General features: G+C 69.1%; 51 protein-coding genes and 5 pseudogenes (2 of these 56 running past the window's edge). 34 read left to right on the top strand and 22 right to left on the bottom strand.

The genetic code is table 11. The features are described from left to right. Positions 1-191: the 5' portion of a hypothetical protein gene (locus O5O46_RS21335; protein ID WP_269857107.1), read on the bottom strand. 28 nt of this gene lie to the left of the window's left edge; only the first 191 of its 219 coding nucleotides appear in the window; it begins with the start codon at positions 189-191; its stop codon lies beyond the left edge, outside the window. A 310-nt stretch (positions 192-501) separates the two neighbouring features. On the opposite strand from O5O46_RS21335, the gene O5O46_RS21330 reads away from it, so the two are divergent. From O5O46_RS21330 to htpX, 3 genes are read left to right on the top strand one after another with little or no spacing between them, the layout of a single operon-like run. Then, on the top strand, positions 502-1,287 hold the full coding sequence (locus tag O5O46_RS21330) for a PspA/IM30 family protein (RefSeq protein ID WP_269857106.1): 786 nt from the start codon (positions 502-504) through the stop codon (positions 1,285-1,287). Beyond that, a complete protein-coding gene (gene pspAA / locus O5O46_RS21325; RefSeq protein WP_269857105.1) occupies positions 1,284-1,562 on the top strand; it encodes a PspA-associated protein PspAA in 279 nt (92 codons plus the stop codon). The genes O5O46_RS21330 and pspAA overlap by 4 nt, the downstream gene beginning before the upstream one ends. A gap of 5 nt (positions 1,563-1,567) precedes the next feature. Then, complete coding sequence (gene htpX, locus O5O46_RS21320) at positions 1,568-2,470, top strand: zinc metalloprotease HtpX (RefSeq protein ID WP_269857123.1); 903 nt, start codon at positions 1,568-1,570, stop codon at positions 2,468-2,470. A gap of 120 nt (positions 2,471-2,590) precedes the next feature. On the opposite strand, the gene O5O46_RS21315 is transcribed toward htpX, so the two are convergent. Further along, positions 2,591-4,054, bottom strand: a complete 1,464-nt coding sequence (locus O5O46_RS21315; protein WP_269857104.1) for an amidase — start codon at positions 4,052-4,054, stop codon at positions 2,591-2,593. A 778-nt stretch (positions 4,055-4,832) separates the two neighbouring features. Further along, positions 4,833-6,089: an alpha/beta hydrolase gene (locus O5O46_RS21310; RefSeq protein WP_269857103.1), complete on the bottom strand. Its 1,257-nt coding sequence runs from the start codon at positions 6,087-6,089 to the stop codon at positions 4,833-4,835. A 135-nt stretch (positions 6,090-6,224) separates the two neighbouring features. Between O5O46_RS21310 and O5O46_RS21305 the strand changes: the two genes are divergently transcribed. Next, positions 6,225-6,695: a MarR family winged helix-turn-helix transcriptional regulator gene (locus O5O46_RS21305; protein ID WP_269857102.1), complete on the top strand. Its 471-nt coding sequence runs from the start codon at positions 6,225-6,227 to the stop codon at positions 6,693-6,695. A 481-nt stretch (positions 6,696-7,176) separates the two neighbouring features. Beyond that, positions 7,177-8,493, top strand: a complete 1,317-nt coding sequence (locus tag O5O46_RS21300) for an aminopeptidase C (RefSeq protein ID WP_269857101.1) — start codon at positions 7,177-7,179, stop codon at positions 8,491-8,493. A 259-nt stretch (positions 8,494-8,752) separates the two neighbouring features. Here the strand turns inward: O5O46_RS21300 and O5O46_RS21295 are convergent, their stop codons facing one another. Next, positions 8,753-8,905: a hypothetical protein gene (locus tag O5O46_RS21295; protein ID WP_269857100.1), complete on the bottom strand. Its 153-nt coding sequence runs from the start codon at positions 8,903-8,905 to the stop codon at positions 8,753-8,755. Between the two features lie 45 nt (positions 8,906-8,950). Between O5O46_RS21295 and O5O46_RS21290 the strand changes: the two genes are divergently transcribed. The 6 genes and pseudogenes from O5O46_RS21290 to O5O46_RS21270 all read left to right on the top strand — a co-directional run bounded on the left by O5O46_RS21290 (position 8,951) and on the right by O5O46_RS21270 (position 17,129). Continuing rightward, positions 8,951-9,340 (top strand): hypothetical protein, encoded by a 390-nt coding sequence (locus O5O46_RS21290; RefSeq protein ID WP_269857099.1) that lies wholly within the window; start codon positions 8,951-8,953, stop codon positions 9,338-9,340. Beyond that, a complete protein-coding gene (locus O5O46_RS21285; protein ID WP_269857098.1) occupies positions 9,337-9,918 on the top strand; it encodes a TetR/AcrR family transcriptional regulator in 582 nt (193 codons plus the stop codon). The genes O5O46_RS21290 and O5O46_RS21285 overlap by 4 nt, the downstream gene beginning before the upstream one ends. A gap of 225 nt (positions 9,919-10,143) precedes the next feature. Then, positions 10,144-11,205 carry an ArsR/SmtB family transcription factor gene (locus O5O46_RS21280; protein WP_269857097.1) on the top strand — a complete coding sequence of 354 codons (1,062 nt, stop codon included), beginning with the start codon at positions 10,144-10,146 and terminating at the stop codon, positions 11,203-11,205. Positions 11,206-11,302: 97 nt separating this feature from the next. After that, complete coding sequence (locus O5O46_RS21275; protein ID WP_269857096.1) at positions 11,303-11,806, top strand: RICIN domain-containing protein; 504 nt, start codon at positions 11,303-11,305, stop codon at positions 11,804-11,806. Between the two features lie 310 nt (positions 11,807-12,116). Next, a pseudogene (locus O5O46_RS35610) lies at positions 12,117-12,228 on the top strand (IS701 family transposase); the annotation flags it as partial. Positions 12,229-12,551: 323 nt separating this feature from the next. Beyond that, the gene (locus O5O46_RS21270; protein WP_269857095.1) at positions 12,552-17,129 is read left to right on the top strand and encodes a cation-translocating P-type ATPase; all 4,578 of its coding nucleotides are present in this window, start codon (positions 12,552-12,554) and stop codon (positions 17,127-17,129) included. A 195-nt stretch (positions 17,130-17,324) separates the two neighbouring features. Here the strand turns inward: O5O46_RS21270 and O5O46_RS21265 are convergent, their stop codons facing one another. The 5 genes from O5O46_RS21265 to O5O46_RS21245 all read right to left on the bottom strand — a co-directional run bounded on the left by O5O46_RS21265 (position 17,325) and on the right by O5O46_RS21245 (position 21,668). Beyond that, positions 17,325-18,257 (bottom strand): MBL fold metallo-hydrolase, encoded by a 933-nt coding sequence (locus O5O46_RS21265; RefSeq protein WP_269857094.1) that lies wholly within the window; start codon positions 18,255-18,257, stop codon positions 17,325-17,327. Positions 18,258-18,310: 53 nt separating this feature from the next. Then, the gene (locus O5O46_RS21260) at positions 18,311-19,528 is read right to left on the bottom strand and encodes an MFS transporter (protein WP_269857093.1); all 1,218 of its coding nucleotides are present in this window, start codon (positions 19,526-19,528) and stop codon (positions 18,311-18,313) included. A 76-nt stretch (positions 19,529-19,604) separates the two neighbouring features. After that, complete coding sequence (locus O5O46_RS21255) at positions 19,605-20,189, bottom strand: TetR/AcrR family transcriptional regulator (protein WP_269857092.1); 585 nt, start codon at positions 20,187-20,189, stop codon at positions 19,605-19,607. A gap of 57 nt (positions 20,190-20,246) precedes the next feature. Beyond that, complete coding sequence (locus O5O46_RS21250; protein ID WP_269857091.1) at positions 20,247-20,585, bottom strand: hypothetical protein; 339 nt, start codon at positions 20,583-20,585, stop codon at positions 20,247-20,249. A 228-nt stretch (positions 20,586-20,813) separates the two neighbouring features. After that, positions 20,814-21,668, bottom strand: coding sequence for a LysR family transcriptional regulator (locus O5O46_RS21245; RefSeq protein ID WP_269857090.1), 855 nt, complete (start codon positions 21,666-21,668; stop codon positions 20,814-20,816). Positions 21,669-21,775: 107 nt separating this feature from the next. Between O5O46_RS21245 and O5O46_RS21240 the strand changes: the two genes are divergently transcribed. The 4 genes from O5O46_RS21240 (at position 21,776) to O5O46_RS21225 (ending at position 27,173) form a co-directional block, all read left to right on the top strand. After that, positions 21,776-22,774: a 4,5-dihydroxyphthalate decarboxylase gene (locus O5O46_RS21240; protein WP_269857089.1), complete on the top strand. Its 999-nt coding sequence runs from the start codon at positions 21,776-21,778 to the stop codon at positions 22,772-22,774. 459 nt (positions 22,775-23,233) lie between these two features. Then, positions 23,234-23,461 carry a hypothetical protein gene (locus O5O46_RS21235; protein WP_269857088.1) on the top strand — a complete coding sequence of 76 codons (228 nt, stop codon included), beginning with the start codon at positions 23,234-23,236 and terminating at the stop codon, positions 23,459-23,461. Positions 23,462-24,153: 692 nt separating this feature from the next. After that, entirely contained in the window at positions 24,154-26,352 is a 2,199-nt protein-coding gene (locus tag O5O46_RS21230; RefSeq protein WP_269857087.1) for a putative Ig domain-containing protein, read from the top strand. A 341-nt stretch (positions 26,353-26,693) separates the two neighbouring features. Then, positions 26,694-27,173: a hypothetical protein gene (locus tag O5O46_RS21225; RefSeq protein WP_269857086.1), complete on the top strand. Its 480-nt coding sequence runs from the start codon at positions 26,694-26,696 to the stop codon at positions 27,171-27,173. Positions 27,174-27,566: 393 nt separating this feature from the next. On the opposite strand, the gene O5O46_RS21220 is transcribed toward O5O46_RS21225, so the two are convergent. Next, a complete protein-coding gene (locus O5O46_RS21220) occupies positions 27,567-29,381 on the bottom strand; it encodes an FAD-dependent monooxygenase (RefSeq protein WP_269857085.1) in 1,815 nt (604 codons plus the stop codon). Positions 29,382-29,975: 594 nt separating this feature from the next. On the opposite strand from O5O46_RS21220, the gene O5O46_RS21215 reads away from it, so the two are divergent. From O5O46_RS21215 to O5O46_RS21205, 3 genes are all read left to right on the top strand, one after another. Beyond that, positions 29,976-30,608, top strand: a complete 633-nt coding sequence (locus O5O46_RS21215) for an RNA polymerase sigma factor (protein ID WP_391858370.1) — start codon at positions 29,976-29,978, stop codon at positions 30,606-30,608. After that, positions 30,605-31,681 (top strand): CU044_5270 family protein, encoded by a 1,077-nt coding sequence (locus tag O5O46_RS21210; RefSeq protein WP_269857083.1) that lies wholly within the window; start codon positions 30,605-30,607, stop codon positions 31,679-31,681. Before O5O46_RS21215 ends, O5O46_RS21210 begins: the two co-directional genes overlap by 4 nt. 687 nt (positions 31,682-32,368) lie before the next feature. After that, entirely contained in the window at positions 32,369-32,728 is a 360-nt protein-coding gene (locus O5O46_RS21205) for a hypothetical protein (RefSeq protein WP_269857082.1), read from the top strand. 144 nt (positions 32,729-32,872) lie between these two features. On the opposite strand, the gene O5O46_RS21200 is transcribed toward O5O46_RS21205, so the two are convergent. Continuing rightward, the gene (locus O5O46_RS21200) at positions 32,873-33,607 is read right to left on the bottom strand and encodes an alpha/beta hydrolase (protein ID WP_269857081.1); all 735 of its coding nucleotides are present in this window, start codon (positions 33,605-33,607) and stop codon (positions 32,873-32,875) included. Positions 33,608-34,164: 557 nt separating this feature from the next. On the opposite strand from O5O46_RS21200, the gene O5O46_RS21195 reads away from it, so the two are divergent. Beyond that, the gene (locus O5O46_RS21195; protein ID WP_269857080.1) at positions 34,165-34,725 is read left to right on the top strand and encodes a DinB family protein; all 561 of its coding nucleotides are present in this window, start codon (positions 34,165-34,167) and stop codon (positions 34,723-34,725) included. A gap of 214 nt (positions 34,726-34,939) precedes the next feature. Here the strand turns inward: O5O46_RS21195 and O5O46_RS21190 are convergent, their stop codons facing one another. Further along, entirely contained in the window at positions 34,940-35,446 is a 507-nt protein-coding gene (locus O5O46_RS21190; protein WP_269857122.1) for an EF-hand domain-containing protein, read from the bottom strand. Between the two features lie 239 nt (positions 35,447-35,685). Between O5O46_RS21190 and O5O46_RS21185 the strand changes: the two genes are divergently transcribed. Both O5O46_RS21185 and O5O46_RS21180 read left to right on the top strand, forming a co-directional pair. Next, complete coding sequence (locus O5O46_RS21185) at positions 35,686-36,219, top strand: hypothetical protein (protein WP_269857079.1); 534 nt, start codon at positions 35,686-35,688, stop codon at positions 36,217-36,219. Between the two features lie 62 nt (positions 36,220-36,281). After that, positions 36,282-36,484 (top strand): annotated as a pseudogene (locus O5O46_RS21180) (IS1380 family transposase); the annotation flags it as partial. A gap of 211 nt (positions 36,485-36,695) precedes the next feature. Here the strand turns inward: O5O46_RS21180 and O5O46_RS21175 are convergent. Both O5O46_RS21175 and O5O46_RS21170 read right to left on the bottom strand, forming a co-directional pair. Further along, positions 36,696-37,964: an APC family permease gene (locus tag O5O46_RS21175; protein ID WP_269857078.1), complete on the bottom strand. Its 1,269-nt coding sequence runs from the start codon at positions 37,962-37,964 to the stop codon at positions 36,696-36,698. Positions 37,965-38,357: 393 nt separating this feature from the next. Continuing rightward, positions 38,358-38,930 carry a TetR/AcrR family transcriptional regulator gene (locus O5O46_RS21170; RefSeq protein WP_269857077.1) on the bottom strand — a complete coding sequence of 191 codons (573 nt, stop codon included), beginning with the start codon at positions 38,928-38,930 and terminating at the stop codon, positions 38,358-38,360. A 148-nt stretch (positions 38,931-39,078) separates the two neighbouring features. Here O5O46_RS21170 and O5O46_RS21165 point away from each other — a divergent pair, with 148 nt between their 5' ends. After that, positions 39,079-39,816 (top strand): SDR family oxidoreductase, encoded by a 738-nt coding sequence (locus O5O46_RS21165; RefSeq protein ID WP_269857076.1) that lies wholly within the window; start codon positions 39,079-39,081, stop codon positions 39,814-39,816. A gap of 164 nt (positions 39,817-39,980) precedes the next feature. Next, positions 39,981-40,332: pseudogene (locus O5O46_RS21160) on the top strand (dihydrofolate reductase family protein); the annotation flags it as partial. Positions 40,333-40,773: 441 nt separating this feature from the next. Here the strand turns inward: O5O46_RS21160 and O5O46_RS21155 are convergent. Both O5O46_RS21155 and O5O46_RS21145 read right to left on the bottom strand, forming a co-directional pair. Then, positions 40,774-41,253 (bottom strand): annotated as a pseudogene (locus O5O46_RS21155) (CoA transferase); the annotation flags it as partial. A gap of 266 nt (positions 41,254-41,519) precedes the next feature. Next, positions 41,520-42,758: an FAD-dependent oxidoreductase gene (locus O5O46_RS21145; protein WP_269857075.1), complete on the bottom strand. Its 1,239-nt coding sequence runs from the start codon at positions 42,756-42,758 to the stop codon at positions 41,520-41,522. Positions 42,759-42,841: 83 nt separating this feature from the next. Between O5O46_RS21145 and O5O46_RS21140 the strand changes: the two genes are divergently transcribed. Beyond that, the gene (locus O5O46_RS21140; RefSeq protein WP_269857074.1) at positions 42,842-43,636 is read left to right on the top strand and encodes a TetR/AcrR family transcriptional regulator; all 795 of its coding nucleotides are present in this window, start codon (positions 42,842-42,844) and stop codon (positions 43,634-43,636) included. Between the two features lie 1,342 nt (positions 43,637-44,978). Continuing rightward, positions 44,979-45,428 carry a hypothetical protein gene (locus tag O5O46_RS21135; RefSeq protein ID WP_333482414.1) on the top strand — a complete coding sequence of 150 codons (450 nt, stop codon included), beginning with the start codon at positions 44,979-44,981 and terminating at the stop codon, positions 45,426-45,428. Positions 45,429-45,454: 26 nt separating this feature from the next. Here O5O46_RS21135 and O5O46_RS21130 read toward each other — a convergent pair whose 3' ends face one another. Beyond that, on the bottom strand, positions 45,455-45,814 hold the full coding sequence (locus tag O5O46_RS21130) for a hypothetical protein (RefSeq protein WP_269857073.1): 360 nt from the start codon (positions 45,812-45,814) through the stop codon (positions 45,455-45,457). A gap of 558 nt (positions 45,815-46,372) precedes the next feature. On the opposite strand from O5O46_RS21130, the gene O5O46_RS21125 reads away from it, so the two are divergent. The 5 genes from O5O46_RS21125 (at position 46,373) to O5O46_RS35370 (ending at position 48,454) form a co-directional block, all read left to right on the top strand. Continuing rightward, the gene (locus O5O46_RS21125; RefSeq protein ID WP_269857072.1) at positions 46,373-46,585 is read left to right on the top strand and encodes a hypothetical protein; all 213 of its coding nucleotides are present in this window, start codon (positions 46,373-46,375) and stop codon (positions 46,583-46,585) included. Positions 46,586-46,773: 188 nt separating this feature from the next. Further along, positions 46,774-47,115, top strand: coding sequence for an HNH endonuclease (locus O5O46_RS35605; protein ID WP_443072589.1), 342 nt, complete (start codon positions 46,774-46,776; stop codon positions 47,113-47,115). 145 nt (positions 47,116-47,260) lie between these two features. Beyond that, a complete protein-coding gene (locus tag O5O46_RS21120) occupies positions 47,261-47,479 on the top strand; it encodes a hypothetical protein (protein WP_269857071.1) in 219 nt (72 codons plus the stop codon). Continuing rightward, positions 47,476-47,793, top strand: a complete 318-nt coding sequence (locus O5O46_RS21115) for a YciI family protein (RefSeq protein ID WP_269857070.1) — start codon at positions 47,476-47,478, stop codon at positions 47,791-47,793. Before O5O46_RS21120 ends, O5O46_RS21115 begins: the two co-directional genes overlap by 4 nt. A 112-nt stretch (positions 47,794-47,905) precedes the next feature. Further along, a complete protein-coding gene (locus O5O46_RS35370; RefSeq protein WP_333482413.1) occupies positions 47,906-48,454 on the top strand; it encodes a Ku protein in 549 nt (182 codons plus the stop codon). 67 nt (positions 48,455-48,521) lie between these two features. On the opposite strand, the gene O5O46_RS35600 is transcribed toward O5O46_RS35370, so the two are convergent. The 4 genes from O5O46_RS35600 to O5O46_RS21100 all read right to left on the bottom strand — a co-directional run bounded on the left by O5O46_RS35600 (position 48,522) and on the right by O5O46_RS21100 (position 50,587). Further along, entirely contained in the window at positions 48,522-48,674 is a 153-nt protein-coding gene (locus tag O5O46_RS35600; protein WP_443072588.1) for a winged helix-turn-helix domain-containing protein, read from the bottom strand. Continuing rightward, a complete protein-coding gene (locus O5O46_RS21110; protein ID WP_443072587.1) occupies positions 48,638-49,036 on the bottom strand; it encodes a helix-turn-helix domain-containing protein in 399 nt (132 codons plus the stop codon). The genes O5O46_RS35600 and O5O46_RS21110 overlap by 37 nt, the downstream gene beginning before the upstream one ends. A 457-nt stretch (positions 49,037-49,493) precedes the next feature. Further along, positions 49,494-50,090, bottom strand: coding sequence for an RICIN domain-containing protein (locus O5O46_RS21105; protein WP_269857068.1), 597 nt, complete (start codon positions 50,088-50,090; stop codon positions 49,494-49,496). Then, positions 50,087-50,587, bottom strand: a complete 501-nt coding sequence (locus O5O46_RS21100) for a hypothetical protein (RefSeq protein WP_269857067.1) — start codon at positions 50,585-50,587, stop codon at positions 50,087-50,089. Before O5O46_RS21100 ends, O5O46_RS21105 begins: the two co-directional genes overlap by 4 nt. A gap of 627 nt (positions 50,588-51,214) precedes the next feature. On the opposite strand from O5O46_RS21100, the gene O5O46_RS21095 reads away from it, so the two are divergent. From O5O46_RS21095 to O5O46_RS21080, 4 genes and pseudogenes are all read left to right on the top strand, one after another. Then, entirely contained in the window at positions 51,215-54,136 is a 2,922-nt protein-coding gene (locus O5O46_RS21095; RefSeq protein WP_269857066.1) for an AfsR/SARP family transcriptional regulator, read from the top strand. 51 nt (positions 54,137-54,187) lie between these two features. Further along, complete coding sequence (locus tag O5O46_RS21090) at positions 54,188-54,346, top strand: hypothetical protein (RefSeq protein WP_269857065.1); 159 nt, start codon at positions 54,188-54,190, stop codon at positions 54,344-54,346. A gap of 108 nt (positions 54,347-54,454) precedes the next feature. Then, positions 54,455-54,678: pseudogene (locus O5O46_RS21085) on the top strand (IS5/IS1182 family transposase); the annotation flags it as partial. Positions 54,679-55,576: 898 nt separating this feature from the next. Beyond that, positions 55,577-56,410 (top strand): PIG-L family deacetylase, encoded by an 834-nt coding sequence (locus O5O46_RS21080; protein ID WP_269857064.1) that lies wholly within the window; start codon positions 55,577-55,579, stop codon positions 56,408-56,410. A 384-nt stretch (positions 56,411-56,794) separates the two neighbouring features. On the opposite strand, the gene O5O46_RS21075 is transcribed toward O5O46_RS21080, so the two are convergent. Continuing rightward, positions 56,795-57,025, bottom strand: partial view of a coactosin family protein gene (locus O5O46_RS21075; RefSeq protein ID WP_269857063.1) — the 3' portion only. The gene runs 165 nt beyond the window's last position; the window shows 231 of its 396 coding nt (coding positions 166-396); its start codon lies beyond the right edge, outside the window; the stop codon is at positions 56,795-56,797.

Here is a 57,025-nt window from a genome sequence, read left to right as displayed (position 1 = left end):
CGGGCCGACGTACGGTCCACGACGATCACGAGGGTGTGCTTGCCGATCGGCTTCTCGGACCAGGCCGCGAACGCCTCGCTCCCGCCGCGCACCGCGACCAGCACTTCGCCCGGCCCGTCCGGTGGGATGGAAACGGTCACCCGCCCGATGGCTCCGATCGGACTTTGGTCTGCCTCCTCCAGTGGCTCCATACATTCATCATCCCGCCTCTGACCCGACGGGCCTTCGGCCTGCCCGGTCAGAACCACGACACTCCGCGCGCTCAGTCGCCGCCCCGGATACGTCTCGCAGGCGGCTGCCGCCTGGGCTCCGTTACGCGAGACGTCCTGGACAGTTCCACAGCTCCACCGCCATTCCTTGAATGTTCAAAAACTTCGAGTGTCGCCGGACCGTCCGCCGAGCGCGCCGCGTCTGTGACCGGCCCCCGAGGCGGGGACGAACGGCGCAGCGCGTCAGAGCCCGGCAGGTAGGACAGTGGAGACAGGAGAGGAAGTGACGAGCATGAGCAGCATCGCGCGTCGCATCACCGCGTTGTTCCGGACCAAGGCCAACAAGCTCCTGGACCGGGCCGAAGATCCCAGAGAGATGCTGGACTACTCCTACGAGAAGCAGCTGGAGCTGCTGCAGAACGTGCGACGCGGGGTGGCGGACGTGGCGACCAGCCGCAAGCGCGTCGAACTGCAGATGACCCAGTTGCGGCAGTCCGACGAGAAACTCTGGGGCCAGGCGCAGCAGGCGCTGGCCGTCGGCCGGGAGGATCTCGCTCGCGAGGCCCTCACGCGGCGTGCTGCCCTCGCCACGCAGCTCGAAGACCTGCAGGGGCAGGAGGCCTCACTCCAGGCGGAGGAGGAGAAGCTCACCCTGGCATCCCAGCGGCTGCAGACGAAGGTAGACGCTTTCCGTACCCGCAAGGAGACCATCAAAGCCAGCTATACCGCAGCCGAGGCCGAGACTCGCATCGGCGAGGCCGTTACCGGCATCTCAGAGGAGATGGGCGACCTCGGCATAGCGATGCGTCGGGCCCAGGACAAGACCGAGCAGCTGCAAGCCCGCGCCGGAGCCCTCGACGAGCTGCTCGCCTCCGGCGCGTTGGAGGACGCCACTGTCCCAGCGGGCCGCGACGACATCCAGGCCGAACTCGAAGCGGCCACCGCGGGTCACGATGTCGACGCGGAACTCGCCCGGTTGAAGGCAGAGCTCCCAGCGGCCTCCGCCCCGCCTGCCCTGGGCAGTGTCGGCGAGAAGCCGTCGGGCCCTGAGGAATCGGGCCGGGAGGCGACATCGTGATCGTGCGGATCCTCGGCGAAGGCCAATGCGAGATCGCCGGAACACACCTGGAGAAGCCCGACGAACTGGAATCCGCCGTGCGGTCGGCCGCCGAGTCCGGCGACGAACTCGAGTTCGCCAACGCGTTGCGCGCGCTGCTGAACGCGGTTCGCAGCCTGGGCGTGCCGCTGCCGAATGACACGCGCACGCCGTCTGACCTGGCACTGCCCGACGAGGCCACCGGCCACTCGCGGGTGCTGGCCGGGCTGGCCGACAAGGGACTGAGTCTCAGATGAGCGCGATGCGCAGCCGCTTCCGCCCCGACCGGCAGCTGAGCGTACGCATGGTGATCACCATGTTCCTGCTCGGCCTGCTCTACGTTGCCTTCATCGCGGCGCTGGTCGCCTTGCTGAAGTCCTGGATCCTGGTGGTGGTCGTCGCAGCCGGACTGCTGGCCGCTCAGTACTGGTACTCGGACAAGATCGCCCTGTTCGCCATGCACGCCCACGAGGTCAGCGCACGGGAGCAGCCCCACCTGCACGGCATCGTCGACCGCCTGTGCGCCACCGCCGACATGCCCAAACCGCGGGTGGCCATTTCGCAGATGGGCATGCCCAACGCGTTCGCCACCGGCCGCAACCCCGACCACGCGGTGCTGTGCGTCACTACCGGCCTGCTGCGACGCCTGGAGACCGAGGAACTGGAAGGCGTGATCGCCCACGAGCTCTCCCACGTCGCCCACCGCGACGTGGCGGTGATCACGATTGCCTCGTTCCTCGGCGTCCTGGCCGGACTGCTGGTGCGGTTCGCCTTCTACTCGGAACTGTTCGGCGGGCGCCGCAACGACCAGAACACCGCGCTCCTGCTCGCCCTGATCATGGCCGTCTCCGCCGTCGTGTACACGATCAGTTTCCTGCTGATCAGAGCCCTGTCCCGGTACCGGGAGCTTGCCGCCGACCGCGCAGCGGCGATGCTCACCGCACGCCCCTCGGCACTTGCCTCTGCGTTGACCAAGGTCAGCGGCGACATCGCCCGCATCCCGTCGGAGGATCTGCGCACCGCGCAGCCGTTCAACGCGTTCTTCTTCACCCCTGCCCTCGGCGACGGAGCCACCCTGTTCAACCTCTTCTCCACCCACCCCAGCCTTGAGCGCCGCCTCGAACAGCTCGCGAAGATCTCCACCGAGCTGAACCAACCCCGCTGACCGCGCGGTGCCGTCGTCCTGTCCGATTGAGCAGACCATCTAGCACCGCAGCCGCTTCGGCCGCCTCGCGTATGGCGCATGCCGCGGTCTCCACCCCGCTGACATCGACGGCCCGCGCGCCTACGCGGAGAACGGGGGTCGCTCGCCCGACCACGGAGCGGCTTGTTCGAGCTGGGATGCCAACCGGATCAGCACGTCCTCCCGCCCGTAGGCCGCGACGAGTTGCAATCCGATCGGCAGTCCGTCGGCGTTGCGGTACAGGGGCAGGGAGACGGCGGGCTGACCGGTGACGTTGAACGGCAGGGTGAAGGCGATGCCTTTGGTGACCCCGGCCACCAGCTCCATCGGATCCTTCGCCGTCGGCGCGAGCTCCCCGAGCGGCAGCGGCGGCGTGGGCAGCGTTGGCGTGAGCAGCACGTCGACGTCGGTCTCCCACAGGCCTGCCACGCCGCGCGCCCACTGCTGCCACGCCTGTACACCGGAGAGCCACTGCGCGGCCGTGACCGAGCGGCCAGCCTCCGCGAGTAGCCCGTTCATCGGTTCCAGGTCGGCGGGTTCGAGCCGCTCACCGAGGCGTTCCGACCATTCTTCGAGCTCCCAGGCGAGAATCGCCGAGAACAGCGTCGGCAGCGCCTCGAACAGGGCGGGAGAATCCAGGGCAGCCGCCGGTGTCGGCTCGACGCGGTGGCCAAGCGCGTCGAGCAGCCGCGCAGTGTGCTCTACGGCCGCCACGCAGTCCTCGTGGGCTGGGGCGGTCGCGCCCGGTGGCGTCGAACGGAACCCGATCCGCAGGGTGCCGGGATCGGCACCGACATCCTCGCGGTAGGGCCGCATCGGAAGCGGGGCGGTGTACGGGTCACCGACCGCCATGCCGGCCGTCACGTCCAGCACGGCGGCGGTGTCACGGACCGAGCGGGTCAGCACGTGTTCGTGTGTTCCCGCTCCCCAGTACTCGCCGTACCGCGGCCCCAATGTGGTACGGGCCCGGGTGGGCTTGAGGCCGACGACTCCGCAGGCGCTCGCGGGCATCCGGATCGAGCCGGCCATGTCGTTGCCGTGCGCCACGGGGACCATGCCCGCGGCGACCGCCGCCGCCGAACCACCGCTCGAACCGCCCGGGGAACGGGTGAGATCCCACGGATTTCGAGTCGCCCCGTGCGCGAGCGGTTCCGTGGTGACGCTGGTGGCCAGTTCAGGGAGGTTCGTCTTGCCGCAGAACACGAATCCGGCCGATCGGAACCGCGCCGCCAAAGTGGAGTCCTGCGGAGCCCGCCAGTCCCGGTCTCGCAACGCGCGCATCCCGCCGTAGGTCGGGTCGCCCGCGGAATGGCACAGTATGTCCTTCAGCAGCATGGGCACGCCGCGGAACGGGCCGTCGGGCAGCCTGGCTGCCCCGGCCTCGGCGAGCGCTTTCTCGAACAGGGGCGTGATCACCGCGTTGAGCTTGTCGTTGAGCAGTTCGATCCGCTCGATCGCCGCCTCGACGAGCTCCGTCGGCGACAGCACGCTACGGCGCACCAGGTCGGCCTGCGCCGTAGCGTCCAGCCATGCGAGCTCCTCGCCGGGCCCCGAACTCGCTGTCATATCCGCCTCTTTCCTCGCAGTAGGGCTCTTCGCCATCCGTCAGTCCGTCCGCTGCGCGCCGGGCCTGGTCCGTCTGCTGTCCACCGCGGGGGTGCGCACCGATCGGGCCGGGGCGTCACGGACACAACCTCATCCGCGTCGGCCGCGGCCACAACTGCTCGCAGCTGTAAAGCTGTTGACACCGTAAACGTGCGAGATCCATTCGGTGGTGTGGGGCCTGGTTCTGCGTGCTCTATGCCATTGGCGCCGTACGTGTGGGGCGACTGTCACCGTGGACCGTCCGTCGACTGCCTGGCCCGGTTCCTCCGTGTCAGCCGCGCCCACTGACCCGACCGGGCCGCCCGGGTCACTCAACCGCCGAGCAGCAGCCGCTCTTTGCCCCTTCTCCTGGCCGGTGAACCTGGCCCCCGCCCGCGCCCGCCCGTCACCACACCCATGCGCGAAGGCGAACCGGCGGGCCACTTCAACGACTTGCTCCAGCACCGCATGCCCTGCCGCCCAGGAACACAGGTCCGCCCCCAGGGCCGCTTCGACGTCTCCATCGGACGCGATGTCGCATCCGGGTCCCAGTAGGTCTTCGACTTACACCCCTCACACGGCCAACCTGCCACCGCCGTCCCGAAGTCCACGATCACCCGGACGCAACTCACCAGCTCACCCCACCTGTCCGACCCAGAAGCAACAGGCCACCTGGCCTCCCGAGGATTCCTAGCCGGAAGCCCTGCCCCTGCGCGTGTTGTCGCGGAGGGAGCAGGGCTCTCGGCGGTGGTGTTCGTTCCTAGGCGCGGCGGGCCTCGGTGATCTGGGCGGGGATCGTGTCGAGCCACCAGGTGGGGTTGGCGGTGCCGTCGGTGGTGCGGCCGTCGCGGTGGACGTAGTGGCGCACGTCGCGCCCGGGCTCGGCGAGTTCGCCGTTCAGAGCACGCTCGATCCACTCGGCGCCGAAGCGGAAGATCTCGGCCGCGACGCCGCCCAGGGGGTGGAACTCGTTCTCGTAGACGCGCATCTCCTTGGGGGCGCGCACCCGCTCATAGTTGGCCAGGGCCTGTTCCAACTGGGTGAGTTCGTCGAACTCGCCGATGCCGTACAGGACCGGGCAGGTGATGTCGGCGACGAGATCACCCAGTGGCATGCGGGCGACCAGCTCGCGGTCGAAGGCCTCCTCGTCGCTGTAGCCGGACATGAACATGTAGTTGTTCTTGAAGGTCGGCTGGGCCCGCTCGAAGATGGTGGCGAAGTCGCCGGTAACGGCCTCGAAGGCGGCCAGGGCCGCGAGGCGGCGGTCGGTGGCGGCGGCGCGCGAGCCCCAGTAGCCGCTCATGCTTATGCCGAACATGCCGATCCGGTCCGGGTCGACCTCGGGCAGGGATGCCAGGTGGTCGATGTAACGGCTGATGGCACGCTCGTAGTTGGTGAGGTCGACGGTCAGCCCGTTGGCCCGGGACTCGCCCTGCCCGGGGCCCTCGATCGACAGGGCGACCATGCCGCGCGAGGTGTAGTACCGCTCGGCGGCGTAGATGTAGTCCTCCTTGATCATGTCCATCCCCGGGCCGAGGATCACCGCGGGCGCGTTGTGGACCTCGCCGGCCGGCAGGTGAAGCAGGGCGTAGATGTGCTGGCCCTCGAAGTCCAGGACCACCCGGCGGACCCGGCCGCCCCGCAGCGCGCCCAGGCGCTCGACGCAGTGGTTGGCGTGCTCGCGGAAGGCGAGCTTGCGCGGGTCGGCGGCGTCGAAGACGGAGTACTGGGCGCGGCCCCACATCACCGCGGCCCGCGCGTACAGGTCGGCGGCGGTCTGCGTGAAGCCGCCCTGCTCGTGGTGGGCGGCCCGCTCCTCGGCCTGCCCGGCGACGGTGGCCCACGCCTTGGGCAGCATCGCCCCGCTGCGGACCAGCTCGAAGACCTTGTCGAAGTCGGTGTGGTCGTGTCCGAGCTGCTCCAGGGTGCCCTTGGCGCCGGGGTGCAGCGCGTCGAAGCCGCCCTGGGCGAGTGCGATGTCCAGGGCCCAGGTCTGGCCGGTGGAACGTGTGGTCATGACGGATGTCCTTTCGGGGGGATTCAGCGGCGCACCGTTCGGCATCTCGATAAGTACTTAACTATTAAGTACTTACGGTAGTCTGGATGTCAACTGCACGACTTCGCCACGAGCGCCGAACCGGAGACCCCTCCCATGACCGAACAAGCCCAGGTCACCCCGGCTGAAAGCCCTCGAGACCACGCCCTGGACCGGCTCGCCCGCGCCGCCTACAGCCTCAGCGCCGCCGACGCCCGGCTACGCGGTCGCGCCACCCGCACCGCGGGCGCTCTCTCCCTCACCCACGCCCGCGCCATGCGCGCTCTGGCCGACCAGGGCCCCCTCACCGTCACCCAGCTCGCCACCGCCACCGAGACGACCAACGCCGCCGCCACGCAGCTCGTCAACGGCCTGGTCAACGCCGGCTACGTCACCCGCGAACGCTCCGCCGGCGACAAACGCACCGCCGTCGTCACCCTCACCCCCACCGGCACGCAGCGGCACCGCGAGCGCCAAGCGGTCCTCACTCAGGCCCTGCACGCCGCACTCAGCCACCACGACACCGCCGCCCTCGACGCCGCCACCGACGTCCTGCGACATCTGGCCGCCATCTACGACCAGCTCTGACATCCCGCCACAGCGAAGTCCGCGACGGTTGCCGCGGCGCCTCGCGCCGGGGCGGAACTGCGCGCCCAGGGCGCCGTTTCCAGTCGGGCCGACCGCTGAGCGCCCGCCGTCGAGCGGGCCCGGCGCCACGCTCGAAGGAGGGCCGTCGGCCTTCGACCTTCCCCTGCGCGCGCCATCCGCCCGTGGCGCGCCTGTCCCGGTCCCCGCGCCCGCCGTATGGCTGCCACCGCGCGGCAGATCAGCTCATACGAGACGGCGAGTGAAGAGGGCCAGATCAACTGACAGCGCGCCGGACGATCGCGTCGGCCGCCGCATGTGGGCGGCATTTCGGCGGTGGCGGCTCACTTTGGATACTCCGTTGACTCCGGCTGAACGGCCGTGCGACGGTGAGGGCGCGCTCCTCTTGAGAACCGCTGGGAACTGGAGGCAGACCGCTGTGACCTTCGGAAACGATAACTCCCGCCAGGCCATGGATCGCAGTTTGACCCCGGATCAGATTGAGTTCTTCGAGAAGGAGTTCGCCGCCCGGCCCGTGAACCGGCTGATGCAGAACGCCGTCACCCAGACGCCGGTGGACGATGTCGCCCTGGATCGGCGGGTCCTCACCAGCATCGACCACTCGGTCTCCCACCACCTGGACGACTGGAAGGTCACCAACCAGAAGCAGAGCGGGCGCTGTTGGATGTTCGCCGGGCTCAACCTGCTCCGGGTCGGCGCTGCTCGGAAGCTGGGCGTGAATGACTTCGAGTTCTCCCAGAACTACCTGCTGTGGTGGGACAAGTTCGAGCGGGCGAACCACTTCCTTGAGGCGATCATCGAAACCTCGGACCGGGATGTGGACGACCGAACGGTGGCGCATCTGCTCGCGGACCCGATCGGCGACGGTGGGCAGTGGAACATGTTTGTGGCGCTCGTCGCCAAGCACGGCCTGGTACCCAAGTCGGCCATGCCGGAGACCGACAGCTCCTCCGCGACCCGGGCGATGAACCGGGCCCTGAAAACCCTGCTCCGCCAGGGCGCCCGCGACCTGCGTGGGCAGGCCGACGAGGGAGTCGAAGCGCGGCGCGAGCGCAAGCGGGAGGTGCTGGCTGCCGTCCACCGGGTGCTCAGCATCCACCTCGGCACGCCACCGCAGCGGTTCCTGTGGCAGTGGGAGGACAAGGACAAGCAGTTCCACCGCGATGGCTGGCTCACACCGGCAGAGTTCGCTGCCTCGTATGTGGAGCTGCCGCTGGACGAGTACGTCTGCCTGGTGCACGACCCGCGGGAGTCGAGCCCGGTCGGCCGCACCTTCACCGTCGAGTATCTGGGCAACATCGTGGGCGCCCCGCCGGTGGTCTATCTCAACGCGCAGATGGAGCTGCTGAAGCGGCTGGCCGCGGAGGCGATCATCGGTGGTGAGCCGGTGTGGTTCGGCTGCGACGTGGCCAAGATGATGCGTGCGGACGTCGGCGTCTGGGACGCGGGGCTCTTCGACTACGCGGCCGTCTACGACGCCCCTTTCACCATGGGCAAGGCCGCTCGGCTGCTGCACCACGACACGAAGATGACCCACGCGATGCTGTTCACCGGCGTCGACGTGGTGGAAGGGAGCCCGCGCCGCTGGCGGGTGGAGAACAGCTGGGGTGAGGAGAAGGCCGACAAGGGCTTTTGGACCATGAACGACTCATGGTTCGGTGAGCATGTCTTCGAAATCGCGGTCCGGCGCTCCGCGCTCCCGCCGCAGCTGGCTGCCGCCCTCGACCAACCGCCGATCGTCCTGCCTGCCTGGGACCCCATGGGCGCCCTCGCTGACTGACGATGGAGAGGAGACGGCCCGTACCACGCGAGTCCCACGGACTCTTTGATACTCCAGCGCGGCCTTCATCCCACACTCGCGGTCCGGATGAGTTGCCGTGTCCGACGCACACCACATCGGCGTGACTCGATGACTCTGGCGTGGGCGTTGGCCGTCAGCGACGCTGCTTGGTGGTTCATGTAGCGCTGGCCCCCAGACCGGCGGTGGTGCGGGGTGGGGCGGCCGCCGTTTCGGAATGCGGCCGCCCCTTCCCTCGTATTCAAAGGGTGAGTTGGCGGGGGGTGAGTTGTATTCCGTTGTGCACGCCGGTGGCGTCGACGCCGGGGTAGAGGGTGCGGCGGCCGACATCAGCGATCCTCACCCGGGCTGTGCCGTCGGCGATGCTGTTTGTCCGGCTCAACAGGGGCGCCACTCTGCCATGTTGCACAAACTTATCCATGCGGATAACGTTATCCGCATGGATAACGGACTCTACAGGCGTATCCGCGCCCTGTTCGCCGCCGTGCTCGTCCTCTCCGTCGCCACCCTCGGCATTGCCGCCCTCATTGGCGGCAATGCCGCCGTGTGGGTTCGAAGTGGCATCGTCACCGCGATCGCCACTGTGCTGATCGCACTGGCCAGGCGAGCCTTCGGTGGCAGCCGCGCCGCTTACCTGCGAATGCGGTTGATGTCCACCGTCGCGCCCCTCGCGATTGTGATCATCGTCGCCCTGCCACACGACGGATTCCCCGCCTGGATGAAGGTCGAGCAGGCCGTCGTGGGCGTCTTGCTACTGGCGGTCGCGGTCATGGTGGGCCGCAAGGCCGTACGCCAGGCCTACCCCAAGGCTGGTAAGCAGGTCCGATGAGCGCGACCACCCGTCAGGCGGCGACCGCAGCCCGCAAGGACCAGATCATCCGCGCCGCAATCGCCTTGCTGGCTGAGCGCGGCTACCAAGCCACGACCTTCGAGGCCATCTGTGACAAGGCCGGTCTCAGCAGCAAGCGACTGATCACCTACCACTTCTCCAGCAAAGACGAGCTGTTCACAGCCATCGCTGACCAGATCGTCACTCACGCCGGCGCGCACATGCAACCCGCCCTGGACGCCGCAACCGGTGCTCGTGAACTCCTGGCCGCCCTCATCCGGGCGAACGTGGCATTCATGGCAAGCCACCTTGAACAGATGCGCGCGCTCCAGCAGATCATCCTCAACGGCGACCGGGCCTGGGACCGGCACCACCTCGAATCCCTAAACCGACTGGCCGACCTGTTCGACAACGGCCAGCGCACCGGCGCCTTCCGGCCCTGCAACTCGCAGATCATGGCAGCGGCGCTGCGAGCATCGCTCGACAGCACGTACGGACTGCTGTCCGCGGGCCTCGACGCAGAACGATGCGCGAACGAACTGGTCGAACTCTTCGACCGCGCCACCCGACCCGCGTAACACACCCGCGACCGGCCCCCGCGGAACGCAAACAGGTACGCACCGCGGCCGAGTGTGCGGCAGAACGACCGGTCCGGGCGGGTGTGGCGTCCGTCCGCAGCCGCCGCAAGCCCCGGTGCGGCGGCGGACGGACGTACGGCCCGCGCCGAACAGCCATGCTGCGGCATGTGTGCCGGAACGGGCTGGTCGTCACGACGCCCGCACCCGGGGATGGGGGATGCTGCAATGCTTCGTATCCACTTCACCACCGATGACTTCACGCGCACGCGGATCGCTTTGGCACCGGACCCGATGTGGGAGATCCTGCTCAGCCTCCACTTACTGAAGCAACGCGAAGAAGGCGCAGTGGTGTTCGGCCAGTGGAGGGCGCGTCTACGCGCCCGACCAGATGCCACGGTGGCCCCACTGGCGTCTCTGGCACCACCCCGCGGGTACTCGCCTGACTTCCTCACTCCCACCGGCACCGTGGAGTTGGGGGCAGGCATCGACTCGGTTCTGTCCACCTCGCCAACGCGGTTGCGTTCGGAGCTCACCCTTCTCGCCGCGCAGCAGCCGCTCACCGCGTGGACCCACGCCCTTGCCGACGGGCGTACCGAGCCCCTGCGTCAACTCGGTGTGGCGCTGCAGGCCTACTACGAGCGCGCTCTCGCCCCTCACTGGGCGCACATCAACTTCGGTGTGGACGCGGACCGTTCACATCGCGCGCGGGTGCTCGCCGATCACGGTCTTGGGCAGATGCTGTCGGGCCTCCACCCGTCAATGCGTTGGCAGAACAGCACGGTGCTCAGCCTCCCGTATGGCCCCTGCGATCGGGACCTCCATCTGGACGGGCGGGGCCTGCTCCTGGTCCCGTCCTTCTTCTGCTGGCGCAGACCCATCTGCCTGCGCGACCCCGAACTGCCACCGACCTTGGTGTACCCCATCGACCACGAACTCGGTTGGGACACGGCCGACGGGACAACGGTCGGGGAGCCGTCCTGTCGGCCATTGTCGGCACTGCTGGGCCGCACTCGGGCCGCCGCCCTCGAAGCGATCGCTAAAGGGTGTACAACCACCGAACTCGCCGCTCGCTTGAGTGTCTCACCCGCCACGGCAAGCGAACACACCACAACTCTTCGCCAAGCCGGTCTGGTCATCAGCCACCGGTACCGGCGCTCGGTCTGCCATACCCTCACCAGCCTGGGGCTCCAACTGCTGCACTGCGGTCGTCCGATACGCGTTCCGGCGAACTGCTCCGCAGAGATCGTTTCGGTTCTGGGCGAAAGGTCACAACCTGCCCGCGAGTAGAGCCGGGCGGGTACGGCATCGTCGATACCGCCCGCAGGCACCGCCGAAAGAGCGGAAGACATCGTGCCTGCACAACCACTCACAAGGGGGAGAGCACATGCGTTCACCAATCCGAACCGCGGCCCTGGCGTCCTCGGCGGCATTGCTCGCCGTCGCCGGCCTCGCCGGTACGGCCACAGCGGAACCCGCCACGCCCTCAGTGAACAGCGCACCGGGCGGCGCCTCACAGAGCGTGGCGGTGCCTCTGGACGTCATCAACACCTTCAAGAACCAGGCCACCGGGCGGTGTATGGACGACAGCAACCTCGGCTTCCGCACCTACCCGTGCAACGGGCAGCCCTTCCAAAACTGGACCGTCCACGTGTGGAATGACGGCACCCGCAGGTTCCAGAACCAGGCCACGGGACGCTGCGTCGACGACAGCAACCTCGGCTTCCGCACCTACCCGTGCAACGACACGCCGTACCAGAGCTGGTTCGTCAGCCGCAACGGTGGCTTCCTCCAGTTCAAAAACCAGGCCACGGGCCGGTGCATCGACGACAGCAACCTGGGCTTCCGTACGTACCCGTGCAACGGCCAGCCGTACCAGAACTGGAGCTGATCTCCTGACAGCGTCGGTGCCTCGCCCTTCCACAACAGGCGAGGCACCGACACGCCGCTGCCCTCAGCGTGACCCGGCCCGTGCGGCGCGGTTTCAGGCGCTGGGGGGCGTGGTCGACGGGGGGAGAGGAGGCGATCATCGAGATCGACGCGATCGTGGACGCCGCGCGCGCCGGGGTGCGGGCGTGAGTGATGAGTGGAGTTGGGAGCATCGGGGTTCTTGGGCTGATCGCGGATGGCGCTAACTGAGATCTCGACGCGTACCAACGTGCCACTTGAACAGGCCGGATGATTACGTAATCTGGAACCCGCAGTGTTTCCAGACGGCCAGCAGGAGTGCGGCCTGGACGACTACCGAGCCTGCCGTTAACCGGCTGGCACCGCCGCATGACGCTGGCCATGGCAGCCCACGCCTGCCTGACGTCCTGCGTGGCCGGAAGCCGCTGGAAACCGTAGCCCGACTTGCGGCCGACTGCGGTTCGTTAAGGCCTCGTTGGCCGTCCCCAGCGAAAGAAACCCATCCACGCAGGTGACTCCCTCGCCTCCGGCGCAATGCCGTACCCACCCGGTCCGTCGGTGGTCGGCCGACGTTCTTCACCTGCGGGCTCCGGCGCGCCGGGCCGACAACCCGCTCGACCCCACAGGGCGCATCATGCGCGGCGCAGCGGGTAGGCAGCCAGCTACCCTGCGCCGCGATCCCGCTGGCCAGGCCGCACCACCGGAAGACTCTTCGTGAAGGGTAAGACATGGTTCTGCGCTTGCTGACACGCCTGCCGGCAGCGGGACTTGACCTTGCGCTGACCGCTCCTGTTCAGGTCGCATGCCGCGCCATCCCCATGGCCGGCGCTGCGGCCCGTTCGGCGATCGACATCGCGGAAGCGGGGGTACGTGCCACGGCGGAGGCCTCCGTCACGGCGGTAAGGGCCGGCCGGGTCGTCCGTAATGCCGTGCTACCCGGGGCAGTTGAATGGCGGGCGGGCTCCCGGATGCATGTGGCGCTGCGGCGGAGCCCGGACTTTACCGGGCGCGGCGGGCTGGAGGTGGCAGCCAAGCGCATGGCGGTCGCGCTGGCAGAGCACCCGGAGGTGGTGACCGCCTACTGGGACGGCGGGCTGGCACGGCTGGTGATACAGGTCAGCGAGGGCGCGCTCACCGATCGGGTTGTGCGCAAGGCGGAGAGGCTGGCGGCCCGGTACGGACTTGAGCGGCCGGAAGTACCGGTGCTGGAACGGGCACACCCGGGGAGCACCGGTGGGGTGCGGTCCGGTGCGTTGGCCCTGGCGTGTGATGCGGTGGGGATCGCAACTGCGGTGACCGCGCGGACGATGCGGCTGAGGAGTTCTCCCCGGCTGGTCACCGCCGCGGTGACGCTGGTACGGGAAGACTCCCGGGTGCGGGCCGTGCTGCACCGTCGGCTGGGGACCTCGGGTGCCGAGGTGGTGCTGGCTGCGGCCAACGCGACGGCCCACGGCTTCGGGAAGTCGCCTGGCTCTTTGGTGCTGGATGCGGCTTTGCGGACCGGGCAGTTGGTGGAGGCTCTTGCCCGCGGTGCCGCGTTCGATGCCGCGCACGATTCGCTGTGTGCCCCGGACCGTCGAAGTGTGTCGGGGCAGCGGGCCCCTCGCCCGTCGATCGGCCGGTCCGCCGGGCAGGAGTACGCGGATCAGGCCGTGACCGGGAGTCTGGTCGGCGCGGCCGCGACGCTGTTGTTCACCCGTGACGCGAGGCAGGCTGCTGAGGCGATACTGGCGGGCTCACCGAAGGCTGCCCGCTACGGGCCGGTGGCTTTCACGTCGGCACTGGCCGCCGTTCTGACTCGCCAGGACGTGTTGGTTCGCGACACCGATCGGCTACGGCAACTGGAGCGCGTGGATACCGTGGTGCTCCATCCGGAAGCGTTGCGCAGCACCCGGCGCACCGTACTCGAGGTGCATCCGAACGCCGCGCAGTGGGACCATGAGCGGCTCTGGCATGCTGCCACCGCGGCATTGCAGTCGCCCGAGGTTCCAAGCACACCTTGGGACGAGTCGGCGGTCGCGCTGCGTCCGGTTCCCGACCAAGGGCCGTCCGAGACCGATGGCTTGATGATCGCCTCCGCGCACGGTGAGGACATCGGCACCGTGCTGGTCGGGTGCGAACTCGATCCGCTGGCCGAGCCGGTACTGGACGCGGCACGCCGCGCCGGGCTGTATGTGGTGGTACCGCAGGACGCCTCGCTCGGTGACTTCACAGCGCTGGCCGACGAAGTCGTCCCCGGTGAGCGGCCATTGGCGGATGTCGTACAGGGCTTGCGTGAGCAGGGACGGGTGGTCATGGCCATCGCCCGCGTACCCGAGGACAACCACGTGCAGCAGGAACTGGACGCAGACCGCCAGCACATCGTGGCGGGGCTCCTGGCCAGCGACCTTGCTGTGGCGGTCACCGACGCCCGAAGCGCGGTGGTGTGGGGCGCGGACGCCCTCACGCTGGACGGGCTTCAGGGGGCTTGGCGGCTGCTGGCAGCCATCCCCGCCGCGCGCAGGACCGGCCGACACGCCAAGATCCTCGCCCAAGCCGGCGCCGCACTGTCCGGGCTCGTGGTCATGACCGGCACATCCCCAGCCCAACGGGCCCTGTTCGCTTGGGGTCCGCGCCTCAGCCCAGTCAACGTCGCCGCGGCCGCGGCTCTGGTCTCCGGATGGCGCGCCGCTACGGGCGTTGCCACCACAGCGGCACCCCGCCCCCGCCCAAGGGTGCCCTGGCACGCCTTGCAACCCGAAGAAGCCGTTTCCCGGCTGGCCGCCACGCCCCGCGCCAACCCCGGCGGCCTGTCCGTTCTGCGAGCCACCGTCCGTGAGAGGGCCGGTACCTTGCTCCGGCTGCCGGTCTTCACCCCCGCCCGCCTGACGGCACGTCTGGTCACCGCAGTGCGCGCCGAGCTCGACGATCCGCTCACCCCGGTCCTTGCCGTCGGCGCGGCGGCATCCGCAGTGCTGGGAGCGCCCGTGGACGCGCTGCTGGTGACCAGCGCCATGGCAGTCAACGCCGTCGTCGGCGGGGTGCAGCGGCTGCGCGCCGAACGAGCACTGGCCACCCTGGCGACCGGTCAACGGCAACTGGCCCGCCGCGCCACCCGATCGGGCAGCGCGCCTGCGGACACGGTCGACGCCGTCAAGCTCAGGCCGGGTGAAGTGATCGAGCTGCGCACAGGCGACGTTGTGCCCGCGGACGCCCGGCTACTGGAGCTCACTGATCTGGAAGTCGATGAATCCTCACTGACCGGCGAGTCGCTTCCCACGCCCAAGCAGCTTGCCGCTACCCCGCAAGCCGCCGTCGCGGACCGCAGCTGCATGGTCTTCGAGGGAACCACCGTGGTTGCCGGACACGCGCGGGCGGTCGTGGTCGGCACCGGCGAGCAGACCGAAGCCGGCAGGGCAGCCCACCTGGCCTCACGCTCCACCTCCGCCAAGGGCGTCCAGGCCCGCCTGCACGAGCTGACCCGCAAAGTGCTGCCCCTCACGCTGGCTGGCGGGGCAGCGGTCACTGCCCTGTCGCTGCTGCGCGGACGACCGGCTCGGGAAGCCGTCAGCGGCGGTGTCGCCGTGGCGGTGGCCGCAGTCCCCGAAGGTCTGCCGCTGGTGGCCACGGTGGCGCAAATGGCCGCGGCGCGCCGCCTCAGCCGCCACGGCGTCCTGGTCCGCACCCCCCGCGCTCTGGAGGCGCTCGGCCGCATGGACACCATCTGCTTCGACAAGACCGGCACCCTCACCGAGAACCGACTGCGCCTCCTACACGCCGTCACCGCAGACGGCACCACCCTCGCGGCGGATACCTCTCAGGCGGAGCCGGTGGTGCGGGCGGCTGCCCGGGCCTGCCCGCAGAGCAACGGTGAAGCCGGCCACGCCCATGCCACCGACGAAGCCATCCTGGTTGCCGCCCCGCCCGATCCGCACTGGGTCCAGGCCGAGGCCCAGCCGTTCGAGGCCAGCCGCGGCTACGCCTGCGCGATCGGCCACGATGCTGATGGCACACGCATGCTGATCGTCAAGGGCGCCCCGGAACTGGTGCTGCCCTGCTGCGAAGACGTCGCCGAGACTGCCCCCACCGCCGCACGAACCCTCGCCGACGAAGGACTGCGGATCCTCGCCGTCGCGCAGCGCCGGCTTGAGCCCGGCGAGACGGCCGACATTCTCGACCAGCCACTGAAGGCCCTGGAACTGGTCGGGTTCGTGGCACTCGCCGACACCCCCCGAGCCAGCTCCGCGCCCTTGATCTCCGACCTGGCAAATGCCGGCGTACGGCCGGTGATGCTCACCGGAGACCATCCGCACACCGCCCGCGCCATCGCTCTCAGCCTGGGGTGGCCGAAGGACGTCACCGTGACCACTGGAGACGAACTGGCGGCCCTGGACCGCGCAGGCCGAGCGCGCCTGCTGGCCGACTGCCAAGTCATCGCCCGCGTCGCACCCGAACAGAAACTCCAGGTCGTCGAAGCACTGCAGGAGGCCCGACGAGTGGTGGCGATGGTCGGCGACGGAGCCAACGACGCCGCGGCCATTCGCGCCGCCGACGTCGGCATCGGCATCGCCGTACGCGGCTCCGCAGCTGCCCGCAACGCCGCCGACCTGATCGTCACCGGCAACGACTTGACACCCCTGGTAGCCGCCGTCGACGAGGGCCGGGCCTTGTGGCGCAGCGTCGCCGACGCCATCAGCATCCTCATCGGCGGCAACGCCGGAGAAGTCGGCTTCACCGTGCTCGGCACCCTGATCACCGGTGCCTCACCTCTGTCGACCCGTCAGCTCCTGCTGGTCAACCTGCTCACCGACATGTTCCCCGCCATGGCCGTCGCCGTCACTCCGCAGGACGAGCCGGATCCCGAGCCGAGCAGGCGAACCGAGCACGAGGAGCTGGCTCCCGTGGGCGTCGCCGCCCTCGGGAAGCCGTTGACCCGTCAGATCCGACAGCGCGGGATCGTCACCGGGCTCGGCGCGGGCACAGCCTGGCTGATCGGCACCCTCACCCCCGGCACAGCCCGGCGTACCAGCACCATGGCCCTGTGCGGACTGGTCGGCGCCCAACTCACCCAAACCCTCACCGGACGAGGGCGCAGCCCTTTGGTGCTGACCACCGCACTCGGCTCCGCCGCAGCCCTGGCCGCCCTGGTACAGACACCCGGGCTCAGCCACTTCTTCGGCTGCACACCCCTGGGACCCGTGGCCTGGACAGGGGTGGCCGCTGCTGTCGGCGTTGCCGCCATCGGCCCGAAAGCCATGCCGTCAGTTGAACGACTCCTGTCCGAGGCCACCGCAAGAATGCCTTCCCTCGCGCGTGTGACTCCCTGAGCAACCTCACGCGAGTACCGGGCGACGTCCCCGTCGTCCTGAGTTTTGACCAAGTGATCGGGGGCTGTGGGTCGAGGACCTGGTTTGAGATCGGGGGAAACGCGTGCCAGCGAAGTCCGAGTGACGGGACGGCCTGGGCCCCGTGCGGCCCCAGACCGTCCCGCAGACGCGGTGGACCAAGGCCCGGTCGCGCGGTCAGGCAGCGTTGGTCGGGATCTCGCTGCCGTGCTCGGCGAGCAGCCGGTAGCGGCCGTTGTCCCGGCGGACGGTGCCGGCCGTGGGCTGCGGGAAGTGGGTGCCCAGGAGCAGCGCGTCGGTGTCCGCGAGGGCGTCGAGCAGCCGCCCGCGGGTGCGGACCGCCTGGGCGGAGTCGATGTCGACGCAGCTGTTCACGTGGGGGTGGGACAGCTGCACGGGGTGGTGGATGCTGTCGCCGGTGATCAGCGCCTGGCGGTCGCTGCCGCGTAGTTCCACGGCGACCTGCCCCGGGGTGTGGCCGGGAGCCGGGACCAGGAAGATGCCCGGCGCCACCTCGCGCCCCTGCTGGGGCACGTCCACGAGGTCGTACTGTCCGGCGTCGCGGACGGGGGTGACGGAGTCGCGGAACATCTGACGGCGGGCCTCGTCCAGGTCGGTGGCGGCCCAGTGGTCCCATTCGGTGCGGCTGGTGAGGTAGCGGGCGTTGGGGAAGGTGGGGACCCAGTCCTCGCCGACGAGGCGGGTGTTCCAGCCGACGTGGTCGGTGTGCAGGTGGGTGGTGATCACCAGGTCCACGGACTCGGGCGGGAAGCCGGCCGCCGCCAGGCGCTCCAGGAAGTCGGTGTCGAGACCGTTCCAGGCCGGGTTGGCGCGTGGCTTGGCGTTGCCGATGCCGGTGTCAATGACGATCCGCAGCCCGCCGGACTCCACCGCGAAGCTGTGGCTTGCCAGGCGGGGGACGTCGGCGTCGGCGAAGTCGGGCCGCAGCCAGGACGCTTCGTCCAGCACCTCCTTGGTGGCGTCCGGCAGCAACCAGGGTCCGGTCTGCCGCGGCAGTTCGATCTCGTCGACGCGGCGTACGGCGATGTCGCCGAGGCTCCACCCCGTGCTGGTGAAGGGGGTGGCCTGACGGGGCGTGGCGGTGCTCATCGGTGGGTCCTTTCGGTGGGCAGGGCAGGGCGGCGCGGAAGGGTAGGACTCGGTCAGGCGGTGCGCGGCTGTCGCACGGCGCGGGTGAGGCCGATCAGGGTCAGCAGGATGACCGTCACGGCGTAGAGCGAGACGGCGGTCTGCAGGCCGTACAGGTTGGTCAGCAGGCCGGCGAGGACGGCGGGGATGCTCATGGCCAGGTAGCTGAGGACGTAGTAGGCGGCGAGCGTGCCGGCGCGTTCGCCCGGGGCGGCCGGGGACAGCAGCAGGCGCAGGGCGCCCTGGGTGACGGCGCCGAAGCCCGCGCCCGCCAGGGCGGTGCCCGTGAACAGGGCGAGAAGGCTGTGCAGTTGCGGTCCGCTCAGGGTCAGCAGGGACCCCGGGATCAGGAACGCGGTGCCGACGAGGCTCACGATGCGGGCGGGCAGCGTTCGGGCGGCGTGGCCGGCGAGGCCGGCCGCGGCCGTCAGGGTGAAGAAGACCAGGCCGTCGGTTGCGCGGGCGGCGTGCGGGGCGATCAGCCGGGCGAGCGAGGGGCCGAGGGAGGAGTAGAAGCCGCCCAGTGCCCAGGCAGCGACGATGCCGGGCCCGGCGAGCGCCATGGCCGGCCGGGAGGCGGCGGCGACGGTGATCGTGGGGCGCAGTGAGCGCCAGGCGCCGGGGTTGGGGCGGGCGGTCTCGGGAGTGAGCAGGACCGCGGCGGCCTGCGCGGTGAAGAGCAGGAGCAGCACCAGGTAGACGGTTCGGGTGGGGGCGGGGGCGTACTGCACGAGGGCGGTGGCGGCCAGCACGCCGACTGCCATGCCGACCACGGGGGTGATGCTGTTGGCGACCGTTGCCCGGCCCGGGCGGTTGGGGGCCTCGAAGTCGAGCAGGGCGGCTCCGGCGGCGCTGGTGGCCACGCCGGTGGCCAGGCCCTGCAGGATCCGGGCGGCGATCAGCGCCGGCACGCCCTGGGCGGTGGCGAATATGGCCATCGCGACGGCTTGCGCCAGCAGCGCCCCGGCGAGGACGGGGCGCCGGCCCAAGTGGTCCGAGAGCGTGCCCGCGGTCAGCAGGGCCACCAGCAGGGCGAGCGCGTAGGCGCTGAACACGACGGTGAGCGTCATGGCCGAGAAGTGCCATGCGGCCTGGTAGAGAGCGTAGAGCGGGGTCGGTGCGCTGGAGGCAGCCAGCAGGCCGACCAGGACCGAGGCGTGGAGCCGGAAGGCGACACGGTGGCTCAGCACGGGCGGGCGGCGGCGGGAAGGCAGGGCTGTGACGCTGGTCATGGAAGCACCTCTGAGCCTTAAGGCGAATGCTTTGCATTAAGCACTCTAGGCTCACGTCCGCCTCAAACGCAAATATTTAGCTTTTAGGCGGCGAGAGGGGTGCGGTGCGGCCGAGGGCCGTCGCTACCAGGTGGTCGGTGTAGGCCGCGGACAGATCCGAGGGGCGGAACAGGATCCGATACATCAGGGGGGCGACGACGACGTCCAGCAGTGTCTCCACGTCGGGCACGGCCTCCCCGCGCCCGGCCGCGCGCACGCCGAGGGCCTTCAACTGCTCGGCGGCGTAGTCGGAGCAGCGGGCCGCGTTGCCCTGCTCGGGGTCGCCCACCAGGGCGTCGCGGATGTACGTGCGGCCCGCTGTCGAGGACATCTCCTCGGCGAACTGCACCGTCCACGCCTCCAGGTCCGCCCGCAGACTGCCGTGATCCGCCGGCGGGGTGTCGGGGCGCAACCGCTCGACGGCCACGTCGGACAGCAGTTCCCGCAGGTCCCCCCAGCGCCGGTAGACGGTGGACGGCGTGACCCCCGCGCGGGCGGCGATCAGGGGCACGGTGAGCGCATCCCGCCCCAGTTCCGCCTCGAGTTCTCGGACGGCCTGGTGCACGGACTGCTGGACGCGGGCGCTACGCCCGCCGGGGCGAGTGGTCGCTCGGGTACTCATGCGCACAGCTTAACGCGAAGAAGTTGCGTCTGGCGGGCCGTCGGCTCAGTTCAACGGTCAGGGGAGCCGATCCCGTCCGGTCGGCACGCGGTTCCGACGTGCCGACCGGATTGCCTCGCCGGCCCCCGATAGTGGTTCCGCGCCGCTGTCGGTGGCCACCCGCCCGGCGAGCTGAGCGAGTTCACCGAGCTCGACCAGCGGTCGAAGTCCCACCGCTTCGGTGTGGCACGTGCCGTTGTACAGCCTCACGTCCGACCGCATCTCCCGCACCACGGTCCCTATCAGATCGCCGCCGACCAGCTCGTCGTCGGCCAGCCGCGGCTCGTGCACTCGGCGCGACGGCCCTTCGGTGTCGCCCCGTAGGACGTGGTTGGTCGATGTGATGTTCGGAACCACCCATGCATCGCTGGAGCGCGCAGCCGTGAGGCTCATTGGTGAGCGCCCTCTGCGGGCGGCGATGGTGGTCAGGAACCAGGACATTTCTTCCGCCCTGCGCCTCGCCTCACTGGCCCCTCCAGGACACCGCACGGGGATGCGGTTCGGCCTGGACCGCTACCCGTCTGGGCGCGCCAACGCCGTTCACGTCCTGCACCTGTTGGCCGCCGGGCTTCCAGAGTGCGCAGTTCACAGGCCCCAGCAGTTCTCGGCCACTTGGACGAAGCTGCGGACCAGCGGGCTCCGCCCGGTCTTCGGCCAGGCCACGACGAGATCGCTCGGCGAGCGATCGCTGAGCGGGACTGCGACCAGGCCGACGGGTAGCGGCTGGTCGACCGGGGCAACGGCCAACGTTCCGTTCCACAAGGCCGCTTGCAGGCACTCCTGGATCGTTCGCACCGTCGGCGACGCGTCGTCCTGCCCACCGCCGGTCCAGTACGCGGTCCACGCGGGATCGGAGCCGTCCGGCAGCCGGACCCACCGGCGCCCGGCGAGTTCGGCCGAGGACACCGAAGCACGACGGGCGAGCGGGTCGTCGTCACGCATGACCACGCCGACCGGTACCGAGCGCAAGACGTGCGTAGCGATGCCGGTGTTATCGAAGGGAGTTCGGGTTATCGCCACGTCGACGAGCCCGGCGCCAAGCCCGGCCGTCGGGTCACCGAGGTCGGATTCGCGGATGGTGACGTTCACGTGCGGATGCCGCTCCCGGAAGAGCGGGACCAGCCGACCGCCGACCTGTTCGGCCGCGTCCGCCAGCGTGCCGACGGCCAGGGTCGCCGTCCCCGCCGCGTCGGTCACTCGGCTGCGGATCCGGTCGGCTTGCCTCAGCAACGCACCCGTTTCGTCGTACAAGACCGTTCCGGCGGGCGTGAGGACGACGCCCTTGGAGGTGCGCTCGAACAGGATGACGCCGAGTTCGTCCTCAAGCTGTCGGATCGCGCGGCTGAGCGGCGGCTGCGTCATGTGCAGTCGACCCGCCGCCCGGCCGATGTGGCGTTCCTCGGCGACGGCGACGAAGTAGCGGAGCGAGCGAAGGTCCACTTCAACACGATACCCGTGGGGTATCGGACGTGCAGAGAGGGTCTTGGACAGCAGGTCCCGCGACGGCCGAGGATGGGAAGCCGTAGGGCCGACGAGGAGTGATCCACATGACCAACCCCGCTCTGACGGTCGGGTGCTTCCCATACGACACGACACGGTCGCTGTTCGACGGGAGCGTGAGCGCCGACGGCATCGACATCACGATGAAAACCGCTGCCACCCTCCCGGAGATCTTCGACCGACTGATCCGTGGTAACGAGTTCGACGTCGCCGAACTGGGGCTCACGTTTTACCTGCGGCTGCTGGAGACCGGCCTGCCGTTCGTAGCGCTGCCGATCTTCCCGAATCGCGTGTTCCGGCACTCGTGCGTTTTCGTCAACACCCACAGCGGGATCACCGAGCCGGGTGACCTCGCGGGCAAGACCATTGGCGAGTTCGGCACCTTCGGCCAGGACTCCGGCGTGTGGGCCAAAGGGATCCTGATGGACGAGTACGGGTTCAAGCCCGAAGAGAGCCGTTGGGTGATCGGTGGCCTCGAACACCCCTCGGCCCCCTTCGACTTCATCCCGCATCCGCATCCGGCCGAAGTCGACCTGACCGTCGCGCCCGAGGGAAAGACACTGAGCGTGATGCTCGACGCGGGCGAGATCGACGCCCTGTTCTCGGCGAACGTCCCGCAGTGCGTGCTCGACGGATCACCGAACGTCGCCCGGCTGTTCCCCGACTTCGAGCCGCTGGAGCGCGACTACTATCGGCGAACCGGTGTTTTCCCGATCATGCACACGATCGTCGTCCGACGGGATCTTCTGCGGGACCGCCCCGGCATCGCGCGCCACGTCTACCGCGCCTTCTCCGAAGCGAAGGACGTCGCCGCCGACCGTTACCGCCAAAACCGCAGGCTGTACGAGGTCCAGACCATGGTCCCGTGGATGAACGCCCTGGTCGAGCGCAACGACGCACTGTTCCCCGAGGACTGGTGGCCTTACGGCATCGCGGCCAACCGGACCGCCCTCGACACCTACCTGCGCTACCACTGGGAGCAGGGCCTGTCCGCCCGTCAGTGGAGGATCGAGGACGTCTTCGCCCCGGAACTGCTCGATACCTAGGAGTCGTGGGTCATGACGTTGTTGACACCTACGAGGGCGTAGCGCGGAGAGAGTTGTAGCTGTCGTTGGGTCAGCTCCCTTCGGTTCGAACGCGGGGGCTGACTGCGGACCTTCGTCGGGTGACTGTGTACCCGTTTACCCGTCACCACTGTTGGCGCTGCGGCGGGATCGGCTCCAGTGAGCACCAGAGAGGGCGGGGATGTAACTTCCCGCGCAGCACTGGGAGTTGCTGGATACGGTCCGCGAGCGGGCAGCAGCGGACGCGTGGTGGACGTGCGAGGCCGGGGAGCCGGATGCGGGCTGGGGCGGTTGGCTGCGTGGGGCCGGGACGAGCTGCTCGTCCCTGCGCCCGACTGCGGGGTGGTTGGGCGGTGCGGGCTGACTGCGGACGGCGCTGATGCGTTGGAGTATCGCGGGCTGCGGGCCGAGTCAGCGGGCGCGGTGTCGGACCGGTAGTTGGTGGAGGAGGCCGATCACCTCGCCCTGTTCACGATCTCCCTCGTCGATGAGGACGCCCACCCCGTCACCGAACACGAACTGCGCCACCTGATCACCGATGCCGGCCTCGAACTTGCTCCCGGCAGCATCGCCCGCGGCAGCAGCCTCACCCTCACCGCCCACCGCAAGCCCAGCGAGGCCAAGAACGACCATGTGCCTCTGGCACGCCCCGCCGTTCCAAGTCGATAACCTCGGCATGCGACGCGGGCCTGGGCATCAGCCCTGACTGCGACGGCTGCGACGTGTGCAACGGCGGCGCCCACCGCAGCAACAGCGTCGCCGTGCAGCAACTGGCCTACGGGCCGCGGAAGGTGCAGTGGACGGCGCGGCCGCCGAATGCAAGGCCCGTGTCCTGTGGCAAACGGTCCTTGACCGTTTGCCACTGAAGAGTGACCGTCCAGGCCAGCCCTGGTAGCCCTTTGAAAAGAGCCCCGAGGCTCGGCCACTCGGTGGGCGAGCTGGTGAGCCTCCGCGCCGGCCACGTGCAGAGCCTCCGCGGTCGAGCGGGTAATGGCGTCCAGGTCCTCCCAAGTGCCCATCCGGATTGTGCTCTGTGGCCGCGCAGGGGGAGTGCGATCGGGCCTCGTCACCAGTCGCGGTGAATGCGAGGGCCAGACCTCAGCTGATACTCCGGACCGGGAACACAGTGCTGCCGTTGCAGCGATCACCTGATTCCGCCGAACCAGCGGAGGCATCCAACTCGCCTGAAGCTGAAGGAGTTTCGCGCGCAATCCCGTGGCGCCATCTGACGTGAGTTCGTCATGTCGCGTTCCCGTCACTGCCGTTGCCTTCCCCGGGCGCGGTGGTGGCAGCAGTATCCCGCTGTCCTGTATCGGCGGCAGCCGACACCCCCTGGTACCGCTCTGCATGTCAGGAGAGACATGTCCAGACTGGCAAGAGGAAGAACACCCCTCCTCATCGGTGTCCTGGCCGCGGCGATGGCGTTCGCCACCCCCGCGCTCGCCCCCCAGGCCTTAGCGGCCACTCACGCCCCCCACGCCACCACCCCCGCCCTCGCCCAGGTCAGCAGTGACCCTTACTCCGACTCGCAGGCCCAACACGCCACCGAGGTCGAGCCGGACACCTACAGCTACGGCAGCACCATCGTCGCCGCCTTCCAGGTCGGGCGGGTCTTCGGCGGCGGGGCGTCCAACATCGGGTGGGCGACGTCCACCGACAGCGGGCAAACCTGGACGCACGGGTTCATGCCCGGCTCCACCACGAACACCGGCGGCTCGTACTCCGCGGCCAGTGACGCCTCCGTGGCATACGACGCCAAGGACGGCGTGTGGATGGTCTCCTGGCTGGGTATCGGCTCCGGCAACAACGTCGACGTCGAGCTGAGCCGTTCCACGGACGGCGGTCACACCTGGGGCAACCCGGTCAGCATCTCCACCGGCACGTTCGACGACAAGAACTGGACGGTCTGCGACAACCACCCGTCCAGCCCGTACTACGGCCACTGCTACACCGAATACGACGACGCCAACTCCGGTGACGCCGAGCACATGAGGACCTCGACCGACGGCGGCGCGACCTGGGGCGCGCAGCAGAGCCCGGCCGACGGCCCGAGCGGGCTCGGCGGCCAGCCGGTCGTGCAGCCCAACGGCACCGTGGTCGTGCCGTTCGCCTCGGGCAGTGAGGACAGCGAGCGGTCCTTCACCTCCAGCAACGGCGGCGCCAGCTGGGACTCCAGCGTGCAGATCGCCACCGTCGCGCACCACCCCGTCGCGGGCCTGGAGGACAACGCCGCCGACATGTCGCGCCTGGACACCCTGCGCGAAGGGCCGCTGCCGTCTGCGGAGATCGACGCCTCCGGAACGGTCTACGTGGTCTGGTCCGACTGCCGCTTCCGTACCAACTGCACCAGCAACGACATCATCATGTCGAACTCGACGAACGGCACGTCGTGGAGCTCACCGACCCGCGTGCCGATCGACGCAGCCACCAGCACCGCCGACCACTTCGTGCCAGGCATCGGCGTGGACCCCAGCAGTTCGGGGAACACCGCCCGAATCGCGCTGACGTACTACTACTACCCGAACGCCTCCTGCACGGACACCACCTGCCAGCTCTACGCCGGCTACGTCTCCTCCGCCGACGGCGGCACCACCTGGACGGCGCCGACCCAGCTCGCCGGTCCCATGACGCTGGCCTGGCTGCCGAACACCTCGCAGGGCCGGATGTTCGGCGACTACATCTCGACATCCGTCCTGTCCGGCGGCAACGCCGTCACCGTGATCCCGGTCGCCCACGCCCCCAGCGGCTCAACCTTCGACGTGGCGATGTACGCGCCGACCGGAGGCCTGCCGATCGGCGGCAGCCAGCCGCCCGGCGGCAACACCGTCACCGTCGCCAACCCCGGTGACCAGACCGGCACTGTCGGCACCGCGGCGAGCCTGCAGACCACCGCGACCGACTCCTCGTCGTCCGCCAAGCTCACGTACAGCGCGACCGGTCTGCCGCCCGGCCTGACCATCGCCTCCGGCACCGGCCTGATCTCCGGCACACCCACCACCGCCGGCACGTATCACGTGACCGTCACCGCCACCGACGACACCAACGCCACCGGCTCCACCGCCTTCACCTGGACGGTCAACCCGGCCGGCGGCGGGACCTGCACCAGCCCCGGCCAGAAGCTCGGCAACCCGGGTTTCGAGTCCGGCAACACGGTGTGGTCGGCCAGTTCCGGCGTCATCGGGCAGTACGGCTCGCAGGGCGAGCCCACCCACAGCGGCACGTGGGACGCCTGGCTGGACGGCTACGGCTCCTCGCACACCGACACCCTGTCGCAGTCGGTGACGATCCCCTCCGGCTGCAAGGCCACCCTGAGCTTCTACCTGCACGTCGACACCGCCGAAACGACGACCACAACGGCTTACGACAAGCTCACCGTCAAGGCGAACGGCACCACACTGGCGACCTACTCCAACCTTGACGCCGCCACCGCCTACAGCCAGAAGACCTTCGACGTATCATCCCTGGCCGGACAGACCGTCACGGTCACTTTCACCGGTACCGAGGACCAGTCCCTGCAGACGTCGTTCGTCATCGACGACACCGCTCTCACGCTCAGCTGACCCCCGGCTGAGGCGACCCGCCGGTCGCGACGGAGCCCCGCTCTGTCGTGACCGGCCCATACGCCTCCCGCGCAGCGGTCGGCCAGCCCTAGTAGGTCGGCGTTCCCCGGACAGATGCGCTTGACGGTGATCGTCTCCTCGTTGCTGGCGTTGATGCGCAACCATGTCGAGTCGGGAGCGCGGGCGGTATCCGGGCCGCATGATCAACTCGGCTAACGCGGAGGAGTACTATGCCTGTTTTGCTTGTGGCGGCCGGGCTGCTCAGCGACCCGCCGGAGGCGAAGACCCGGGCCGAGTAGCCCGGGGGCACGGCGATTGAGCCGTCAGCCGCCGTCGACGAGGTGGTGGACGCGCCGATCGCGCTCGGCGCGAGCAGGGCTGCCCCGACACCGGCGGCGACCATGCCCGTCATCGACTACGGCAACCAGGTAATGCCCAACCTATGGGTGGCCTTCGGCGCGGTGGCGGCCGTGGGCTTGTTCCTACGGGCGACCAAGGAAGGACCGCGCCCCGGATACCTGGTGGGGCTCGCGTGCGCGGTCGGCTGGGTGACGCTCGTACGCGCACCCGACGGGGCGTTGCTTGCCCTGCCGCTGCTGGCCGCCGTGGTGTGGGTGCGCGCTTGGCGGCGGCCCGCCCTCGCCACCGCAGTCGTGGGAGGGCTCGCCGCCGAACTTACCGAATGGGTCATCGAGTCCTACGTCCGCTTCGGCGGGGTGACGCAGCGGCTGGCCGACTCCAGCGTGATCGAGGGCGGCATGCGCCTGACATGGAACGTGGGCAACGCCCTGCGCAGCGCCAACGGCCAGGCCCGGACGTGATACGCGCCGCCCACCGACCCCTCGCGGTGCGGCGGAGTAGCGGTCGGCGCCGGCCTTCGCCCCACAAAACCGACACCGCGCGCGGGCAGATCACCACAGCCGCTCGTGAAAGGCGAGACGCATAAAACGCAATCATGTCTCGGACGGCACGGAGCGGTATGCCCCTCGTCCCGACTCGTCGTACATCCACGCCGTCAACCTGAAGTTCGACGGTGAGCGCATGAACGTGGGATGTTCGCGCGAACAACTGGCTGAGTGGTCGAGCAGTACAAACAGCGGCCGTTCGTGGAACCCGGCCATACGCTGTCCGGCCTTAGGGAAACGACCCAGCCGTGAGGCGGACTTCAGCATCACCAACAGTGCAAAGACCCGGCCGGGTGGGCATACATGCGCTCACGTGCCCGTGTCATCTCCTCCGCCGACGGCGAGAACTCCCGCAACTTCCGTTCCGGGACGAGCCTGTTGAACCTCGGATACGCCGTCCGCTCCAGCGACGTCATACCTACCGCCCCCACGCCCGCCCGAGGGAGTGACGAAGGTTCGGCGCAGATGCGCCGTCAGGTGTTCCGGTACGGCCGGGTGGAAGCGTCCGGAGAGGTAGCCGTCCGGGCGGATCAGGAGGGCCTCGCCGTCACGCGGCGCATAGGCATTGCGGAACTCGCCCGCCGCGTCGCGCACCCGCGGCGGGCGCAGGCCGACCGGGCGGGCGTCCTCTGGTACCTCTGCGGCGGTGACCAGATAGGCGTCGAGCAGGCCATGGGCGGCGCGATGCGCCTCGGCGGCGCAGGCCTCAAGCCGGGCGGCGCCGTCGCCCGAGGCGTGCTCCGAGCCCGCGAACAGCAGCAGCACGTGCCGCGGGGTGCGCAGCAGGTCGAACAGCCGCCGCGGGTAGGTGGCGAGGTCGCTCAGCAGGCCGCGGCAGTCCGGTGCCCGGTCGCCGGGGGCGGGACCGGCCGCGGGTGTGCCGTCCGCCGCCTGCGGCTGGATCAACGGGCTGTCCGGGTAGGCGACCAGCAGCTGGGCCTGGCGCCGCAGCATCATCTCGGCGTCGTCCCCGTTGTTGCCGAGGCCGGAGCGGGCATGGCGGGCGGTACGGGCATGGCGGACGGTATGAGCATGGCGGACGGTGCGGTTGACCACCTCCTGCGCGACCGGGTGGCGTTCGGCGTGATAGCTCTCCAGCACGTCGTCCGTGGCCAGACCGCGGACGGCCAGGGCCAGCTTCCAGGCGAGGTTGTAGGCGTCCTGCACGCCGGTGTTCAGACCCTGCCCGCCGATCGGCGGGTGGATGTGCGCCGCGTCCCCGGCGACGAAGAGGCGACCGTTCCGGTAGCGGTCCACCAGGCGGTGGCTGATCCGGAAGGCGGACGACCAGCGCAGCGTGGAGGCGGTCGTCGGCTGCGGGGACAGCCGGTCGAGCACGGCCTGGATCTGGCCGAGGTCCGGTCCCTGGCCGTCCCCCATCCCGTCCGGCGCGCTCGAGCCGTCTTCGCTTCCCGCTTGGGCGGAGGGGCGCAGCATCGACAGCCAGTACCGCCGAACGCCCGGCATCGGAATGCAGACGACCATGTCGTCCATCTCACCGTTCGCGTCCAGGTTCACGGCCCGCATGCTGTGGCCGGCGGGCAGTTCCCAGTCGACCTCGACGTCGCCGATCATGTACTGCTCGGGGAAGGCGTCGCCCTCGAAGGTCAGCCCGGCCGCCTTGCGGACCAGGCTGTGCGCGCCATCGCAGCCCACGACGTAGCGGGCGCGCAGACGCTCCATCCGGCCGTCGGCGTGCGCGAGGACGGCCTCGACCTCGTCAGGGTGCATCTCCACCGAGCGGAGCTCGGTCGGCCGCTCCACCTCCGTGCCGAAGCGCGCAAGATGCTCGGCCAGCAGCCGCTCGGTCGCGTACTGGGGCAGTGTGGCGAAGGGGTAGGGGATGTCGGGCGGCAGAGTCAGCTCGACCCGGGGGGCCGGCTTGCCGTCGATGAAGACCAACTGGCCCAGGTGCGGCACCGCGACGTCCAGCGCCCCGTGGACCAGGCCCATGGCGTCCCACACCTCCAGCGTGCGGGGCAGGACGCCGATGGCCTTGGCATAAGGTTGCGGGACGGCCAGCCGGTCGACGATGCGGCAGTCCACGCCGTGCCGCCGCAGCTCGGCCGCCGCGGTCAGGCCTACCGGGCCCGCGCCCACCACGAGTACGTCGACATCGGCCATGACCAGGCTCCCTCGTCGTCCGTAATTGGTTCCCGAGCCAGTGTGCTTCACCAGGTTGCGCCAACCCGACAGGGTTGAGGTTCCCGCGCGGTGCGAATTTGCTGATCAGCTGGTCAGGACAGGGTGACGGGGTTTCAGGTTCACTGATTCGGCCGTTGCCGGGTTGGCGTAGTGTTTCTCCTCGGGCACTGGCAAGTTGTCTTGAGCGGTGGACTATCCGGTATGGCTGAGGGACTTTTCGCTTCTGCAACATGAGATGCCGGTGTGCCGTCGCTTCGGCCCCACCACCAAGTCGTCGTGAACTGAACGCTGTTGTGCGGCGGAGCCTAACCACTGCAACGGCGGGCCGACCCAAAATTGGGTCTGCTGGCGCTTTGTCGCCCGTCTGCCACGCCGACTGCGAACCGGCGGACGTCTGCTGCCATGACCGTCGATCGGCTCGCCGCCCACCAGGGAACCTCACGCACTCCCGCGCGCCGAGTGCGGGCCGCCCGCGCCCCGCGGCGCTTGCGGTACGGCGACGCCAGAGGGTATGACGCACATCACTGGAACTCGCTCTCGGGCGCCGGACAGCCCACAGGAGTGACCACAGATATGCGAACCCGGGTACGGGCCGGGGACCCGAATGTCTTCGCGGAGCTGTTCGATCTCTATGCCCGAACCGTCTACAACCACGCCTTCCGCCTGACTGCCGACTGGTCCGTCGCGGAGGACGTCATGGCGGCGACGTTCATGGAGGCATGGCGGCTGCGCGGCAAGGTGGACCCCGAAGGAGGGTCGCTGCGGCCGTGGTTGCTGGGGATCGCCACCAACCTCGCTCGCAACCACTGTCGCAGCAACCGGCGTTACCGTGCCGCGGCCACAGCGCTCGCCGCGGCGGGGCCGTCGGCGGCGGAAGTGCCGGACCACGCCGAGGAAGTGGCCGGCCAGGTGGACGACCGGCGCCGGATCGCCGCGGCGCTCACCGCCATGGGCTCGCTGCGGCGTTCCGAGCGCGAGGTCCTGGTCCTGTGCCTGTGGGAGGGCTTCGAGTACGCCGACGCCGCCGAGGCCCTCGGCATCCCGCTCGGCACGGTCCGCTCCCGGCTTTCCCGGGCCCGTACGAAGCTGCGCAAGCTCGCCAGTGCGGAACTGATGGCGGACAGACGGGAACCCGCCCGCCGCTCTCGACAGATACATGGCGACCGCGCGACCGCGGTCCGGTCCGCACAGGAAGGAAACCGATGAACGCCAGCCCCTCCCAGCCGCACCCGGCTGAGTGGCAGGAGACCGAAGGGCTCCTGCCGACCGTGGAGCGGGAATTGCCGGCGGGCCGCCACCAGTTCCACAAGGAGCGCCTGATGGCCCAGATCCACGACGACCTCGACAACTCCGGCTCCCACCCCGCCCGAACCCGCGCCGCCAAGCCGCGCAACCCGTTCCTGCGCCGCGCGATCGTCCTGCCGGTGGCGGCGTGCGCCCTGACGGGCGCGATCGTGACCGGGGTCCGCATGTTCGGCACCTCGGGCAGCGTCACCGGCCTGGCCACCGGCCCCGTGCTGACCACCCGGATCGGTACCGCCGACGTGCACGGAGTCAGCCAGCTTCTGGACCGGATCTCCCTCGCCGCCCAGGAGAACCCCGGTCCGCAGGCAAGTGCGGGCCAGTACATCTACATCGAGACGAAGACCGCCAGCACCCACGTGCGGACGGTCGACGACAAGAGCTCAGTGGTCAGCGACGCGCTGCACACCCGTCAGACCTGGCAGTCGCCCGACGGCCACAAGGGCTGGCTGATCGAGCCGGGCAACACAGACTCTACGGGCACGTCCCTGGACTCGAAGGTCGAGCCGTACCTCAACGCACCGTCGTATGACTACCTGGCCACCCTGCCCACCGACCCCGACGCCCTGCTGAAGAAGATCTACACGGAGACCAAGGGTCACGGGCCCAGCCCAGACGCGGAGGCGTTCACCACCATCGGTGACCTGCTCAGCCAGAGCTACCCGCCGGGGAGGCTCTCGGCCGCGCTCTACCGGGCCGCTGCGAAGATCCCCGGTGTGGTCAAGGTGGACGACGCGGTCGATGCCGCGGGCCGCCACGGGGTCGCGGTGGCCCGGCTCGACGAGGCCAGTGGCCAGCGCACCGAGTGGATCTTCGACAAGGAGACGTTCACCTTCCTCGGCGAGCGCACCGTCCAGGTCAAGGGCACATCCGGCGACCACGGTCTGATCAAGCCCGGCATGATCGTCGACACCGAAGCCGTCACGGAACGCGCGATCGTCAACGGCATGAAGCAGACGCCTTCCCACACGGGCTGAACAAGCCCGGCGGCAAGACCTACCCGAGTCTCCTGGGCGACGCCGCCCAGGACGACTTGGACAAGGCCCAGACTCCGGGCCTGCGGGCCCTAATCGCTGACCCGCAAGGTCAAGCGGCACTACGACGCCACCCTCGCAGCGATCGCGGCCGGTCAACTTCGCTGAGACTGGTCACACTTCGCTGCAAAAGGTCAGCGCGGCCGCTGACCTTCCCGAGCGAATCGCCCGGCTGACGACCGAGACCACCTGGCCACGCCCTACACCCGAACCGAGATCACCACTGAGGGTGGGAGCCGCGGCTTGTTCAAGGGGAAGACGCAGCGTGCCGCAACCACCTGCCACCCAGCGTTTCCGCTTCCCCGCGGCCTACCATCAGTACGTCATGGCGGGGGCCGTCCCCGACGGCGACTTCTGCTACCCGATCCCGGAGCCACCCACTGCTCCGCCCGTCAGTGAGCAAAAAGGCCTGGTGGAGAGAGCGGCTGACGGCCTGTATGCACACGTCACGACAGAGGGGTGCAGCACGGAGACGTGGACGTGACCTTCCACGTCCACCCCAGCGAGCCGGCTTTGGAGCTCGACGCCTGGAGTGACGTTCCGAGTTCAGCATGCTCTTCGACGAAAGCGGCCTCCTGCTCACCTTGCCCGCCGACAACGAAGAAGCCATCGACCTACCTGGGAACGAGGATGGCGCCCGCTGGCGGCGGCTGCGACTCCACGTCCGTGGCCCGCGTCGAGACACCTACCCAGGTCTACGCCGCCCACGGCTACGACGTCATCGAAGAACTCCTCATCCAACTCTGGCCCGCCACAAGGAACGTTGAGGTCCGCCACAAGCTCACCGACCAGCTGGGACTTCCCGCGCGCACCTCGCATCAGCCGGATCCCGAACTGGTCGGCTCATGGCCGATGCTGCTGAACAACCAGTGCCGCTCCTTCACCCTGCGCATCGGCGTGGAAGAGTACGAGGTCCTCGCCTGGCCAGCTCCCTATGCGCGGACCGTGGCCCACCGTTCCGGCGGCACCGAAGGCGGGCCGGGGCCCTGACGGTCGCGATCCGCCGCGGGCCCCTGCAGAGAGTTGCGCAGGGGCCCACGGTCTGGAGAGCTGCGGAGGGCCGGGACCTGTCCTCGATGAGCGGCATGCCGACCGACATCAGCTACCCCCCGCTGCCGGTCTGACGGCCCGGCCTCACTTCAGATGTCGGGTGAAGAACTGGGCCGCGGCGTCTCCCGCGAACTGCGGGACGCCGGTGTGCCCGCCCATGTTGGCGTGCAGGGACTTCTCCTTGGAGTTGAAGGCGTCGAACAGGTCCAGGGCCGCCTGCCGGTCGTTGCCTTCGTCGTCCCACTGCAGCAGGACGTGCAGTGGAATAGCGATCTGCCGGGCCTCCTCGAACATGGCGCGAGGCACGAAACTCCCGGCGAAGAAGCTGGCGGCCACGATGCGCGGCTCGACTACCGCAAGACGGATGCCGACGGAGATCACTCCCCCCGAGTACCCGACCGGGCCGCCGATCTCGGGCAGCGAAAGGAGCGCGTCCAGGGCGGCCTGCCATTCCGGGACTGCCTTTTCGACCAGCGGGAGGATGAGGGCGTCGATGATCTCGTCGCTGACCGGCTCGCCGGCGTCCATTGCCCGGCGCAGGTCGGCGCGGGCCTGCTCGGCGGCGGGCCAACGGGGTCGGTCGCCGCTTCCGGGGAGCTCGATGGTGGCCGTGGCGAAGCCCTCCGCTGCGGAGTGCCGGGCCCGGGCCACCAGTCGGGGGTACATCTTGCGCAGCCCGAGGGGAGGTTGGCCGAACAGGATCAGCGGCACCGGTGCAGATGCGGATGCGGGTGTCCACAGGATGCCGGGGATCTCACCGAGGGTGAACTCGCGTTCGAGGACCCCGTCGTCGAGGTGCTGCTGGGAAGTGAAATGCATGGTCGTGCCTTTCGGGAGTGCACTGAAACGGCGCTCCCGGACGACCTATCGCCCGACCGCGACCCCGGAGGGGAGCACCCATGTCGATACAGCGTTCACGGGTACCACCTCCTCGATCTCTCGCACGGCCTCCCGAAAAGTAGCAGTGGTCGCCGTGGTCCGCCAACGTGTTTTCGCGGAGCCTCCGTGGCCGCATAGCGCGCAGACACTACGCAGAGCTACTTGCGGTGTCGTCGCGACGACTTCCCGAGTGGCGGTTCTGCGACGGAGGGGTGCACTGGCGCTCTTGTTTCTCATGAACATCGAACACGACGCACCGCCGACGCCTCCCAACTCGGATAGAGGTTCTGTCGGTTCTCGTGAACAAAGCCACTTGGCCGGTCTTCCGGCGCTGCACGGCCACCGGTGGTGCGTGAGCAACCAGGGCCTGTCTGGAGTCGCGATCAGGTGCACTCGCATCTCCGACCACACGTCCCGCAATTGCGGACGTGAGCTGGCCGCAATGCCTCCTAGCGTGAGTGTTGTCCGAACGGGAACACGGCACGGAGGCGGGGACAATGAATCAGAACGCGACTGGGATGGCGACGGCACCGACGACTGCGGCTGAGATCGGCGACGAGCGTGCCGATCTGCTGGCGATGCTCGCCGAGAAGCGCCGTCTTCTGCGTTCCACAGCCCGAGACCTCACCGACGAGCAGGCCGGCCTGCGGCCGACCGCGAGCGAGCTGTGCATCGGCGGCCTGATCAAGCACGTCAGCGCGGGCGAGCGGAACTGGGCGAACTTCATCACCCAAGGCCCGTCGGCGATGCGCGACTTCGCCGCCATGACCGAGTCCGATCTGGCGGAATGGGCCCTGCAGTTTCGGATGCTGCCCGGTGAGAACCTTGCCGACATCCTCGACGAATACGCCGATGCCGCATGCCGCACCGACGAGTTGATCGCCACCCTCCCCGACTTGGCCGCCACGCAGCCACTCCCGAAGGCGCCGTGGTTCGAGGACGGGGCCGCCTGGTCGGCGCGTCGGGTGATCATGCACATCACAGCGGAGACCGCGCAGCACTGCGGCCACGCTGACATCATCCGCGAATCCCTCGACGGGGCCAAGAGCATGGGCTGACGCCGTCGCCGGAGGCAACAGCCCGGCCACTCCGTCCGGGTCTCTCCGGGCCATGCTGTGGAGGCGGCTGGCAACCTCGTGGCAGGGCAGGCGCCGAGATTGCCAGCCGGTGGCAGCGCGGGAGGGGGATGGCGGCCACGCCGCGCGCTCTTGTTCAACGCTTCGGCGGTGGCGAGGTCACCCCGGCGGGGCCACCACCGACAGCACGGCCTGGCTAGTACAGGACTTCGCCCATCGGGGAGTTGTCGCCGACGATGTAGGCGCGGATCGATGCCAGGTACGCGTCGCGGCCAACCCGGCCGTCGCCGTCGGCATCCAGCGCGTCGAACGCGGCGGCGGCGTTCTCCGGCGGGTTGTTCAGTGCGGTGCGCAGCGTGGTGAACTCGGCTTTGTCCAGGGCCCCGTCCCCGTCCGCGTCGGCGAGGTCGAAGAGCGCGCCGAGCGCGAACCGGCAGACGTTGTCGAACTTGTCGGCGCCCACCCACGCGTTGTACTCGTCGAAGGTCAGCTTGCCGTCGTTGTTGGCGTCCATCGCGCCCCAGGCTTTGATGCCTTCCGTACGGGCGGCGACGACGAGCGGGTCGTCCTCTGTGCGCCCGGTGGCCAAGACGGTCCGGTCGATGCGGGAGAGATAGTCATGCCGCGTGATGACCTGGTCCCCGTCGGCGTCCATCATGGCGAACACACGCACTCGCGCGGCGGTGGCGGCTGCGACGGTCATACGGCTCACTAGGGTCTCCTCCTGCTCGGTTCATGCTCCGATTCGACGAGGACTCGTCCGGCGCTTCCTACCCGGCGCGTGCCGGATTCCAAGCGTTCCGCCGGGAGGACAGGCGTGTGCGACGGCGCAGATGGGCGGGCGTACGCCGGTGGTGCACTTCGAGGCGCCGGATCTGCGGATCCGGAGCCGGGGTAGTCAAGTGCTCATAAAGATCAGACGACTTGCTGGAGGGGCATGTGGTGAGCAGGCGCGGTATGACGGTGATGCTGGGATCCCTGGCGCTGGTGGCCTCGTCGCTGGTGTGGGCGCCGGCCAGTCATGCCGGGACGGGCCGGTACGAGGGTGTCACCTGCACGGGCAACGCCCATAGCAGCTACGACCCGCCGCTCACACTCCTGCCCCGCAAGACCCGCAACCACGCGGACGTGCGCTACACCTGCACCAGCGCCCGCGGCGATGCTGTCCCGGCGACAGGCTCCTTCAACGCCGTCGCGCCGTCGGCATCCTGCGTCTCGCTGTCCAACGCGAGCGGTCGGGAAATCGTCCGCTACGCGGACGGCGGCCGGTCGGTGATCGTCATCGACGGTGCCACCACCACCCGCGTCGCAGGCGTCCTACTCGTCCTGCAGTCGGGCCGGGTCATCAAGGGACGCGGCGAAGGCCACTTCGTACGCCGGAGCGTGACCGCACTGCCCGACCAACTGCCCACGGACTGCCTCACCTCCGGCATCCAGGGCACCCAAAGCGCCGTTCAGCTGGAGGTTCTGCCGTAGCATCAGCCCGCCACCGCACCGGCGCGTACAGGGCGGTGGCACCGTCACCGCCACAGCACTCCTCGCTCGACCTGCTGGCCCGGATGCCCATGCTCGCCCTGCCCGGGCAGGCCCTACTCCGGGGACCCGCCGCCTACGGCTCCGCCTGTTCACCGCTGCCGGATAACTCGTCACCGCCAGCCGACGCCGCATCCTCCGCCTCGCCCGCCACCGGCCCCGAACCCACCACAGCAGGGCCGCCCTCGACCGGCTCGCCCAGCTACCCCGACGCAAGTGCCCTGGCATGATTTGGTCAGGACGTATGGGCACCAGGTCTTCGGCAGCAGTCGACACCAGGGTTGGGGCGCTCGTGACGAGGATGTACTCGACGCGGCCGCGTGGCTTCCGGTGAGAACGGGAGCCACTGATCGGATGACCTCCCCGGCCGGGAGTGGCGTGTGCGGTTCCGCGGTCTAGGGCCGAGACTTGGCGGACTGTCAGCCGTGGTGGGCGATCGCCTTGCGTAGGCCGTAGGCGGCGGCTCCGGCAGCAATGACCGCGACTCCGGCAAGGACGGAAGCCAGGGGGAGGGCGAAGGCCAGCACCAGGCAGCCAGCCGTTCCCACGATCGGCACGGTCCTGGGTGGGCGGCCTTCGTCGGGGGCAAGGGTCCACGCGGAGGCGTTGGCGACGGCGTAGTAGGCCAGGACGCCGAAGGAGGAGAAGCCGATCGCGCCGCGCACGTCGGCGGTGGCCGCGAGGACCGCGACGACCGCGCCGATGGCGAGTTCGGCGCGGTGCGGGACCTGGAAGCGCGGGTGGACAGCGGCCAGAGTGTGCGGCAGGTGCCGGTCGCGGGCCATGGCCAGGGTGGTGCGCGAGACCCCGAGGATCAGCGCGAGCAGAGAGCCGAGCGCCGCGACGGCGGCACCGACCCGCACGACCGGGGCTAGGCCGGGGAGGTCGGCGGCGCGGACGGCATCCGCCAGCGGGGCGGTGGTGTGGGCGACCCGGTGGGGGCCGAGCACCAGCAGTACCGAGACGGCGACGGCCGCGTAGAGGACCAGGGCGATGCCGAGCGCGAGCGGGATCGCGCGGGGGATCGTGCGCTCGGGATCGCGGACCTCCTCGCCAAGGGTGGCGATGCGTGCGTATCCGGCGAATGCGAAGAACAGCAGCCCGGCCGCCTGCAGCACCCCGCCGAATGAGGCGTCCGCACCGACGTCCAGCCGCGCGGCGTCGGTGGCCCCCGAGGTGAGACAGGCGGTGACCACCGCTGCGAGCACCGCCACGACGAGCGCGACGACCACCCGGGTCAGCCACGCCGCCTTCTGCACGCCGACGTAGTTCACCGCGGTCAGCGCCACCACCGCGGCGATCGCCACCGCGTGTGCCTGGGACGGCCACACGTAGGAGCCGACGGTCAGGGCCATCGCAGCGCACGAGGCCGTCTTACCGACCACGAAGCCCCAGCCCGCCAGGTAGCCCCAGAAGTCGCCCAGTTGCTCGCGGCCGTAGACGTAGGTGCCACCGGACTGCGGGTAGCGGGCGGCCAGCCGGGCGGAGGAGGTCGCGTTGCAGTAGGCCACCACCGCCGCCAGCGCGAGGCCGAGCAGCAGTCCGGAGCCGGCCGCCGACGCGGCCGGGGCCAGCGATGCGAAGATCCCGGCTCCGACCATCGACCCGAGCCCGATCACCACCGCGTCGAACAAACCCAGGTGACGCCTCAACTCCCGCGACCCGGCTGGTACCGCCGCCCCACTCATCGCTCACTCCTCGCCCACGGCCGCCGTCAAAGCGAGACCGGACAACGCGCTCCGCTACCGGCGCACGCTATCGGAACGCGACCTCGGGTGGTCACCCGTCACCGGGCGGTGCCTGGATGCCGCCGTCGCGGCTCCTGGAGGTCACCGCCCAGGACGGTCGCGGCGGCAGTCGGCTGGCGTCACCCGCCGCCGCAAAGGCGGCGACCACTCCCTTGCATCTGACATGCCTTCTGATAAGGAGTGCTCCAGGCTGTCTCAGGTCGATGTCACAGCCGCTCAGTCTCGCGATGGTGGCATTTCCTCCAGAACCTCCTTTCAGGCTCATGGGGCTTCCCGCTGCTTGAGCAGCCGGAACAGCCGCTCCGTTCACTTCATCGCCTAGGCAGAACGGCCTCACGAACGGAGCTTCAAGCCGTCGAGGGTGAGGTCGAGCAGGCGTTCGGCCCGTTCCCGCTGTTCGGGTTTGGCCGAGGTGAGGGCGATCCCTTCGAGGGCGGCCCCCATGTCGCTGGGGCTGATGTCGGTGCGGATCATCCCGGCAGCCGCACATGCGTCCATGAGGGCCGTGATGGCGGTCTGGATCATGTCCCGACTGGGGCCGTAGGGGTTGCTTCCCGTGGCGGCGATGGCACGCAAGGCGTCAGCCATACCGGCTTTGGTGGTGACGTAGTCCAGGAAGAGGCGTGTCCAGTCGTGCAGGGCTTCGTAGGGCGGCTTTTCCGCGAGCAGGCCGGGAGCGGCGTCGCACAGCTGGGCCACCTCGTTGCGGTAGACCGCCTCGATCAGTGCCTCCCGGGTGGGGAAGTTGCGGTACAGGGTTGCGCTGCCCACGCCCGCCTCTTTGGCGATGCGCTCCAGGTGCGCGTCCAGCCCCTCCTCGGCGAACACGCGCACCGCGGCCGCGAGGATCTTGTCTCTGTTGCGCCGTGCGTCAGCTCGCAACGGGCGTTGTGCACTGCTGGCCATCGGTGGTCGCCATTCCCCTCTCCGGTCTCCCTTCACCTTGCTAAGTGGAGGCGCGCCCACTTAGTCTTGGTGTAACTGGTGGCGCCCCCAGTTCCACACTAGGTCATGGCCTGACCTGCGTGCATCCACCCCTGAAGGGACATTGATCATGTCGGGTATCGAAGGCAAGGTTGTGGCGATCACCGGTGCCAGCAGCGGCATCGGCGCCGCAACGGCGACCTACCTAGCCGAGAAAGGGGCCCGGCTCGTGCTCGGGGCCCGACGGGAGGATCGGCTGAGCGCGGTAGTGGACCAGATAACGGCGCAAGGCGGCTCGGTCGTCGGGGCCATCATCGACGTGACACGCCGCGAGGATCTCAAGCGCCTGACGGACACCGCGGTGGACCGGTTCGGCCGGCTCGATGTTCTGGTCTCCAACGCCGGCACGATGGCGGTGTCACCGTTTGACGAACTGCGCCAGGACGACTGGGATGCCATGGTCGCAACCCATGTCACCGGTTTGCTGAACGGTATCGGGGCGGCACTTCCCATCTTTCGGCGGCAGCGCTGCGGCCAGTTCGTCAACGTGGCCTCCACCGCGGCGTATGTCGTGAAATCTCCTCAGGGCGTCTACGCGGCCACCAAGACGGCGGTGAAGGTGCTGACCGAGGGCCTGAGGCAGGAGTCGGGGCCGCACCTGCGGGTCACCCTCGTCTCACCGGGGTTCACCCACACTGAGGGCGTGGGCAAGGGGGGGAGTCCCGAAGCAGCAGCGGCGGCTGTCCGACAGCGCGACGAGATTGCCATCCCGCCCTCAGCCATCGCATCCGCGATCGGTTACGCGATCGAGCAGCCCGTCGGCATCGACATCAGCGAGATCGTCGTCCGGCCCACTGTGCAAGCCTGACACCCAGAAACGTTCGCCACGGAGCAGCTGACTCCACCAGCGGGGCGGCTGCTGGCGCGTTGGAAGTTGTGGGGTCGCTGCCGATCCGGTCGCGTCCCGTTGGACGCCATGGTGTGGGGCGCCTTGCCAGACGAGGACGCGACGGGACCTGACGAGAAAACAGGAGCTGGCCCATGCGCACGGATCCCGGTGGGAGTCGGGGCCTCGACGACTACTTCACGCGGGACTTCGCACGCAACATCGGTGCCGAGATCATGGGCCGCAACAAGTTCGGGCCACAGTGCGGGCCGTGGCAGGACCATGACTGGCGCGGCTGGTGGGGAGAGGAGCCCCCGTTCCGCCCACCGGCGTTCGTCATGACCCACCACAAGCGTCCGTCGTTCACGCTGTCAGACACCACATTCCATTTCGTCGACGGCGGCCCGGCCGGTCCTCGAACGGGCGCGGGGAGCGGCGCAGGGCAAGGATGTCCGGCTCGGCGGCGGCGGGATCACCACCATCCGGCAGTTCCTCGACTTCCTCAAGCTCGCCCGGGTTACGCAGCGGGCGCAGGTCCTGGCCGGGACCGCTGGCCTTGATGTTGAACGGAGCGGGCCCAGGAAGTTGATGAGCCGGTCCTTGAGCGGGAGCAGCCGGGCGATGCGCTCGTCCTTGATCTCGTGGTCCTCGGCGCGGAGCTGGGCGCCTAGTGCTTGCGGAGCCAAAGGAGTTGGCTGCTGCCGCGGGGTACCAGGACGGTGCGGAAGCTGCCGGGGGTGCGGGACATGACGACTTGGTCGGTGACGCCCTGGTAGTGGCCGCAGGGGGTGTCGGCGGTGAAGGTGTCGGGGTCGAGGTAGGCGTGTGGGGAGTCGGGTCCGCCGGTACCAGCGACCTCGTGGCGTAGGCGCGGTCGAAGAGTCCGAGGCTGAGGATCCACGCGGAGACGCGCCTGAGGTTGAGTGTGACGCGGTAGCTGCCGCCTTCGGTGGCTCGGCGCATCAGCGCGGCGATGATGCCGGTGGTGGCCAGCCACGAGAGGACGTAGTCGTTGACGACGCTGATGGCGGGCAGGGCGGGGGCGCCGTTCTCGCCCTCGGCGAGCATGATGCCGCTGAGGGCTCCGGCGGTCTGGTCGAAGCCGACGCGTCGGGCCCAGTGGCCGGTTTCGCCGGCCAGGGAGATGCTGACGTGGATGATGCCGGGGCGGATGGCGGCGGCTTCCTCGGCGCTCAGGCCGATCTTTTCCAGGTAACCGGGGCGGCGGTTGGCGTGGAAGGTGTCCGCCTCGCGCAGGAGTTCGCGGATGCGGGCTCGGCCCTCGGGGCCGTAGGGGTCGATGGTGGCTGAGCGGACGCCGACGTTGGCGGTGTAGTAGGTGACGTTGCTCCAACCGCCACCTCCCCTCTGGCTGATACGCAGGAAGACAGTCGCTACGGACCCGAACGCTGAGCCCATTCGGCGAACGCGCCGTCTCGGCGATGCCGAGCCCGACGGTGTTGCGGCACCGGTGGCGGCGGCTGGCCACGCAGCTGCGGCAGGTTCCGCAGACGTGGTGCCCCTCGCTGCCCGACCGGCTCGGTGCCGGCGCCCGCGGGCCGGGGCAGGTCGGTCCACACTGCCCCGGCCTGCGTACGGCAGGGGTCGACACGCTGCGAGCTGGGGCACGAGACGGAAGCGAGCGGTGTGGTCAGCTGAGGAAACCCTCTTTCAGGGGCAAGTAGCTAGCTAGCCGGCTCCGCCGTGGGGCGCCGGGCGAAGGCCGGGGCGTGCTCCGGGCGCGGGCCAAACGCGACCAGGCGGGAGGGGAGTTGGCGGAAGCCGGGCAGGTACCGGGTGGCCAGGACAATCGAGGTGGGCGGGCCGACTCGGCGGCCGGTGAGGACCGGGGCGAAGAACCCGTCGTGCAGCATCAGTTGCACGCGCTGCATGATCACTGTGGGCCGCCACCTTCGCCGCTGGACCTTTCCTAGGTCGGCGGTGGTCAGCCGGTCCCGGCGCAGCGGTTCGACGAGCAGCGTGGCCGCCGCGACCGCGTCCTGGATGGCGAGGTTGACCCCCACCCCGCCGGCCGGGGACATCGCGTGGGCGGCGTCGCCGATCAACAGGAGGCCGTCGGCGTACCAGTGCGGAAGCCGGTTGAGCCGGACGTCGAGCAGGTGGACGTCGTCCATGCTCGGCAGCTGGTCGACGCGGTCCGCGTACTGCGGCATCAGGTCGGCGATCCGAGCCCGGAAGCGTTCGATGCCTTCGGTGCGCAGACGGGCGTCGGATCCCTTCGTGGTGAAGTAGGCGATCTGGAAGTAGTCGTTCCTGGTGAGGCTCAGGGCGAACTCGCCAGCGCGGAACGCGGCAACCAGCCGGGGCTCCTGGGCCTGCTCCGCGGCATACCTAGGCAGCCGGAACCACCAAGTGTCGAACGGGACCGGGAACTCCTGCGGCACCAGACCGGCGTCCTGGCGCAGCGCGGAGTGGCGGCCGTCGGCCGCGACGGTGAGGGTGGCGCGGATCTCGCCCTCCTCGCCGTCCTGGGTGCGGTAGCGGACGCCGACGACCTTGCCGCCCTCCCGGACCAGCCCGGTCGCCACGGTATTCATCCGCAGGGTGAACGACGGTTCGCGCCGGGCCTCCTGGGCAAGCAGGTTGAGCAGGTCCCACTGCGGGACCATCGCGATGTAGTTGTACGGCGCTGGCAGGGCGTCGAAGGCGGTCAGCCGCATACTGCCGCCGTCCGACGTGGGCACCACCATGTCGCTGAGCTTGCTCTGCGGCAGCGAGGCGAACTTCCGGCCCAGGCCCAGCTCGTCCATCAGTCGCACGGTGGACGCGTGGATGGTGTCACCGCGGAAGTCGCGCAGGAAGTCGCCGTGCTTCTCCAGCACGGTCACCTCGATCCCGGCCCGCGCCAGCAGCAGGCCCAGCATCATGCCTGCCGGTCCGCCCCCGGAGATGACGACGCTCATGGCATTCCCCCCTCATTCCAGTGGAACTCTTATATATAAGGTCTTTGGTACGGTCTCAGATGTCAAGTAGTATCGTGTTGCACATGCAGGACCATGAGCAGATGCGGGATCTAGTGGCCGCCGCCCTGGCGGCGGCGAACGAACGCGGCCGGGACGTCGCGGACGTCCCGCTGACAGTGATCGCTGCGGCGGCTGGCGTCTCCCGCAGCACATTGCTGCGCCGACTGGGCGGCTCACGGGCCGCGCTGGACGAGGCGGTCCGGCGGGCGGGCGTCGACCCCGGCGGTCGGCGGCCGGTCCGCGAGCGGGCGATCGAGGCGGCGGCGCAGCTCGTCGCCGAGCGAGGCCTCGGCGCGATGACCCTAGACGCCGTCGCGGAGCGGGCCGCGTGCTCGCTTCCCAGCTTGCACACGGTCTTCGACGGCCGCGACGGCCTACTCGGCGCCGTCTACGAAATCTACGGCCCCCTACCCGACTTGGAAGCCCTGGCCGCCGACCCGCCGGAGCGCCTGGAGGACACTGTGCAGGCGCTCTACCGTGCCGTGATCGTGGCGTTCGACCGCGAGCCGCGAGTGCTCCCGGCGATCTTCGCGGACCTCTTCAGTCGACCCGACGGGCCCGCCGCGCGAGCGACGCGGGCGTACCTCCCGCGCCTATTCGACAGCCTCGCACGGCTCCTGCTGCCGCACGTGGAGACGGGCCGGATACGACCACTGCCACTGCCGATCCTGGTCCAACTCCTGCTGGGTCCGGTGATCACCCACATCCTCACGCGACCGCTCCTCGAACCCATACAGAGCCTTGACCTCCCACCCATGAACGAAGTCTGCGAACTCTTCACCGAGGCATACCTGCGCGCGATCACACGGCAGGAATGACGGGGCCACCCGCTGCCGCCCCGGCGTCAGCCCCAGCCCACGCGACCGACCTCTTCTCGCAGCGCAAAGCCCGCGCTGCGAGAGGCATCCAGGCCGCGCGTAAGTACACCCCGCGCACAATCCGCGCCGCCCTGAACGTCCCCGCCGCCGTAGCGGCCGCCGCACCCGGCTCGCCCGCACGGTCGGCGTCCGCCAGGGCAGCGAGCAGCGAGGTGAGGGCAAGCATGGTGCTCCAGGGCGCTCGTCGGGAAGGCGGTGGGCTGGTGGGGCCAGCGCCACACCGGCGGTCGGTCGGGGCCTCGCCGGGCGCGGAAGACCGGCTCGTGGGCCGGTGGCATGCCGGTCTTGTCGAGATAGGCGGCCAGTCTGACAAGTCACCGCAGGCGTAGGCGCGTTGACTAGATTTCGCCACGGGTATGTCTGATTCCGCACCAGTCACTTGCTGCTCACTCGTATAGCGCCCCAGACGACGTTGAAGCTGGCCGCGGCTGGTGAGAGACGTGTACCCGTTCGGGCGTATTGGCTGTTTGCGCCCTATCCCCAGGCGCGTCGGGGCGGTTCACCGGCAGCGTGGAGTTCATGAAGCTGCGATCCCAGCGGGAGGTGTGGCCGCAGTTCGAGGGGTACCTGCCCGGGGGGTTTCCCGGCGACGCGGAGGTCACGGAAACGGGCCTGTCGCCGTTGTTGCTGGTGCCTGATGTCTGCTTCACGGCGGCGCCGTTCGTCGTGGGTCTGGCCGTGCCGGGGTGTGCACACGTTGTAGCGCAGCGACACCGAGGCGCTGGTGTGGTTCATCAGCCTCCTTGACCGGTCCTGGGCTGCGGTCCGTTGGCCGAAGGATGGCGATCGGGGTGTGGTGTTCCAATCTGGAGCGCGGCGCCTGTGGGATGAGGTCGAGGCGGCGTGGTGGTGGTGGGACGGGGCCGGGCAGCCAGGCGTGGACCGGTTCGGGCTGACTGTGCGGGTAGACGGCACGCAGGTGGCGTGGCTGTACGAGCCAGGGCAGCCCGTGCCTACCGCGGCCTGAGGACTGCGGGCGTCCACAGTCGAACGCGTGGGCTGGTCGTGGATCTTCGTCGTGTGACTGTGTGCCCGTTTCCCGGTCACCTCTAAGGGCGCTGCGGCAGGATCGGCCCCAGTGAGTACCAGAGGGGGCGTGGATGGAACTGCGACCGCAGGACTGGGAGTTGCTGGTCCGCGAGCGGACAGCAGCGGTCGAGTGGTGGACGTTCGAGGCCGGGGAGCCGGACGCGGGCTGGCGGCGGTTGGCTTAGAGCGGGGCCTGGCCGAGCTGCTCGTCCCCGCACCCGGCTGCGAGAGTGGTTGGGAGGTCAGGCTGACCGTGGACGGCACGGACGCGTTGGTGTACCGCGGGTTGCGTGCTGAGTCAGCGGGCGCGGTGTCGGACCGGTGGTTGGCAAAGCAGGTCGATCCGGCGTATCGGCGGTTGGAGTTGCTGCCGTCGGAGATGGCCCTGGTCCGAAGCTACGTGCGGATGGCCGGGCAACTTCGCGGCGCGGGCCCGGCTTTGGTCGATGCCGCAGTGGAAGCGGTGTGGGATGACGAGCGGCGACGCTGGCTGATGCAGGTGGCCGAGGCGGAAGCACAGGAGATCGGACGGGTGTTCTTCTTGGAGGGCTTGTCGGGATCGGTGCTAGCGAGGAATCGGCTGGCCCGGCATGAAGGCATTCGCTACCGGGCTGGCGGTGTGGCGACGTCTGGGCGCCGTGAGGCCGAGGGAGACGTACAAGCTGGCGATCGAGGCCTACCGTCGCGGGCTAGTGCCGCGTAACGACCGCCTGCCTCGATCCTCGACCACTACCACACAACGATCCCACCGCCGACGGCCTTGGCTCGTAGCGCGGCGGCAACGACGTTGTCGAAGCGCTGAGTGACGTAGTCGGCTTGGTAACCGCCCTGCTTGGCAAGGTTGTCGAGGTGTGGACGAATCGCCTCACACTCGGTGAGGAACTCATCGATCTCGTCCCGCTCTACGTAAAGGTCGCCGCCGCCGAGTTGTGGGAAGAACCGGGAGCCCAAAGCCCGGATCGCCGCCGAGCCCCACAGCCGGGTCCGGGTGCTCTCGAAACCAGCCAGGGCCTTGCCGTGCTCGGGGTCCTCCAGGAAGTCGCGACCGCCGTCGGCGTCGTAGACAAAGGTGTGTACGAGGAGACTCATGGGCCGATCCTCCTGAGCAGGACAGCGCTATGTCGAATCTTTAGCGACCCGTGAGGGCGGCGGGGCACCAAGCGTGTGCCCTCGTCGGGGTGTCGCGACGCGCTCTTGAAACGATGCTTTGTGCGATTCCGATCGTGGCCGAACTCCGCTTCCTCGATGACTTGATCCAGCTCCAACGCGACTGGCAGCAAGCCCAGCGCGACCTCGCCGACCTGTACGCGCGCCTCCCGCACCGGCCGGAACCCGAGCCCGAGCCGTACACAGACGCGCGCGGCGTGCACCACGACGCATCGGTCGGCAGGACGACCACGCGGCAGTTGACAAGCTGCTCGCCCGACAGCGGGAGCTGGCCAAGGCTCTGGCGACGCACGCGTTCTGGGCGACGCTCAGCGGCCCGGACGTACCCGAGGCCCCGATGGCACTCAAGCACGTCGACGACCCGCAGCCCGCCGCGGACGTCTGACCGCGGCGTGCACAGGCCCCGCTTCCGAATATCGGGAGCCGGGCCCGTCGTCGTGAGGCCGTGTACCGGCCTCAGCCTGCGGCGTTGGCCTGTGCATGGAAGAGTGCTACGCGGACTACCTGAACGACCTGCCGATCGTCGATGACGCGGTGGAGGTGTACCTGCGTGGCCCGGCGGTGGATCTGGCGGCGGTGCGGACGTGGATCGAGTCGCATGCGGGTATCGCGGAGGCCCGCACGGATGATGATCCGGAGCGGCGGGGTGGGGCGGTGTACCGGATGATCATCGTGCGGGCCGAGCAGGAGTAGCGCCAGGAAGCGAGGGGCATGGGCGCTTGCGTAGGTGCAGGGTGCCAGAACCGTGAGGGGTACTGCGGATACTGCGCACGGTGCCACAAGGAACGGCAGCACTGCTCGAAAGGCAGCGGGGAAGAGGTACGGCGAAACCTTGGTGCCGTTCCTGCGGCAGTGCGCCGGGAGGTGCTCGCCTCGGCGTCATGTGTGTACTGCGGCGGACCGACCAGGTTGATCACCTGCGGCCGGTGGCGAATGGCGGAACGCATGATCCGGAGAACCTGGTACCAGCCTGCGGGCCCTGCAACATGGACCGCAATGCGAGCTCGGTGCTGACCTGGTTCAAGCGCGACAAGGTCACGCATGCGCTGGCAAAGAGCGAGAATGTTCGTGCGATGGCTTACGACGCTCTCCGGGCCGTGGCTCGTCTACTTAGGGCGACGGTAGGCGTCTGGCCGTTGACGTGTCGAACCTGCGGGGTGAGGTGGCCGTGCCCGACTGCCAGAGCGCTCCACGGCCAGGGCCTGCCGCCCGAGGAGGGGTAGCCGCGCTGGCTGGCCGGTGCGCCGGCCGGTGGGCACAGGGTGCGGCCACGAGCCGGCGCCTACACCGGGTACGACGACGCGTGCCCCACCGGCACAGACGCACACCTGCCATGCGGCGGCCACCAGCAGGGCGCAGGCTGGGCGTATGGAGCAGCCGCCGATCGTCGTGCACGCGCCTCATGGCGGTGAGCGCCGTATGACGGTCCTCGGCGAGCCTGTCGGCGTCGCTACGTCGCTGGCGGATGTCGAGGAGTTCCTGCGACGTGTAGGCCTGGACCCTGATGACCTGGCTCTGGACGATCGGGATCTGATCGAGTGGCGGGGCGACGGCCCGGACCTGTGGAGCTACGAGGGGCAATCATGATCTGGTACCTGGTGATCAGGCGCGGTAAGCGCCCGGCGGAGCCACAACGAATGCTCGCGGCGCATTTGGACTGGATGCGGGACCAGCACGAACAGGGCACAGTCCTGATCTCCGGGCCCAGCTCGGATCCCACGATGGGGCTGTACGTGGTACGTGCGAGCTCCCGCTCAGTCGCAGAAGCCATCGCACAGGACGATCCCCTTGCACGCGACGATCAGGCAACGATCGAGATCATCGAGTGGCACGTCCACCAGCTGCTCGGCATCGGCCCGTTCGACATCGAGGCTGTGCAACGGGCCGAAGGTGGGGTGTAATCACCGCAGCCGGGATCAACCGGTTTTCTCCGCTGGCTGCTTGCCGTGGCCTTCTTCGGCCGAGGGGCTTCTTCGTTGTGCACCCGGCGCCGGGGCGCAGCACGCTGGAACCATGAGCGCCATCTGGGCGGCCCACATCACATTCGGCCTGGTCGGTTTGCCCGTGCAGCTCCACCCGGCGACCCAGGGGGCCCGGCCGCGGCTGCATGAAGTGCACGCCGCCTGCGGGGCGAGGATCCGGCACCGGCGGGTGTGCGAGACGGAGGGCCGGGAGGTGGAGCAGCATGAGATCGCCCGCGGGTGGCAGGCCCCCGACGCGCCCTCGCCGATGCCAACCGCCTTCCGAAGGTGGAGATGTGGTTCCGGCGCGGCGCCACCGCGCGCGGCTACAGCAGGTCCGTCATCGACGAAGTCTGGGAGACGTCAAAAATCGCGTGGCTTTGTTCACGAGATTCGGTTCTGGCTCAACTTCTGTGGTCCGCCCACGCTGAGTGATGGCTGGCGGCTGGAGCGGCCGCCGGGAAGTTGCCCGAAAGTGATCGGCAACCCGGTGGATGTGGCCGATGTTCGGGGCCGTGCAGGAGATCGTGCTCCGGCTGAAGGAGCTGCTGTTCCCATCAATCGCGGACATCATGGTGCTGTCGGTCGTCGCGGGCCATAGGTGCGTCGGACCTGGGGCAGCAGCGAGACGCCCGATTCGTCGAGGAAAACGATCCAGGCACGTTTGTTCATCGCCCCTTTTTGATGCGTGGCCACTCATGAGCGATCCAGCGGGCGATCTCGGACTCGTCCCGCTCCACCGCCCGACGCTCCGGCCGCTGCAGGCTCCAGCCCAACCGACTGGTCAGCAGACGCCAGACCGACGCCCGCGACAATGACACCCTGTCACCCGCTCGACCACCAGACCAACCCGCTCCAGCGTCCACAGATCAGCCTCGAAGCCATGCGCCTGGGCGCCCTGTTCCAGCGCGGTCCGCACCTGTTCGACCTGGGTATCGTCCAGTTTCGGCGGACGACCGGTGGCCGGGCGTCGCCGCAAGGCATCAGCGCCGCCTTCCTCCCACACCCGTTTCCACCGCCGTACGCTTTCGTGGCTGACCCCCAGCATCCGTGCGATCTCAGCACTCGAGCGTCCTTGCTCGAACAACTCAGCCGTCCGCACGCGCCGAGCCTCGGTCAACTGAGGCCGCGTCAAAGGCGGAACGACAGGCGCGGAGGCAACAGGCGAAGGCTTGTAAGACACGACACCAGGATCCCGCCAACAAGCCCATCACACCCACAGAACTAACGAAAAGATCAGTAGAAGCTGTTTCACATCCTCTTTCCGCAGGTCGGCGGTGAGGCTGGACGGGTAAGTACAGAGTCGGATCACCCGCCTTCCGAACCTCCCACAGGCCAACCGTCTTGAGCATGGTCATCTGGGCCGGATCACACTGCCCATCGTCGGCGGGCCGTGTGATCCGGTCTGGCACCCGGCGGTGGCAGTGGCGCTGTCTCACTTTGCCGCGACATGCACAGCTTTCGGGGCGGCCGGTCTGAATCAGGCGGTTCAGTAGAACCGCGGGCTCTCCACATCGCCGACGTAACTGCCGTTCACCCAGGCTCCCGCGGAGATCGCATCTGGGTCGTTCGTCGGCGGGGTAAAGGTTATGCCGCCATTGGGCGGCACGACCGGTCGGCCATCCGGCAGCGACGGCTGCCTAGTGGACCATGCTCCAGATCTGCCACTTGTTGGAGTGGTTGTTACAGGTCTTCTGGAACTGGCCGATGTCGAAGACCATGTTGTTCGCGTGGCCTGCCTGTCCCCGGTCCAGGCAGAAGTCGAACTCGCTGCGGCCCGACAGCGGGCCTGATGGCTGCCAGTTGAGGAACTGGAAGCTGTTGGAAGGGTTGCCCGGGGTGTTTCCGACCCAGGTCATGTTCCACTGGTCCCGGTAGTTGCTCGCGTCGCAGCTGTCGGTCTTGGCCTCGTAGCCGTTTCCGGCGAAGAACTGGACCCGCAGACAACGGCCGGTCTGGACGTTCTGGATCTGCACCCTGCTGTAGTAGTTGTTCACGTCCGGGGCGTAGGACGTGACGTTCCAGCGCTGGAAGCTGCCGCCGTTGCAGGGCAGGATGTAGAGCGACCCATTGTAGTTGCTGTCCAGGCAGTCGATGCCCTGGTCCTGGAGGTCCTGCAGCTGGACGTTGCGCTGGTAGGTCTCGGCGTGCGCCGTCCCCGACAGGGCGAGCGTGCCGGCCAGGGAGCCCATGGTCATGACACCCGCCGCCACCGCGGTCCTGAGCTTCTGCTTCATATGCCGCACACCTGCCAGTTGTGGCTGGCCTCGCTGCCGCCGGTGGCGAAGCTGTGGCCGTTGCCGTAGTAGTCGGTCGGGCGACAGGTCGGGGTCCTGCCGCCGCTGAAGGTGAGCCCGATGTGCAGCCTCGGCTGGCTGTAGCTGTAGCCGAAGCTGTCGATGGGCACCAGGTTCGAGGACCCGTACTCGCCGTACTGGCCCAGGCTCCCGATGTCCGCCTTCCCCGCCTGGTGGCCGTGGGCGTCCTGCAGCCAGATGTAGTTGTCGCCGATCATGGACAGGTCGGCGTTCTGGTCCCAGTGCACCTCCGCGTACTCCATCCGGCAGCTCGGGATGTACCCGATGTACAGCTTGCCGAGGTGCTTGTTGGAGATGACGCCGAGGTTGTACCCGTAGAGGTCGGTCGGGTTGCTCGCCAGGACGCGGTCCGAACCGCAGGATGCGGCGTGCGCCGCCGGCGCGTTCACGGCCACCAGGCCGGACGTGGAGATCAAGGCCAGCGCCCCCGCCAGGATGGAACTTCTGATTCTAAGTTTCACTGATTGTCTCGCTTTCGGTGTACTCGAAGTAGCCCGGCCTGCGCCTCGCGCAGTCCCCGTCGGGCTTGACCCCATCCTCACCGGGCGACCGGTTGCTCCCCGGTCGCTCCAGCAGTCGGCGTCGATCCCGTCATGCATCCACGGGTAGAGGTCTTGGGCGCCCTTGTGATTGTTGTCGATGTTGAAGTACCACCCGTACACCGCCACGGCGTGACTGGTGCTCAGCCGGATTCCCACATCCGCGATCGTCGGCGTTACGGCGCTCCGCGGTGCCGCGTCCGCCGGTGCCCCGGCCAACATCCAGCCCGTGGCTATGGCGCCGATCAGCGCCGTGGTCGCGGCCAGCTTCTTGCCGAGACTTCCCCCTGAACAAGTAGTGACGTCGCGGGCGCGATGGCCGCGATCGCCGTGTGCCGTCTGACAAGGTGATGAGTTGAGGCTGGGGCCGACGCCCTTTCGGTGAGCCCGCTGCGGTGACGCTATGGACAGGGGTCCGTCAGCCGTCCTAGGTTCGTCCTAGTGCGAGGTCAGCCGGGGGATCGGCGCTGATCGTCAAGTTCCGGGGGGAACATGAGATTTGGCGTGCTGGGACCGTTACACGTCCAGATCGCCGGGCGCGAGGTGCGGCTCGACGGACCGCGGCAGGCCAAGATGCTGGCCGCGCTTCTGGTCGACGCCAACAACCTTGTCGCCACGGAACGGCTCGTCGCCGTGATGTGGGACGAGAAGGCACCCACCACCGCTGTCCGTCAGGTCCAGGATGCTCTTTCCGGGCTGCGCCGCAACCTCGCTGCCTGCGGAGCACCCGGCTCCTTGATCAGCACACGGCGCGGCGGCTACCAGATCCACCTGACCCCGGATCAGCTCGACCTACTGGAGTTCGACCACGAGCGGCACCTCGCCGAACGGCACAAGGCCCCGTCCGAGACAGCTGTCGCGCTGCGGCGCGCGCTGACCTGCTGGCGCGGCAACGCCCTGGTCGACATCTCCAGCCGGATCCTGGAGCTCGATGCCGCACGGCTGAACGAGAAGCGCGCGGCCACGCACAAACTGTGCCTGAGCATCGAACTCGACCTGGGGCGTCATCGTGAGGTCATCGAGGAGCTGACCGCCCTGCTACGCGAGCACCCCTACGACGAGCAAGTCGCAGAACACCTGATGGTGGCTCTCTACCGGTGCCGGCGGCAAGGCGAGGCGCTGCAGGTGTACGAGCGGCTGCGCCGGACACTGGCAGGCGAACTCGGCGTCGACCCCACCCCACCGATCCAGGCGCTGCATCTGCGCATCCTGGCCGCCGATCCCGCCCTGGCGGTCCCTGTCCCGGCGAGCGGCCCCTCGGACCCACGACCGGAAAGTCCTGGCAGGGCGGCCGCTGAACCGGTTATGGCGATGCCGGTGCGCCAACTGCCGCTCGACGTACCCGACTTCGTGGGTCGAGCCGACGCGCTGGCCGATGTCGCTCGATTACTCGACGGGTCGGCGCCGAACCGGGCCCCGGTGGCCGTCATCGTGGGCGGTCCCGGCGTCGGCAAGTCCTGTCTGGTGACGCACGCCGCGCGACTGGCGAGCGCCACCTTCCCCGACGGCCAGCTCTACCTCAACCTCGCCGCGACATCGGATGAGCCGCGGGATCCGGCGATGATGCTGGCCGAGGCGCTCCGTGCGTTTTCGATCGCCGGCAGCGCGATCCCGAAAGGGCTGTCCGAACGGGCCGCGCTCTACCGTTCGTTGCTGGTGGACCGCCGGATGCTGGTGGTGCTGGACGATGCCGGTCACGCCGATCAAGTGCTGCCGTTGCTACCGGGGGCCGACGGCTGTGCCGTGTTGATCACCAGCCGCACTCTGCTGACGCAACTTCCCGGCGCCCGGCATATCGACCTGGACGTGCTGAGCCCGGCAGAAGCGCGGGAGTTGTTCACCGGCATCGTCGGGCGGCGGCGGGTCGAGCGGGAACCGGCGGAGGCCGACGCGATTCTCGACTGCTGCGGCAACCTGCCGCTGGCGATCCGGATCGCAGGCGCCAAGCTCGCCGGCCGCCCGGCCTGGTCGCTGCGGGTGCTGCGGGAACGGATCGAGGATGAGTCCCGGCGGCTGGCCGAGCTGAGGATCGGGGATCTCAGCGTGCGAGCCAGCGTCGAACTGAGCTTGCGGCTGCTGCCGGACGACGCGGTGCGCGCTCTGAGCCTGCTGGGTCTGCTCGGCGCCTACACTCTGCCCGGCTGGGTGCTCGGCCCGCTGCTGGACCGCTCTGACGCCGAGGAGGTGCTGGACACCCTCGTCGACGCCAGCCTGGTGCGGCTCACCGCCACCGACGCCATCGGCCAGCCGCGCTACCGGCTGCACGACCTGATCAGGACCTGTGCGGTGGAGATCGCCGCTCAGCTGCCGGCGGCGGACAAGCGGGACGCGATTGTCCGGGTGCTGTCCGCCTGGCTCGATCTGGCCGGGCGCGGCACCGATCGGCTGCCGGCCGGGCTGCTGGTCGGCGAGCCCGGTTCGGCGCCACGCCTGTCGCTGCCCGACGCGGTCGTGGACCGGCTGATGGCCGACCCGGTCGGCTGGTTCGACGCGGAACGCGAAACCCTGCTCGGCGCGGTGAAACTGGCCGTGGACTGGGGACTGGACGAGTTGGCCTGGGAGCTGGCGGCCAGCGCGGTGACCTACTACGACCACAGGTGCCTGTATCAGGACTGGGAGCACGGGCACCGGCTCGCGTTGGGCGCGGCCGAGGTCGCTGGCAACGTGCGCGGTGCATCGGTGCTGCTGCGCGGCCTTGGCCAACTACACATCTACCGAGACGAGTTCGACGGGGCGACACGTGCCCTGGAGTCCTCCGTCGCGCTGTGCCAGGACGGCGCGGACAAGCGCGGCGAGGCGTTGTCGGTGGCGATGCTGGGCACGGTCAGCCGGGTGCAGGGCCGTGACGACGAAGCCCTCAAGCGTGTCGAGCAGGCGCTGGCCATCGCGGTCGGCGAGGGCGACCGGCACCTCGAAGCGTACCTGTCCTGTTCGATGGCCGTGATGCGGCTCATGCAGGGCGAACTCGACGAGGCGGAGTCCTGGTTCGACCAGGCCTTGCGCCAGGCCAGGGCGCTCGACGACGGGCATCGGGTAGCGGTCGTGCTGCGGCGGTTCAGCCGACTGCACGATCGGCGCGGTGATCCGGACGAGGCGCTGCGCTGCCTGTGGCAGGCGTTGACCACCTTCGAGGAACTGGCCGACGAGCGGTGCGCCGCGTACACGCTGCTGGAAGTCGGCCGCGTGTACGCCGGTCAGCACGACCGGGACCGGGCGAGTCCGGCCCTGGAGCGCGCGGCGGACCTGTTCCACCGGCACGGCGACCGTCAGGACGAGGCCGCGTGCTGGCAACTGATCGGCGACCTGGACGCCGCCGCCGGCGTCCACGACCTGGCGCGCCAGCACCGCGGGCGGGCACTGCGGCTGTGGCAGACGATCGACGACATGAATCAGACGATGGCTCCAGCGCGACCATCATCGCCGTGACCCAGATGGCGTTGGCTCGCCGAGGCGTTGGAGCGCGAGGACTTCGAGACAGTGGCCGATCGAGGCGAGGGCCTGGCACAGTTGCTCGATGGCCTGTGGCATGCGGCCCGGGTGGCTGATCGGGCTCCGCTGCCGCCGGAGGGCGTCCTGCTGGCCGCAGTCGACCCTGAAGCGCTGGGTTCTGCGGTGGACCGGGCCCTGCACGGATGAGATGTGGTCTCCTGCCGCGGGGGGATTGGCAGGAAGTCACGAAGGACCGCGCCCACGGGGGAGGCACGGTCCGGTCAGGCTGTGGCAGCCGGTGAGCAATTGCGCGCCATCCCCGAGCCGAAAAGCCAGCGGGCCAACCGCCAACGGCGCGGTAGCAGGGGCGGACGCTCCACCGGCTTCGACAAGGCGATCCACAAGCGCAGGAACGAAGTGGACGGGACCATCAACGCGCTGAAGAACTTCCGGGCCGTGGCCATGAGGTTCGACGAGCGCGCCCAGTTTTCCATGGCACCGTCACCACTGCGGCGATCCGGCTCTGGCTCCGGACGTGATCGTCCGGGCGGCGCCTCAGCAGGCCAGCATCTTCCGAATGGCCTGACGCGTCGCGCCGAGCTCGCGTGCGATGTCGGCCTGTGTCACGCCCTGGTCGATGAGGCCCTGCATCAAGTCGCGCCGTTTGGCCGCCGACTGCTGAGCCAGGTGGCGTAACGAGTCCGCGTACTACCGCTGCGGCGGCACGTTCAAGGGCCAGTCCGCTGGCTGTGTCTTCCGCGATGCGCCGGACGTGGTGAGCATGTTCGGCCTCACCTGCATCGACGGCGGCACCCGCGCTCTGCGTGCACGCGGTGGGCACCCGGTGACCTCGCCGGTTTTGCTCACCTAGCGGGCCGCGACCCATGCGTCGCGTTCCCTCAGCAGGTACCAGATGTCATGGCTGTCGACGGGCCCGGACCTTGCAGCGAAGACCGGCCTCGGCACTATGCGGCAGTGAGCCGATGACCGAGGAGTCTGTGCTCGGAAACTGACGTTCATCGACACCGGCGGGACTGACGACAGTGCCGTAAGGCTTCTGGGGCGTAGTCGGTAGCTCTTCCTCCGCAACAGTGAGGTAACGGAGAGCGCGCGGACTGGAAGGAATCGCGTCTGCCCGGGCGCTCGGGGCGTACCCAAAGAGTGCCCGGAGGCACGCAGCCGTGCCGTATCACCGTTATGCCCGCGGCCCACTGGCGAAGCCGACCGCCCTGCGAACCCGACGTGTCGAGATGTTCCGTGCGTGCCGGGAACAACCGCTCCCGCCAGCACTGTTGCATCGACCGAGGGACCGGGGCGGCACGCGCGGAGAACACGAAGACCACAAGGTCGTCGCCCCGTCAGGATCCGGGCCCTCGGGATCGCGGTACGCCCGCCGCGCACTCGGATCGAGAAGTATTTCTGCAGGAGGACTGTTTCATGACTGACCGGCCCTTGACGCTCATGGCAGTGCACGCCCACCCCGACGATGAGGCCACCGGAACCGGAGGGGTCCTCGCGCGGTACGCGGCGGAGGGCATCCGTACGGTCCTGGTGACGTGTACCGACGGCGGCTGCGGTGATGGACCGGGAGGTGTCAAGCCGGGTGATCCCGGGCACGATCCGGCGGCCGTTGCCTTGATGCGCCGTCAAGAACTCGAGGCGAGCTGTGACGTCCTGAAGGTCAGCGATCTGGAGATGCTGGACTATGCCGACTCCGGGATGACGGGCTGGCCGAGCAACGACGCCCCGGGATCCTTCTGGAAGACCCCCGTGGAGGAAGGCGCCGCCCGACTCGCGGAACTCATGCGGCATTACCGACCCGATGTGGTCGTCACCTACGACGAAAACGGCTTCTACGGCCACCCCGACCACATCCAGGCCAACCGCATCACGATGGCGGCGCTGAAGATGACCGCGCTGACACCGAAGGTGTACTGGACGACGGTGCCCCGCTCGATGATGCAGCGGTTCGGCGAGATCATGCGCGAGTTCCATGAGGACATGCCGGAGCCGGATCCTGCCGAGGCCGCCGCGATGGCCGAGATAGGCCTGCCCGACGATGCGGTCACCACGTGGGTGGACACCACCGCGTTCAGCGGTCAGAAATTCGACGCGCTGGCCGCGCACGCCAGTCAGGGCGAGAACATCTTCTTCCTCAAAATGGGCAAGGAGAGGTTCGGCGAGTTGATGGGCATGGAGACCTTCGTACGTGTCCAGGACGCCACCGGCGCGGCCGTACCCGAGAACGATCTCTTCGCCGGACTACGCTGATCCGCCTGTCAGACCGGGGCCCGGGAAAGCTCATCGCCCGCACGGCGTGATCGAGCGTGCTCGCACACCCAGAGGCTTGAACGCGGGGTTCCGTGCCCATTCCCGGGGGCCCCGCCGTGCCCGGTTCTGCTGGCCGTAGGTCCAGTACAGGCGTCAGGCGCGGGCGCCCCGGCCACCAGCTCACCCGCGAGAGTCCGGTCCAACTCCACCATCAGGTCGCCCTGAACGCCACCGGCGCCCCCGCACCGGGCCTGACCGGCCCGTTCGGCGCCCGGACCGACGACGCGAGGGCAGCGACTCCGCCCGGGGGCTGGGCCCGCAGCGGCGGAGGTATCGGCGCGCGTGCCGGTTCCTCCCTGTGCGGGCCCGGGCCCCGGGCCCCGGTCAGTGGTCGGCGGAGCCGATCGTGTCGAGGATCTTGTCGTAGGTGAGGTCGCCCTGATCGGACGTCGCGATTTCGATCGAGAAGTCCTTGATGATCGACTTGATCTGGGGCTTGTCGACGGAGACCTTGCCCTTCGTTAAGGGCGATACGTTTTCGCCGACCCAGGAGACGAAGACGAACTTGGTGCGCGTTGCGTCGGATGCCTTGACTTCCACGCGGTAGTAGGCGTA

The sequence above is a fragment of the Streptomyces sp. RPT161 genome (genome assembly GCF_027533845.1).
GTDB classification, from domain to species: domain Bacteria; phylum Actinomycetota; class Actinomycetes; order Streptomycetales; family Streptomycetaceae; genus Streptantibioticus_A; species Streptantibioticus_A silvisoli_A.
This window is presented reverse-complemented; position numbering and strand designations above follow the sequence as displayed.

Coding starts and splice junctions, on each gene's coding strand:
- O5O46_RS21330 (WP_269857106.1), top strand. CDS start 502: ATGAGCAGCATCGCGCGTCGCATCACCGCGTTGTTCCGGACCAAGGCC.
- htpX (WP_269857123.1), top strand. CDS start 1,568: ATGCGCAGCCGCTTCCGCCCCGACCGGCAGCTGAGCGTACGCATGGTG.
- O5O46_RS21315 (WP_269857104.1), bottom strand. CDS start 4,054: ATGACAGCGAGTTCGGGGCCCGGCGAGGAGCTCGCATGGCTGGACGCT.
- O5O46_RS21310 (WP_269857103.1), bottom strand. CDS start 6,089: ATGACCACACGTTCCACCGGCCAGACCTGGGCCCTGGACATCGCACTC.
- O5O46_RS21305 (WP_269857102.1), top strand. CDS start 6,225: ATGACCGAACAAGCCCAGGTCACCCCGGCTGAAAGCCCTCGAGACCAC.
- O5O46_RS21290 (WP_269857099.1), top strand. CDS start 8,951: ATGGATAACGGACTCTACAGGCGTATCCGCGCCCTGTTCGCCGCCGTG.
- O5O46_RS21285 (WP_269857098.1), top strand. CDS start 9,337: ATGAGCGCGACCACCCGTCAGGCGGCGACCGCAGCCCGCAAGGACCAG.
- O5O46_RS21280 (WP_269857097.1), top strand. CDS start 10,144: ATGCTTCGTATCCACTTCACCACCGATGACTTCACGCGCACGCGGATC.
- O5O46_RS21275 (WP_269857096.1), top strand. CDS start 11,303: ATGCGTTCACCAATCCGAACCGCGGCCCTGGCGTCCTCGGCGGCATTG.
- O5O46_RS21270 (WP_269857095.1), top strand. CDS start 12,552: ATGGTTCTGCGCTTGCTGACACGCCTGCCGGCAGCGGGACTTGACCTT.
- O5O46_RS21265 (WP_269857094.1), bottom strand. CDS start 18,257: ATGAGCACCGCCACGCCCCGTCAGGCCACCCCCTTCACCAGCACGGGG.
- O5O46_RS21260 (WP_269857093.1), bottom strand. CDS start 19,528: ATGACCAGCGTCACAGCCCTGCCTTCCCGCCGCCGCCCGCCCGTGCTG.
- O5O46_RS21255 (WP_269857092.1), bottom strand. CDS start 20,189: ATGAGTACCCGAGCGACCACTCGCCCCGGCGGGCGTAGCGCCCGCGTC.
- O5O46_RS21240 (WP_269857089.1), top strand. CDS start 21,776: ATGACCAACCCCGCTCTGACGGTCGGGTGCTTCCCATACGACACGACA.
- O5O46_RS21230 (WP_269857087.1), top strand. CDS start 24,154: ATGTCCAGACTGGCAAGAGGAAGAACACCCCTCCTCATCGGTGTCCTG.
- O5O46_RS21220 (WP_269857085.1), bottom strand. CDS start 29,381: ATGGCCGATGTCGACGTACTCGTGGTGGGCGCGGGCCCGGTAGGCCTG.
- O5O46_RS21215 (WP_391858370.1), top strand. CDS start 29,976: ATGCGAACCCGGGTACGGGCCGGGGACCCGAATGTCTTCGCGGAGCTG.
- O5O46_RS21210 (WP_269857083.1), top strand. CDS start 30,605: ATGAACGCCAGCCCCTCCCAGCCGCACCCGGCTGAGTGGCAGGAGACC.
- O5O46_RS21205 (WP_269857082.1), top strand. CDS start 32,369: ATGGCGCCCGCTGGCGGCGGCTGCGACTCCACGTCCGTGGCCCGCGTC.
- O5O46_RS21200 (WP_269857081.1), bottom strand. CDS start 33,607: ATGCATTTCACTTCCCAGCAGCACCTCGACGACGGGGTCCTCGAACGC.
- O5O46_RS21195 (WP_269857080.1), top strand. CDS start 34,165: ATGAATCAGAACGCGACTGGGATGGCGACGGCACCGACGACTGCGGCT.
- O5O46_RS21190 (WP_269857122.1), bottom strand. CDS start 35,446: ATGACCGTCGCAGCCGCCACCGCCGCGCGAGTGCGTGTGTTCGCCATG.
- O5O46_RS21175 (WP_269857078.1), bottom strand. CDS start 37,964: ATGAGTGGGGCGGCGGTACCAGCCGGGTCGCGGGAGTTGAGGCGTCAC.
- O5O46_RS21170 (WP_269857077.1), bottom strand. CDS start 38,930: ATGGCCAGCAGTGCACAACGCCCGTTGCGAGCTGACGCACGGCGCAAC.
- O5O46_RS21165 (WP_269857076.1), top strand. CDS start 39,079: ATGTCGGGTATCGAAGGCAAGGTTGTGGCGATCACCGGTGCCAGCAGC.
- O5O46_RS21145 (WP_269857075.1), bottom strand. CDS start 42,758: ATGAGCGTCGTCATCTCCGGGGGCGGACCGGCAGGCATGATGCTGGGC.
- O5O46_RS21140 (WP_269857074.1), top strand. CDS start 42,842: ATGCAGGACCATGAGCAGATGCGGGATCTAGTGGCCGCCGCCCTGGCG.
- O5O46_RS21130 (WP_269857073.1), bottom strand. CDS start 45,814: ATGAGTCTCCTCGTACACACCTTTGTCTACGACGCCGACGGCGGTCGC.
- O5O46_RS21125 (WP_269857072.1), top strand. CDS start 46,373: ATGGAAGAGTGCTACGCGGACTACCTGAACGACCTGCCGATCGTCGAT.
- O5O46_RS35605 (WP_443072589.1), top strand. CDS start 46,774: ATGTGTGTACTGCGGCGGACCGACCAGGTTGATCACCTGCGGCCGGTG.
- O5O46_RS21120 (WP_269857071.1), top strand. CDS start 47,261: ATGGAGCAGCCGCCGATCGTCGTGCACGCGCCTCATGGCGGTGAGCGC.
- O5O46_RS21115 (WP_269857070.1), top strand. CDS start 47,476: ATGATCTGGTACCTGGTGATCAGGCGCGGTAAGCGCCCGGCGGAGCCA.
- O5O46_RS35370 (WP_333482413.1), top strand. CDS start 47,906: ATGAGCGCCATCTGGGCGGCCCACATCACATTCGGCCTGGTCGGTTTG.
- O5O46_RS21105 (WP_269857068.1), bottom strand. CDS start 50,090: ATGAAGCAGAAGCTCAGGACCGCGGTGGCGGCGGGTGTCATGACCATG.
- O5O46_RS21080 (WP_269857064.1), top strand. CDS start 55,577: ATGACTGACCGGCCCTTGACGCTCATGGCAGTGCACGCCCACCCCGAC.